We start from the raw sequence: 57,105 nt of genomic DNA on the forward strand, positions 1-57,105 counted from the left end.
ACCCAGTTTCCCGGGGCTATTCCAAACCGAAAGGTACGTTCCCACGCGTTACTCACCCGTCTGCCGCTCCCTGCAAGCAGGGCGCTCGACTTGCATGTGTTAAGCCTGCCGCCAGCGTTCGTTCTGAGCCAGAATCAAACTCTCAGGTTGAGGTTCGATCCCGACGCGCTTGGCATTATCAAAGTTCAACGGGATTGTGGCATCGCCTCGGGCAAGCCCGAAACGACACTCAATCGTCGTAGAAAAACGCTTCAGCGTATCGGTATCCATGGTGGTCTGACCCACCGCAGAACACCGCCGCCTGCGTTTCTCTTTCCAAACCAACAATGTCAAAGAGCCGAACAACTGACGACCAGGGCCGCCGGACAGTCCGTGCCGCGCCGATGTCCGAAGACCCCGTTGCGGCGGGAGGCGCTATCTAGAGCCACCCGATTTTGAAGTCAACCGCGTCTCCCAGTCTTTTCTGCAGCGCCGAAGCAGCCGATGAAAATTCCGGAAGACCGTCGCCTTCCCCCTCGAAACCCAGACCCCGTCACCGGCGCCCCTCTCCAAGGGAGGGCGGGGTTTAAGCCGCCCAGTTCGCTAGGTCAATCACCTTTTCCAGATCATCTGCAGTCGCCTTGGTGCCAATCAGTAACTGGCAAAAAATCGACTTTCCGGCCCACCTTTCGGACGAACCGGCCTGACCCTGAAACGGTGACAAGACCTCGCATGATATAGGACCGGCGCGACATCGCAAGGAAAATCCGCTGCGGCAGCGCCGGTGTGAGCGGGGTTCTACAGGATCGCCTGAGCGGCGCAACCCCGCCCTGCACAAATTGCTGCAGCGCTCTGCAGCGCCGCCTTGCCGGTGCCCGTGGGGGCAGGTCTCAGGAGCTGATATAGGCCTGCAGCGCCGCCGTCTCGGCCTCCATGTCGGCGATCTTGGCCTTGACCACATCGCCGATGGATACCAGGCCGACCATGTTGCCATCCTCGAGGATGGGGACCTGGCGCACCCGGCGCTCGGTCATCAGCACCATGAGATCGTCGAGGCCGGTATCGCGCCCGGCGGTGACAAAGGCCCGGGCCGGCACCTGGGACACCGGGCGCTCGAGCACACCGGCGCCGCCGAGGGCGAGCTCACGCAGGATATCGCGCTCGGCCAGCACGCCGACCTCCCGGTCCTGTCCGTCGCGGATCACCAGGGCGCCGATGCCATGGGCATCGAGCAGCCGCACCGCGTCGCCAAGGCTGGCATCCTCGTTGATGCACACCACATCCCGGCCCTTTTGCCGCAAGATTGTCTCAACATTCATCGCCTGCCTCCTCATGCTCGGCCCCGAACCGGATCAGCATAGCACGGCGCGGCGGCGCGGTCGCGCCCAGCGCCTAAAGCGGGGGGCGGCCCCGGTATCGGCCCAGTCCGACAAGGAAGACCGGCGTCAGCACCACCCCGGCCAGCGTGCCGCCGATATGGGCCGCCCAGCCGACCGGAATCGGCAAGACATAGCCGGTCAGGGCGATCAGCAGGTTGAGCGCGATCCACGGCAGCGCCAGGCGGGCCATGCCGCGCCAGCCGCCAGTCACCCAGCCGGCCGCCGCCAGCAATCCGGAAACGCCTGAGGAGGCGCCGCCCATCAGGGTCGGCTCGCTCACCGGCACCATGATCTGGGCCAGACCTCCGAGGGCGGACGCGGCGAGGAAGAAGACCAGGAAGGCCGCGCTGCCGGCGGGACCGCAACCGAAGGCGGCCCCAACCGGTCGGCCGGCGCCGATCAGCACGGCCAGGTTCATGGCGATGTGCAGCCCGCCGAAATGCACGAGCACGTGAAGGAAGAAGGGCGCCAGCGGTCCGAGGGGCTGCACCGGGCGGGCCATGCCGTCGGGCACCGCGACGACCACACTGGCAGCGCGCAAGCCTGCCTCGAAGGAGGGCACCAGCGCGGCCAGCAGGCCGGCCCCGGCGACCAGCCCCGCGAGGAGCAGGACGGCGGGCGGCATGGCATTGAATACTGGCGGTGAAATGCGGGCGTCCCGCTCCGGCACACTCATCTGGCACTCCCCTGCCCCATGCTGGCCCAAGCGTTTGCCTGCAACCGCTTCCCTCGCGTTTTCCCCCAGCAGGGGAAGACAATCCGCACCCTTCCCCCTTTGGCATGCCGGTTGCACGACAGGGGCCGGACAACAGATCGGACAAGGGACACGAAGAGATGACAATGCGCAAGCTTCCCATCGCCTTCACGGCACTGACCGCGCTGACAGCGGCGAGCGCCGGCGGCGCCCTCGGCCAGTCCGTGTCCACCCCGGCCCAGTGGGAACGCCCCTATGGCGTGGCCCCGGGCCAGGAGAACAAGGCCTGGTCGGGAGCCAGCGCGAGTGCCGGTGCGGCGTCGCGCTCGCAGGCCGGCAACCGGGTCATCATCGACGGTATCATCCAGACCGGTGTCGGCGTGTCGACCCAGACCGGCCTGTTCGGCGGCGGCGGGGTCGGCTCGAATGCCACCGCCATCGGCAACCAGCTGAACGTCAATGTCACCGGGCGCTACAACACGGTGATCGTCAATTCGACCCAGACCAATAATGGCGACATCAACGCCAGCGCCAATGCCAACGGCAATGTGAGTACAGCAAATGACCAAGACTAAGATCCTCCTCGCCTCGGTCGCCGGTGCCCTCGCCCTGACCGGTTGTGCCAGCACCAACAATGCCGGCGGTTCGGACGGCCTGTACGCGACGCCGATCGGCGGCGCTCCGGTGACCGCCAATCCGACGCCGTATTCGGAGGCGCTCGTCTGCCTGGCGGAATACGCCCGCATGAACGATCTGCGCTCGCCGCGCATCGCCGTCGGCCGGCTCACCGACTATACCGGCCGGGCTTCGCTGGAAGGCGGCGCGGCGGTTACCCAGGGCGCCTCCCTGATGGCCATCTCGGCGTTTTCCAAGGCCGGCATCCGCCTGGTCGAGCGCTTCGACACCTCGGTGTCGGAACTGGAATTGCGCTATGCCAACAACTCGCTGATCCGCGACGGTGACGGCAGCCAGCGCCAGATCCATGCGGCTTCCCTGCCCGGCTCGGACTTCCACCTGGTCGGCGGCATCACCGAGCTCAACTACAACATCCGCTCCAACGGCGTCGACGTGATGGGCGGCGACCGCATCGACAGCGACCCGACCGGCCTGTTCAACCGCCGGTCCTGGGTGATGAATATCGGCCTCGACCTGCGCCTCAATGATACGCGCACCATGGAGACGGTCGATGTCATCTCCTACCAGAAGCAGATTATCGGCCGCGAGATTTCCGCCGGCGTATTCGCCTTCTTCGGCGATGCCGTGGTCGACGTGTCGGCCGGTGGCCGCTCGCTCGAGCCGGTCCAGCTGGCCGTGCGCTCGGTGATCGAGCGCGCCGTGCTGGAAGTGTCGGCCACCCTGTACGGCGTCGACCCGACCGTGGCCTGCGAATATGCCGATCCGATCGGTGGCGGCATCACCTCCAACATCACCGGCGGCATCGATGCCGCCACGCCATATGGCTCCCGGGAGACCTCCAATGTGCAAGCTCGTGTCAGCGTCGATCGCGGCCATCAGCATCGCGACCAGTATGTCCGCACCCACCTTCGCGGACGATACGAATGAGATCCTGAACGGCCAGATCAATCTCGACGCGGCGATCAGCGTGGTCGCCGAGGGTGAGGCGGACACGGCGCACACGGCGACGATGACCGGTATTGCCAGTGCCAATGCGCTGACCGTCGATGTCGTCGAACGCCACGACCTGGCCTCCGACCAGGTGTTTTCCGGCAATGTCTCGAGCCGCGCCCATACCCGTGTGAATGAAGTTGACGCCACGGCCCTGACCACGGCCTCCGCGACCGGCAATGCCGTCACGGCCATTCACGACAACGGCATGGATGCGACGGTCAGCCAGAGCGCCCTGGACGGCTCGACGGTGAGCGCGCAAGCCCAACTCGACATCTCCTCCTATGCCATGACCTCGGTCACTTCGGCGACGGCGGCGGCCAATGCCTACCAGTCGACCAGTTACGGGTCCGACAGCCGGCACACCCTGCGGCAGGATTCCGGAGCCGAGGTGACGGCGGACGGCTATGTGCTGGCGCCGACCGGCGGGCTCGGCAATGCGGCCACCATACTGGGCGCCGCAAACGGCAATTCCGCCCAGGTCGAAGGCTATTATCTCGGACCCTCGCAAACCGTGGATGTCGACCAGGACAATCGCGGCGATGTCACCGGACGGGCCCGCACCGAGGCCGGCGGCGGCGCCGTGTCGACCCAGCTGATCGCCTCGGCCAACGGCAATTCGGTATGGATGCAGAACGAGAACGGCTATGCCCGCATCCAGGGCGAACAGGACAATAACGGCACCGTGACGGCGGAAACCGAGGCCGAGATCGGCAATTTCGATATCGACCTGGTCAGCGCCTCGGCGGAAGGCGTCGGCAATTCGGCCATCCTGTCCAATATCGGCTCGGACGCCTTCATGGGCCTCGACCAGACCAATGCGGGCGCTGTCATCGCGCGCTCGAGCTTTGACGGCGGGGCTAGCGGCTCGGCCCTGGTCTCGGCCACCGCCTTCGGCAATGCGGCGACCAGCTATGTCTGTGCCGATTGCCCGGTGACCAATTATGGTGACATGAACCAGCTTAACTCGGCCAGCGTGTCGTCCTTCGTCACCGGCCGGACAGAGAGCGGCCTGCTGTCCGGTACCGCCACCGCGATCGGCAATTCGGCGACTTTCCAGACCGTCAACCCGCACGGCGGGTAGACCCTGCACTCTCCGGGGGGAGAGGGAGCCCTGGTGCCGGCGTGTTGTGCCGCACCGGGGCTTTTCTTTTTTTGGGCAGGGGAATGCGGAACGAGGCGGAGTGACGTCCTTGCCGGGCTCGCGCCCGGCAACCCCTCCCCCACTTCGTGGGTCCCCCTTCCCGCGAGGCGGGGAAGAAAGGCTGTGGCGCCGGCCGTTTCGTCGAAAGAGCGGGCCATCGCGCCCGCACTCCCCCATTCATCGCTCGCCGAGAGTTCGCCTCGGACGGTCCATTGTGTCAAGGGTTTCAACCGCGTAGCGGCGCTGCGCGCCCTTGACACAATGGACCGTCCGAGGCCCGCTGGCTGACATGCGATCAATGGATGATCCCGACGCTGCGGCGTCGCCGATCGGAAAGACGGGTCTCCTTTTCTCCAGCAGCAAATCCGCCATGGCGGCCATCGCCTGGCGATACGGGAGGGAACGGGGCGGCGGGACGAACCTGCCGAAATTTCTAAACAAGGGTTCATCACGCCACCCCGTTCGCGGAGATTTGGGCCAGGCCTCGCGGCACCGGATTCCAGACCGGTCGGTAGCGACGATCCATGATTAGTGTCGCCGCGACCTCCCGGTAGCCCCGCCAGCGTTCCGACTGGTCACAGCCGGCACCCGGACGGGCTCCGCCCGCTCCACGACCACAGATGACCAGGCCTGCGCCTCCCGTGCCGTGAAGCCGGGGGAAGTGTCCCATGGGCCAGAGGGGGTGGGGATGAAAACGGGCGGAAAAAAGTGACGTCCTCTGATTTCATTGAGGAAACCGCCACGGACGGTCGCGAAAAGTGCGGAGAAAAAAATTTCATGACCCGCCGCCGCCCGGCTGTCGCCGGGCTATGGCGGGGCAGGCCCTCCTCCCTCTCCCGGGGGAGTGTATGGACCGGGGAGAGGCTCAGGGTGAGGGGCGGCCGCGCCAGCGGCCCACCAAGGACTCTTACTTGGCGCCGCTGCCGCGGCGCGCCCCTCACCCCCCCTTCGGGGACCTTCTCCCCGGTCGGGGAGAAGGGGTGCTGTGGGGCCGCGTGTGACTCATCGCTTCTGCCCCCGCGCCAGCGGGGGAAGTGGGTCGCCGCAGGCGGGTCGAAGGGGGCGCGACCGACAGGCCACGAGGGGACGGAGCTCCCGTTTTCGACAGGCCCGCGCCTGTCACCCCCTCCCCGCAAGCGGGGAAAAAGCTCACGCAGGGTTAACTTGACCTGTCTGCGGCGGCTTCGCATCCTGAGGCGCGAGGGACATTCCATCGAGGAGCCTGCCATGCCCCGTCATCTGACAGCTATCGCCGCGGCCGCCACCTGCCTGGCCGCCGGCCTCACCCTCGCCGCGCCGGCGGCGGCGCAATCGATCCGGCTGGTCAATGTCAATGGTTACAACGTGCTGGACCGTGAACACCTGGTGCTCAATGGCGGCGCCAGCCGGCATTACCTGGTCACCCTGCGCCGGTCCTGCTTCGGGCTCAATCACGGCGTCCGGGTCGGCCTGTCCTTCCCGGCCACCACCACGCTGCACTCGCCCCACATGGAATACGTCACCGTGGCTGACGGTCCGCACGACCAGCGCTGCTACATCGACACCATTGAACAGGTCGAGGACATCGAGACAGCCCGACTGCTGGTGGAAGAACGCGCGCAGGCAAAATTGCGTGCGGAACAGGCCGGCGAGAGCCGGTAGGCGCTCGCGCACCGTCGCATGCTAGCCGATCTGCAGGTGACGCCGTGCCAGCGCGCGGATGTCGACGCGCGCCCCCAAGCGGCGAGCCAGCAGATACAGACCGCCGAACTTGCGGTGCAGGTAGAGCACGTCGATCGGCGGCACTTCACGATAGCCGGCCTGCAGTCCCAGCTCCATGCCCTGGTCGCGCAGCCGCGCCACGAGGTCCGAGGTGGCGAAGTCGAAACCATCCGGCGCGCGCAACGGTTCGCAGGCAGCGTTGAGGGCGGGGACGAGAAGGTCGACCTGCCGGGCCGGCGTGTCGGTATTGATGTATCCGATCTGTTCGGCCGCATCGCGCAGGCCGGCCAGATCGCCTGTCGCGCCCGCCCGCAGCAGGGCGCGGTATCCGTCGGCAAGGCGGGGCGGTATCGGGCGCACGGCTCCGAAGTCGAGCAGGACGAGACGCTCGCCCTCCGGGTCGAACCGGTAATTGGCCAGATTGGGATCGGATTGCATGCGGCCGAACTCGAAGACTTCCCGGAACAAAAGCTCGAACAGACGAGTGACGGTTCGGTCGCGCAGCGCGGCGGGAGCGTTTTCGAGGCTTTCCAGCGGCACCGATGACAAGAAGTCCATGGCCAGGACATCGGCCGTAGTGCGCAGGCGGTCGACGGTCGGCAGGCGAAAGGCCGGCGCATCGCCGAGCAGGGCGTTGAAGTCGTCGAGCGCCCGCGCCTCGGCAAGATAATCGGCCTCCGCGTGCAGCTGCTGCTTGGCCTCGGTCAACAGGCTGCGCAAATCAAAACCCGGCGGCATGAGAGCGGACAGGCGAAGCAGGGTGCCGACATTGTCGACATCGCTGTCGATACTGTCGCGCACGCCGGGGAACTGGACCTTGATGGCGAGATCCCGCCCGTCCGGCGTACGGGCGCGGTGGACCTGGCCAATCGAGGCGGCGGCCAGCGGGCGCACGTCGAAGCGGGCAAATCGCCCGTACCAGCCCTGGCCCCAGGCGGCGTCGAGCACGCTGCGCAGCTGGCGCGGCGGCATCGGATGGGCATCGGCGCGCAGTCGGGCGAATATGGCGGCGAACTCCGGCGGCAGGAGATCACCGGCATCCATGGAGATCAGCTGGCCCAGCTTCATCGCCGCACCGCGCATGCGCGACAGCTCGCGGGTCAGCTTGAGGGCATTGTCCGGGGTCAGCGCCAGGGCCCGCAGATCGGCAGTCTTGCCGGCCACCGCCGCCTTCACGCCGCTGCCGAGCACACCGAGCCCGATCCCGGATGCCACCGCGCCCAGCCGCGCCGCGCGGCCGAAACGACCCCGCGGCACCGCCAAGCCGTTCTCATCCCTGCCCTGACGCGCCATGTGCGGCCTCCAGACTGTGTATCGGGAGAGCTAGACCGGACAACGGGGTGGGCAAGCCGGCGGCCGCGGCGAGGGATGCGACATAATGTGCGGGAACAGCGACGCCGGGACCGGTCGGGGAAATGGTACCGCCTTCTGGAATCGAACCAGAGACCTCTAGATCCACAATCTAGCGCTCTAACCAACTGAGCTAAGGCGGCACGCGTCTCGCGGCCCCGGACGTGCGGGGCTTGAGGCGGCGGAAACTAGCGCCGGGGGCGGGGTTAGGCAACCGCATTGTCAGGCGATTTGCACACGTGCCGCGAGGCACGGCGCGCGACCCTCCCGGGGGCGCTGCACGCCCTGTCCGCTCAGCCCAGGCCGCGGGCGCTGATGTATTGCCGCATGGCGGCGATGCGGCTGTCATTGGACGGATGGGTGGACATGAATTCCGCCGTGTGGCCCTGGCTCATGGCCTCCATGGCGACCCAGAAATCCAGAGCTTGGCGGGCCTCGTAACCGGCCCCGGCCATGTAGTCGACGCCGAGCCGGTCGGCCTCGTACTCGTGCTCGCGCGAATAGGGCAGGATGACGCCGAGAGTGACGCCCATGCCGAGGGCAGCGGCGATCTGGCGGTCATACTGGATATTGCGGCTGCCCAGCGCCGAGGACACCAGGCCGAGGCCGAGCTGCGCCGCCATCTGCTGGCTGGCCCGTTCGGCGGAGTGACGGGCAGCGACATGGCCGACCTCGTGACCCATCACCGTGGCGATGTGGTCGTCGGTTTCCATGATGTCGAGAATGCCCTTGTAGAAGCCGACCTTGCCATTGGGCAGGACGAAGGCGTTGACCGTGTCATCGTCGAACACCACGAATTCCCAGTCGCGGTCGGTCTGGCCGCTGGCGCCGACCACGCGCGCGCCGACGCGCTCGAGGCGGCGCGTATAGGACGGATCGCGCAATACCCGCTCCTGGCGCAAGCTGTCGCGCCAGGCCTGGTCGGAGAGCTGCATCAATTGCTGGTCGGAAATCAGCATCAGCTGGCTGCGCCCGAGCGCGTCGTTCTGGGCGCAGCCGCCCAGCAGCGGCAGCGCCGTGCCGGCGGCCAGGCCCATGATCAGTTCACGGCGACGCATCAGCGGGGTGACCGTTGGGGCTGACATGGCGTATCTCCTTAAAAACGGGTCGGAAAAGTCTAGCGCAGGACGGGATCATTCTCGACTCCCAAGTCGTTAACGACAAGTATGTCGGTCGAGTTCCGCGCCTGCAGGAGAGTCCAACCGTCATGTTCCGCTTTCTACTGATCGTCTTGCTGGTTGTGGCCGGCCTTGCCGGCATCCTGGTCTGGGCCCCGCAATGGGTGCCGGACAGTCTCTATCGCGACCGCCTGGAAGCCGCCGCCGAAGGCGTGCTGCACCGCGATGTCGAGCTTGACGGTCCGCTCAGCTTCCGCCTCGTGCCGCGCGTCGAGTTCACGGCCCGCGACGTGACCATCGCCAATGCGACCGGGTATGGCGAGACGCCGCTGGCAAGAATGGCGGAAATGCGCGTGGTCACCGGTCTCGGTGCCATCCTCGACCGCGAGATCGACATCCACGAATTCATCCTGGTGGAACCGGTGATCGCGCTGGAGCAACGCCGGGACGGCAATAACTGGACCTTCCGGCCGGATGGCGAAGGCCCTGCCCCGGCAGCCGATTCCGATGGCGGTTTCCGGCGCCAGCCGGGCGCCCTGCCGATCGATGCGCGTTTCGCCGATCTGCGCATCGTCGACGGCCAGGTGCGGTTCACCGATGCCAGCGGCACCGACACGCTGGACGGGCTCGACCTGGTGATCAACCTGCCCGGGCTCGACGAGGAAGCCGCCATCGAGGGCGGCGTCACCGCCAATGGCGAAGCGCTGGCCTTCGCCGCCCGGATCGGCTCGCTGCGCGACTTCTTCGAGGGTCGCGAAACCGCGGTCCGCGTGGATTTCGAGGGAGACCTGGCGCAGGCGCGCTTTGACGGCCACGTCCTCGAGAGCGCCGATATCCGCTATGCCGGTGACATCGAGGCGGACATAGCATCGCTCACCGCCCTCGCCCGGTTTGCCGGCACCCCGCCGGCCGAGCCGCTGCCAGTCGACCGGTTCAGCGCCAGCGGTGTCCTGAGCGGGCAGCCGGGACGCCTGCAGCTGGACAATGCGCGCCTGACCCTGGATGAGCTCGCGGCGCGCGGCGCGCTGGGCCTGGCGACCGGAGGCGCCCGGCCGGCGGTGTCCGGAACGCTGGCCATGGACCGGCTCGACCTCGATCCCTTCCTGCCGGCCGAGGCGGCGGGCTCGGCCCGCCCCGGGCTGGAGCCCTGGAGTGATAGCCCGCTGAACATGGACTTCATGGGCCTGCTCGACGCCGATCTTGAGCTGGCCGTCACCACGCTGACCTATCGCGACCTCGAATTCGGCGATGTCGCCTTGGACGTGCAGCTCAGCGACCGGCGCCTGCTCGCCGATCTCGACCGCTTTGCCCTGTATGATGGTGAAGGCCAGGCGCGCCTGGTCGCCAATGCCCGCACCGCCATGCCGAGCTTCTCGCTCAATGCCCGGCTCGACGGACTGGACACGCGGCGCTTCCTAGTCGCGGCGGCCGATCTGGACCGGCTGGCCGGCACCGGACGGCTCGAGCTCGATGTCAGCACCGAGGGCAACAGCCAGCGCGCGCTGATGCAGGGGCTGGACGGGCGCGGTCGCCTCGATGTGGCGGACGGCGCACTGATCGGGCTCAATATCGCCGAAACCATCCGCAATGTCGGCGGCGTGCTGCAGGCGACCGGCCTGCCGCAGACCATTGCGCCGGGGCTGCGCCTTCCGGGCGGCACGCCGGCGGGCGAGACCGATACCGCCGAACCGGTCGAGTCCGGGGCCGACAGCCAGACGGATTTCTCCTCGCTGGGGGCCAGCCTGGCCATCCGCAACGGCGTTATCAGCAATGACGACCTGCTCATGCTCAGCCCGCTGCTGCGGGTCACCGGATCGGGCCAGATCGACCTGCCGCAACAGAGTATGGACTACCGGCTGCAGCCGCGCGCCGTGGCCAGCCTGCAGGGCCAGGGCGGCGCCACCGACCTGCGCGGCATCACCGTGCCGATCCGGGTCTCCGGCGCCATCAATGCGCCGCGTATCGGCGTCGACACCCAGGCCGTGATCCAGGCGCTGGTGCGCGGCGCGCTCAATAGCGGGCTCGGCGGCGAAGCCGGTCGCACACCGGAAGAAGCCGTGCGCGACACGGTGCTGGACGCCATCGGCCTGGGCCGGCGTCCGGAGGGCGAGCCGGACAGCCGGACCGATACCGAACGCGCCAGCGACTTCCTGCGCTCCATCCTCGGAAACCGAGGTCCGGCGCAGCGCGACGAGCCGGCCGAGACACCGCCGGCGGACGAGGATACCGGAGATACCAATCCGCAATAGCCGGCCATGAATGCCGGGTGAATGTGAAGCGCCGCGCCGGTTCACAGACGCCGGGCCAGACTGGCCAAGATCAGGAAAGAGGGAGATCGACAATGAAGAGACGAGTATGGGCGGGAGCGCTGGCCCTGGTGGCCGGTGCCATGAGCGCCGGCAGCGCGCTGGCGCAGGAAATCATCCTGTTCGAGCATGCCAACTACCAGGGCCGACAGATCCGTGTCAGCGAGCCGGTCGACAATCTCACGCGGGCCGGGTTCAACGACCTGGCCTCGTCGTTCCGCATCGTCTCGGGCGAATGGGAGGTGTGCCAGCACGACCGCTTCAACGGCACCTGCGAGACGCACGGCTCCGACCAGAGATCGCTCGGGCGGATGAATGACCAGATTACCTCGCTGCGCCCGGTGGTTCCGGCCGGCGCGGGGGGCGGCGAATCGATCACCCTGTATTCCGGCTTCAACTATACCGGTCGCTCGGTGACGCTGCGCGAATCGACGAGCGATTTCTCGCGCATCAGCTTCAACGACCAGGCCCGCTCGGTCCGCCACAGCGGGCGGCGCAGCTGGCGCCTGTGCGACGACGCCAATTTCGGCGGCGCCTGCATGGAGGTCAGTGGTGACATCGCCCAGATCGGCGGCGGCATGGCTGGACGCATCAGCTCGGCGGAACCGGATTTCGACAACCGGCCGGGCTATGGCGGCGGCTCGCGTCCGACGCGCGGCGTCAATCTCTATGATGGTGTCAATTTCACCGGCCAGCGCCTCGAGATCGGCGGCGAGGAGCGCAATCTGAACAGCCGCAGCTTCAATGACCGCGCTGACAGCCTGAGCGTGGCACCGGGCGAGATCTGGTTGGCCTGCGAAGACGCCAATTTCGGCGGACGCTGCGCCGAGATCGAGGGCGAGGTCGCCGACCTGACCCGGCACGGGCTGCGCAATGCCATCTCGTCGATGCGCCGCATTGACGGCAGCTGGGGCGGCCCGACCTATCCCGTCCGCGGCATCGAAGGCGGCGTGCGCGGCGCCGACGCGCTGTTCTTCGGCCGGCCGGAAATCGACGGCTATGCGGTTGATTCCTGCCTGACCGGCTGGGGCGGGCGCTGCGGAGCCGAGGCGGCCGAGGCGATGTGCCAGGCCGAAGGCTTCCGCCAGGCGCGCCACTGGGCCGTCGACCGGTACAGCCGGGCCCGGACCTGGCACCTCACCGACAACCGGGCCTGCACCGGCAATTGCGCCCCGCTCGTCGACGTGCTGTGCACCAACTAGCCACGCGCCACAGGCCGCCTTCCAGCCCGGAAGGCGGCCGTTTGGTGCTGCACTGACCTGCTGCCGGGCATATTTGCCCATTGGGTCGGCCCGGGAAGATGCCTATAATCAGGGTGTGACAGCGAGGCCCGTGGGAGCTCGAAACATGCCTGTGAATGATCCGGTGGTGGCAGAGCAGGAACCTGCCGCCGACTTTACAATCGACCAGAAGTGGGAGCGCTACAGCCGCGAGGAACACGACATCTGGACCACGCTCTACGAGCGCCAGATGGGCGTCCTCAAGGGTCGCGCCGCGCCGGAGCATTTCCGCGGCCTCGAGCAGCTCAACCTCAATGAAGGCGGCATTCCCGACTTCCGCCGGGTCAATGAGAAGCTGGAGAAACTGACCGGCTGGACCGTGGTCACAGTGCCCGGCCTGATTCCCGAGCGCGAATTCTACGAACACCTGGCCAACCGGCGCTTCGTGTCCGGCCGCTTCATCCGCGATGGCGAGAAGCTCGACTACCTGCCCGAGCCGGACATCTTCCACGATGTGTTCGGCCATGTGCCGCTGCTGGCCCAGCCGGTGTTCGCCGACTACATGCAGGCCTATGGACAGGGCGGGCTGCGCTCGCTGGAGTTCGACGCCATCAACTACATGGCGCGGCTGTACTGGTACACGGTGGAGTTCGGCCTCATCAACACGCCGGAAGGCCGGCGCATCTATGGCGCGGGCATTGTCTCGTCCAAGGCCGAATCGATCTTCGCCCTCGAAGCCCGCTCGCCCAACCGCATCCATTTCGACCTCGAACGGGTGATGCGGACCGATTACCGCTATGACGATTTCCAGCAGACCTATTTTGTCATCGACAGTTATGACGAGCTGATGGAAGCCACGGCACAGGATTTCGCACCGCTCTACGAGCGCCTGCCCAAACTGCCGGGCTACAAGGCGTCCGATGTTGCCGATGGGGACAAGGTCTACCAGCGCGGCTCCCAGGAATATGCCCAGGCCGGCGGCCTGCCGCGCGAAGCCGAGCCGGTCTAGGCGTCGACTCGCGACCCTTGCGAAGGCGGATTTTGTGACGCGGTGCAATCGCGCTACCAATGGTGGCACGTGCGCGTACCGAGTGCGGCGCCTGGCATGGGGGAGCGGGATGAACCAGAGCAATGTGGATCGCGCGTGGTGCATGATGCCGGCGCTGGCCGGCGGTCTGGCGATGGTCACGGCGGCCATGGCGACGGCCCAGGTGCCGACCGCTCCCGATACGGATTACGACCCTGACCGCCGGTCGGCTGTCAGCTGGGACGCTCCGCCCTACCAGCAAGGCGCCCCCCGGGACGATCTCGACAATGCAAGAGCCAATGCGGCTGTGGCCATCGTGTCCGGCAACCGGGCCTGCCAGGGAATCCTGGTCCGCAGCGACCTGGTTCTGACCGTCGACCGGGCCTGCGGCTTGTTCCGACCCGGGGCGGCGCAGACGGTTGGACAATGGTCAGGCCTGCGCTCCGACCACCCGGTCGAAGTGAGACTGGGCCGGGATGTCCGCAATCCCCGTGCCGTCGTTCAGGCGACGCACATCAACAGGGCCGGTGTCACAGACCTGGCCTTGCTGGCCCTCGCCGAGCCGATAGCCCCGAACATTGCCCGTCCGCGCGGGGTGCTCACCGAAATGCCAGCCTCGATCGCCGCCTATCCGGGACCGTCCCCGCTGGACGACAGCGCGGCCGCCCAGAGACGGCGTCAGGTCACTGCCGCAGGCGAGCGCCTTACCCCCGCCCAGTCGCGCGCCCGCGACCTCGGCTGGCAAAGTCCCGTGTTCGAAGTGCCCCTGGCACCCGGTGCTGGAATGTTCGGTGCCGGCGCCCGGAGCGCCCAGCGACGCATCACCCGTTTGAACCGGCCGGTCATGGAGTGCGAGAGCGCAGCGGCCGGGCTGCTGTGCGCGACCCACCCCGTCGGCATGGGCCCTGTCGGCGGGGCGGGCGACGCCGGCGCCGCCCTAACCTTCGCGGCCAGCCATGACAATGCCGAGGGCGTGGCGGGGGTGTGGGTCGGCTCCAGTGCACGAGGACCCCAGGATTTCTTCATCCCGACCTGGCTCGACACGCCGCCGAACACGTCCGGTCAGACCCAGCGGGACTGGCTGCAGGCGAACCTCCGGACATCGCTGTGCACCGGTCTCAAGCGCAGCCGACAGGCGGGCAATCGGGGATTTGCCCCGCTGGCCCTGTGGTGGAGCCCCGGTCGAGGGGACAATTTCTCCACCTCCGATCCGCAGTGGGCCGGGTGCCCGGGCGAGCAGCGGGACGGCTATGTGTGGGTCGGCGAGATCGGCGAAGTCTTTCATCCCGCCGCCCAGCCCGGACCGGGTCTGGTCCCGCTCTTCCACTGGTACAGCCCGGGGCGCGGCGACAATTTCCTGACCACGGACCCGCGCTGGGCCGGTGAACGGGGTGACCGCCGGGAGCCCGATTACATCTTTGTCGGCCGCGCCGGCTATATCTACCCGCCTGACCGGCCGGCACCCGCGGGCACGCTCGCGCTGTGGAGCTGGTGGTCGCCTTCGCGCCAGGACAACTACGCCACCACGCTGCCGCAATGGGACCCAAGCTCCGGCACGAGCCGTGCGCCGGACTATCGGTTTTACCGGCTTGAAGGTTACGTGCTGGACCCGGACCGCGCCATTTCGATGGACCTTGAATAGCCAAGGCGGGCAAGCAATGGCTTCTCGGTCTAGCTTGCGCTGACCAGGCGCGTGCGCCCATCCGGCGCAGTGGTTGAGGCCAGTCCCGGTGTCTCGGCAACCACAGCCTCCAGGCGAGCGCGAGTAACCGGCTTGACGATGTAGAAGCTGGCGCCGGCAGCACGGCAGCGCGCTTCCATCTCCGGGTTCTCCGCCCCTGAATAGACGCCAACCGCGCCAACCCCTATCAGCTCGCTCGCCCGCCTTATGAAAGCCACCGGGTCACATCCGGCGAGGCCCAGATCCGTCAGCACGAGCGCCGGCTCGCCCTGGTGTTGCTGCAGATGGGCCAGCGCAGGTTCGGTTTGCGTGAAGGCGTGCATCTGCAGCCCCATGCCCGCGTCCTCGAGGTCGGCCTCGAACAGGAAATGCTCGTCGGGGTCGTCATCGACCAGGATGACCGGGACTTCGGCACTTTGCGTCACATGGCCCTCCCGCGGCTCGACCGTCCCGGCGAGACATAGCTCGCGACCGTCAGGACGGCAATCCGGGGGCCCGCCAAGCAATTTCAACCCCGCTGGAACGGATAGAAATCCCCCGGCAGGCCGAGATGCTGCGTCAGCTCGTCCAATGCTGTGCGTGATTCGGTTAACAAGACCGGGTCTGCCAGATCGTTCGGCTCCATGGCTTCGCGGTAGTGCCGATTGGCCCATCCCATCAGGGTCTCGTAAAGCGTGTCCGTCATCAGCGCTGTCGGGCGAACAGCGGCCAGCTCCTCGTCCGTCAGGACCACGCGCAGGCGCAGGCAGGCCGGACCGCCGCCATTGCGCATCGACTGTCGCACCTCGACGAAATCAACCCGCCCGATCGGCCCGTTTCCGGCCGTCATGGCTTCGCAATAGCGGCCCGTTGACGGCGTCTCGCGGGTTTCGCCCGGGGCCACGAGAACCAGGCGATCCTCTTGCGGCCATTCGAGCAGCTGGGAATTGAAGATGTAGCTGGTGATGGCGTCGCCGATCGGAACTTCACTGAGCGGAACCTCGACGAAGTCCGGCTCAAACAGGCCTTCTGCCGCCTTGCGGATGGCGGCGATGGCGCCCTCGCGGTCCTCGAAGGCCAGCTCGTGGAAAAACAGTGTGGTGCGGGTCCCCACACACACCACGTCATTGTGGAAGGCGCCCGCCTCGATGGCCGCGCGCGATTGGCGCAGGAAGACGGTGCGCTTGGGGTCCAGACCATGCGAGCGGGCCACGGCCTCGCAGGCTTCGCGGGTCTGGCGCGCCGGGAAGGCCCCGCTCCAGGCCTCTTCGGCGGAACGGCCATAGACAAAGATCTCGACGCCCTCCCCGCCCTGCTCGGCACACAGCCGGACATGATTGGCTGCGCCCTCGTCGGCAAAGTCCGGCTGCATGGGAAGCACGTCATGGACCGCGAAACGCTGCTCGTCCGGGAAGGCCCACTGCAGGGCGCGGCGTGTCTGCTCGCCCTCGATGGAGCGGTGCAGCGTGGTCAACAGATTGGCCGGCGTGAAGTGCAGCCGGCCGTCACCCGTGTCGGCGGACGGCGACACCGTGGCGGCATTGGCAGCCCACATCGGTGAAGCCGAGCAGGCCTTGCGCAGCAGACCCGGTGCGCGCTTCCAGGCGGCTTCGATGACGGCCTCATCGGTGCCGGCAAACCCGGCCCGGCGCAGCAGCGGCAGATAGGGGCGCTCGTGCGGCGGCAGCAGGCCCTGCACCAGACCCTGGTCGGCCAGCCGCTTCATCTTTTTCAGCCCCTCGGTCACCGCCTGGCGCGGAGACGATACCAGCCCGGAATTACGGGCACTGGCCAGATTGCCTTCCGACAGGCCGCCATAATTGTGGGTCGGGCCAACCAGACCGTCGAAATTCGCCTCACGCGCCGCCATGATCAGTCCATTCCTTTCACCGCCATGCGCTCCGGCCGGCGCGCCGCCTGGGTGGCGACCGGGTAGGCGCAATAATCGGCTGCATAATAGGCACTGGGACGCAGATTGCCCGACTGGCCCGGCCCGCCGAACGGCATGTTCGACGCGGCGCCACAGGTCGGGCGGTTCCAGTTGACGATGCCGGCGCGGCTTTCCACCCAGAATCGGTCCCAAAGCGCTTCATCATCGGATACGAGGCCGGCGGAAAGCCCGTAGGCGGTGTCATTCGCTGCCTCGATGGCCGCGTCGAAGGAGCCCACCCGTATGACCTGCAGGAAGGGTCCGAAAATTTCCTCGTCGGGCACATCCACGCCGGTCACATCCACCAGGCCCGGCCGGATGAAGGCGGGGCCGAGATCGCTGACCGCTTCGGCCTTGCGGATCACCTTGGCGCCACGCTTGATCAGTTCGTCCTGGGCCGAGAGCACGCCGCTGGCCGCCTGGGCCGACACGAGCGGACCGATGAAGGGTTCCGGATCGCTGTCCCAGCGGCCAATGCTCAGCCGCCCGGCCATATCGGCGATGGCTTCGACCACGGCATCGCCGGCGGCGCCTTCCGGCACGATCAGGCGACGGGCGCAGGAACACCGCTGGCCGGCCGTGATGAAGGCGGAGTGCACGGCAATGCGGGCGGCCGCCTCGGCATCCTCGGCATCCCAGACCACGAGCGGGTTGTTGCCGCCCATCTCCAGGGCCAGCTGGATGCCGGGTCGACCGGCGAAGGCCTTGTGGATGAACTGGCCGGTCGGCCAGGACCCGGTGAAAAGCACACCGTCCAGTTCGCCGTGCTCCAGCGCCGCGGCGCCGGTGTCACGCGCGCCCTGCACCAGGTTGAGAACGCCCTCGGGCAGGCCGGCGGCCTGCCAGGCCTTGGCCATGGCCTCGCCCACGCCCGGAGTGATCTCCGACGGCTTGAACACGATCGTGTTGCCGGCAATCAGCGCCGGGACAATATGGCCGTTAGGCAGGTGACCCGGGAAATTGTACGGACCCAGCACGAACATCACGCCGAGCGGCTTGTGCGCCATGTTGGCCTCGCCGAAGGCGGTCTTGGCCTGCTTGCTGCCGGTCCGGTCGGCATAGGCTTCCAGGGAAATATCGATCTTGCCGATCATGGCCCCGGCTTCCGCCATGCCTTCCCAGCGCGGCTTGCCGGTCTCGCGCGAGATCAGCTCCGCCAGCTCTTCCTTCCTCGCCTCGAGTTCCTTCTTGTAACGCTCGACGATCTTGACCCGATCGGACAGCGGTGCGCGACCCCAGGCCGGAAAGGCCCGGCGGGCTGCGGCAAAGGCCTCATCGACATCGGCCGCACTGGCGGCCCGGCCTTCCCAGACGACCGCATCGATCGCCGGGTTGAGGGATTTGAAGGTATCGCCGGCGCCTTCGCGCCACTTGCCATCAATGAAAAGCATGTTGTCTACCTCTGTCGCCGCCAGAACCGCGCCTTGTCTCCATCCGTGAGATCAAGGGCTGCCATGGCCTCATAGGAAACACCGATCACGTCACCATCATCGTGCGCCTGCACGAGCGTGGTGCGGAAATCGTCAAAGCGGTCGGTCGACAGGATACCGTCGACACCGCCATCCGCAGACCCGCCGCGGACCGTGACTTCGCGGCTCTCGCGCAAGGTCCGGATATTCTCCGTCCAGGTCGAGACCAGCGGACCGCCATCGAAGATGTCGATGTAGCGATCATAGTGGAAACCTTCCCACTCGAGCAGGTTATAGGCGCCCTCGCCGTCCTTGTGCGGCTTGCCGATCACCTCGCGCACCGACTCCGGCAGCAAGTCCAGATAGATCAGGTGCTGCGGTCCCAGATCGAGAATGAACTGGTTGTCCGTCGCAGCCGACAGGCGGTCGGCCTCATCGAAATCCATCCGGAAGAAGGGGCGCGACACATAATCATAGAAGGGCGACGAGCCGTCTTCCTTGACCACGCCGCGCAGTTCGGCCAGCACGCGCTCGCCAAACCGGGCCCGGTTGGCGGCGATCAACAGATAGCGTGACTGGGCCACCAGGCGCCCTGCCCCACGGCCGCGCCCTTCGCCGGACACGAACAATGTGCCCACTTCGGACGCCCCGGCGAAATCATTGACCAGCAGCAGCGCATCCATGTCGAAGCGCCGGTCGGCCTCCTTGGAATGCTGGGCCAGGGTCAGGATCTTGAAATCCCAATAGGGCTTGGACGCACCGACCATGGCCTTGACGGCGGAACAGCCGATGATGCGACCGGTTTCGCTGTCTTCCAGCATCAGCTGGTAGGTGTCTTCTGTCTGCCCGTTGATATCGCTTTCAAAAGCCCGGGCCGACTTGTCCAGACGCTCTTCCAGAGCTTCCGGCGGCACGGCCAGGGATGTGAAACCGGTTCCGGCTTCCTTCGACAGACGCACAAGGGCGTCGAGGTCCGACCGTTTGGCCGCGCGAACGATCAGCATTGTTCCTCCCGAACAATCTTGTGTTTCTATATCAGTCGGCCCGCGCCAGCGCCCGCGCTTCGCGCGCGTCGAACTGGCCCTGGGCGAATTTCATCAGCAGGAGTGCCGAGAGCTTGGCGCGCTCGGAAAAACTGGACAGCTTGACGATCTCGCGATCGGAATGGATGTCGGCGCCGCGCACGCCGAGCGTGTCGACATTGGGACAGCCTGCGGCCCACAGATTATTGCCCTCGCAAACGCCACCCGTGTCCTGCCAGCGGATGTCGAGCCCCAGCATGCTGCCAGCGGTCCTGGTCCACTCGAACATGCGGGCATTGGCCGGAGACATCGGCTTGGGCGGACGCGTGAAGCCGCCATGCAGCTCGGCAGTGATGCCGTCGCGCACGCCGAGCTCGTCGACCAGGCGGTCCAGCTCGGCCTCGACCCAGGTGCGGTCATTCTCGGTCTGCACGCGGATATTGAAGCGAACAACGGCATTGTCGGGCACCACATTGGGCGGTCCGCCGCCATCAATGCGGGCCAGGTTGAAGGTCACGCCTTCGCGCTTGCCATTGAGCTCGTCGAGACCGGTTCCAAAGGCGCAGGCCGCAGCCAGGGCGTTGCGGCCGAGATGGTGCTCGCGCCCGGCATGAGCCGCCTTGCCGCCGATCTTGAGCGACCAATTGCCCGATCCCTTGCGGGCCCCGGCCAGGGAGCCGTCGGCCAGCGCCGGCTCGTAGGTCATGCCGATATCGGCGGCAGCGCCGAGCTCGGCGATGATCGGACCGGAACCGAGCGAGCCGATCTCCTCGTCCGGACTGATCAGCACGTCGATACCGATCTCGTCCTTCCAGGGCGAGCGCTCGAGGCCGAGAATGGCGTGCAGCATGACCAGGATGCCGCCCTTCATGTCGGCGACACCGGGTCCGTTGAGGGTATCCTCGTCCCAGAGCTCGGTGGTCTGGAAATGGCTGCCCGGCGGAAACACCGTGTCGTGGTGGCCGGTCATCACAATGCGCAGCGGCGCCTGGGGACGGATGCGACAGTGGAATGACGGGGTGAAGGCCTGCTCGCGCACCGTGCCGTCCGGATCGACGACCGTGGTGGGCAGAAGTTCGACGGCGGAGATCTCGCCACCGGTCGCCGCAAATGCCGCGGCGATCTCGGCGCGCATGGCTTCCAGGCCCTCGGCATTGCGACTGCCCGAATTGATCAGGGACCAGGCCTTGACCGTTTCGACCATGTGGTCCTGACGACTGTCGATCCAGTCGAGAACCGACTTCTCGTCGGCATTGAGTTCGATTTTTTCCTGCATGGCTTAGTGATATCCGTTTAAACGGGAGGGTCCAGCCCCGGGGGCAGGTCACCCCGGGGCCGGTCGCTCGTCCGGGCCCTAGACCTTGGCGAGTGCCTGTTCGAGATCGGCGATCAGATCGTCCGGATTCTCGATACCGACGGAGATCCGGACCAGGCCGTCGGAGAAACCCTGGCGCTTGCGCAATTCCGGGTCGACACCGCGGTGGGTCGTCGAACCGGGGTGGCAGATCAGCGTCTCCGTGCCGCCGAGGCTGACCGCCAGCTTCATCACCTGCAACGCGTTGAGCATGCGGAAGGCCGCTTTCTCGTCGGCGAGATCGAAGGCAAAGGTCGAACCGGCCGATGTCGACTGGGCCGCCAGCACGTCGCCATCGCGGGTGCCCTTCTCGAGGAAGCCGAGATAACGCACGCGATTCACCTTGGGATGACCGCGCAGGTATTCGGCGACCTTGCGGGCGCCGGTGGCGGCCGCTTCCATGCGAAGCTTCACGGTTTCCAGCGAACGCAGCAGCATCCAGCAGGTGTGCGGGTCGAGATTGGTTCCGAGATAGCCGCGCAGGCCGCGAATCTGCGCCATCGCTTCCGATGAGCCCGAGGCCGAGCCGCCGATCAGGTCCGAGTGGCCGCCGATATACTTGGTCAGCGAGTAGACCACGACGTCAGCACCGAGCGCGATCGGGCGCTGGCCGACCGGGCCGAGGAATGTGTTGTCGACGACCAGCTTGGGCCGCTTGCCCTGCTTCTGCTCGATCAGATCGGCCATGCGCACGCACACGGACAGGTCGACCAGGTCATTGGTCGGGTTGGTCGGGGTCTCGGTATAGATGACCGAAACCTCGCCCTTGGCCATCGCCGCGTCGACAGCCTCGCGGATCTCGTCTTCCTTCGCTCCGGCGAAGAAATCGACCGATTCGATGCCGTAATTGGGCAGGAATTTGCGGATCAGGCTTTCCGTACCGCCGTACAGCGGGGTGGATTGCAGGATCACCGAGCCGGAATGGGCCAGCGCCATCAGGGTCGTGGAGATCGCGCCCATGCCGGACGAGAAGACAGCCGCTTCCTCGGCCCCGTCAAACAGGGCCAGCCGGTCTTCCAGGACTTCCATGTTGGGATTGTTGAAGCGGGTATACATCAGGCCCGCGGCTTCCGGATCGCCTTCTTCGGCCTGGCCGAGCGTGACGCGGAAGAAGGCCGCACCGTCCTCGGCCGACTTGAAGGCGAAGGTGGAGGTCAGGAAGATGGGAGGCTTGACCGACATTTCCGACAGCGTCGGATCGTAGCCATAGCTCATCATCTGCGTTTCTGGGCTGAGTTCGTGATCGCCAATCTTGCGCTTGCGATACGGTTTGTCCGGCTTGCTCATGATGCACCCTTGATCTGCTCTGGCCCGGCGAAGCGCCGGGATGTTGCAGGCGGGTTTGAACCGGGCACGCGGCGCGGTCAAGCTCGTCCTCAGCACGGGGCAATTCGTGGCCCGATCAGCCACCGCACGGCCAGAACCGCGCAATATTCGTGCAAAAAAATGCGGCCTGGCAAAATGCCAGGCCGCACTCTTTTAGTCCGAAGACCGGATCGCCTAGTCGCGAACCATCAGGACAACAGTCCGACGGTTGAGCGGCTCGCGAACACCGTCCGGGGTCTCGACGGCCGGACGGCTCTCGCCGAAGGCTTCGACACTGATCGAGCTGGCCGGAACGCCGAGGCGAACCAGTTCGTCCCGAACCGCACGAGCACGACGCTCGGACAGGCCGACATTGTAGCTGGCCGGACCGGAGCGGTCAGCGTGACCTTCCAGGTTGACGCGAACCACGTCACAGCCACCGCCCATGCTCTGGTTGGCAGCCTGCGAGATAACGGCGCGGGCCTGGTCGGTCAGGTTCGAGCGATCCCACTCGAAGTAGACCGGGAACTCCACGTCGTTGCACTCGGCCGGCGGCGGAGGCGGCGGCGGAGGCGGAGGCGGCGGCGGAGGCGGCGGAGGCGGCGGCGGCGGAGGCGGAGGCGGCGGCGGAGCGGCAAAGGAATACCGCAGGCCGATCCAGGCCTCGTGGCCGGCGAGCGCGTCAACATTCACGGCGCCGAAGTCAGTGCTGGCAGCAGAGAAGTAACGATACTCGGTGTCCAGCGTCCACTGCTCGGTCAGCTCCCAGCCGACACCGGCGATGAGCTGCCACATGAACGGGTTGTCGTCGTCCTGGACGAGATAGTAGTCCGCAGGCGTCGGGCCGGGCGGCATGGTGCCAGCGCGCCAACCAGCCAGCGTACCGCCGACTTCACCCATGCCGATACCGGCACCCACATAGGGGTGATAGGTCCCGTTCGGGTTGAAATCGAACAGGACGTTGGCCATCAGCGACCAGATCTGGAAATCGCTGAGGCTGTTCTCGAAGTTGCCGACCGCACCGGTATCCGAATAGCGGTGAGCCAATTCACCTTCGACACGCAGTCCATCCATCCACTCGTAACCGATGGATACGCTTTCGCGCCAATTCGACTCACCCTGAATTTCACCATTCAGAGCGCCGGAGACATCCGTGTCACCCGGAGCGCCGTAGCCGATGGCACCGCGCACATACCAGCCTTCGTCAGCGAACGCAGGACCCGCTGCCAGAAAGGCCCCAACGGCGGCCGCCGTGAAAAGCCGTTTTTTCATCATTCCCCCTCCGGAGGCGCTAGCCTCCTTGGTGTGATTGATCGCTTTCGATCGAATATCGAACTCGAGGAATCACCCTTCACGGGCGCTTCCTACTCTTTTCCTTACTACAATTACTCAAGCAGCGCCACACCGATATTGCCGGAAACGAAGCAAGCGAACAAAAGTTCAGGCCCGTTGCAATTGCGCTACACTCGCTTTCGCGAACAGCGCTGTGAGTAGCGAAAAATCCAGATCTATCAAGACCTCGCTACACATTCCTGATCACAGCAATGTGTGACCTGCGAAACAACAGCCATGTATAGCCGAACCGGGTGTGGACGTCAGCTGTGCAATGCCTAGTGGCGCTCGAGCGCCACCGTCGCGGGGCCGGAATTCAGCAGGCCTGCGACGGCAGTGTCGGCCGCTTCAAGGGCTGCCGATAGAGCGTCCTGCAATGCCGGGTCGCGACGGTAAAGGTCGTGCAGGTAGCGCACCTCGCCGGCGGCATCGGCGACCACTGTCCAGTAGGCGATGTGGACCGGTATGTGGCTCTCGACCCGCACCACGGTCGGGGACGAGCCCGCGACGACGGCGTCGATCCGCTCGCGGCTCCACCCGGCTTCGCGCGACAGAACCCATTCGGCGAGCTCCAGCGGGTTCTGGACGCGGATGCATCCGGCCGAGAAGTCTCGGCGGGTGCGATAGAACTGATCACGCTCAATGGTGTCGTGAATGTAGATATTGTGGGCATTGGGAAACATGAACTTGACCTCGCCCATCGGATTGCCCTCGCCGGGCGGTTGGGACAGGCGGTAGGGCCATCCATTGCCCCACCGGCTCCAGTCCAGCTCGTAAATCGACACCGGCGTACCGCTGCTGTTGTAAATGCGGAAGCCCCGCGCCTCGGCCAGCCCCGGATTGCGCCGGAATGACTGGAAGCGCGGCCGCGCCAGTCCGGACGGCAGGTTCCACCATGGATTGAGCACCAGGTATTCCATTTCGTCGGAAAACTCCGGCGTCGAACTGACCTGTTTGCCGACCATCACTTCGTGAACCCGCGCCAGCACGCCATCTTCCCAGGCTTCCAGCCTGAAATCGGCCAAATTGACCCAGATGTGCCGTTCTCCCAGCTGCCGGGTACGCCAGCGGCGTTGCTCCAGATTGGCGCGCAATTGCCGGAGCCGATCCCCGGGCGCGACATTGAGCTGTCGCAGTGTGGCCGCGTCCACGCGCCCGTTCGGATCGAGATTGGCCCGCCCCTGGTATCTGCGCACGGCGGTCTCCAGACGCACATCGAATGGTTCGCCTTCGCGCCAGTCCGGCGTCAGCAGACCGGTCGCGGTCAGCCGGGCCCTCACCTGATCGACGCGCTCACCGGAATCCCCCAGACCAAGGCTCGGCCCGGGCTCCACGAACGGCCAGATCGGCGGCATGGTTCGCATGCGAACCAGCTCGCGGCGGAGGGCGTCGTAATCGCTGACGCGCGGCATGCTCTCGGCAATCACCTGGCGCATGGAACCACCCCTCAGGGCGCCACCGAGGCGAGCGGCCAGGGTCGCCTGTTCGTCAACGGACAGCTCGCGAGGACGCATGCTTTGGCCATCAAGGACGCCGAACTCAAGCCAACCGGCGTAAAGGTAGAAAGCCTGCGTCGCCAGGCGAGCGCGGGCTTCGCGGTCAAGTCGTTCATGGTGGAGCCGGACCGCGATTCCGGTCATGTCGGGCAGACCGTGCGTGGCGGCTTCCGAAAGCGCCAGCGCCAGATCCCGCAGCGCATCGTCATTCCATAAGGAGGGGTCGGGGAACCAGACGGGGTAATCTGACGGGCCCGCAACAGCTTCTGCCAGCCCGGCCCTCACCGGGTCAGTGGTTGCGGCGACCAGGTCACCTTCGTCATCGGCCAGCCCGGCCCCCGCCGCGCCAGCCGCCAGCACCATCGCCAGCCACGCCGTGGTACGCCTCGCGAACACTCGACACAGCCGCTTGCCTGTCATCATCAACCTCTTCCGTCCGAAGCTAACGGGGTTCGCCGGAACGGGGAACCGAAAACCTTCAGCGTTCGCCCTCGTCTCGGGTCGGCGTGTCCGGTTCGACGTCATCGGGGTCGCCGACATCGCCCGCCATCAGCTCGGCCAGCGACACCACGCGCGAGCGCGCCTTCTCGATATAGGCCTCGTTGTCGAATACATTGACTTCCGAATCCCACACCTCGAAGAGCTGGTGCAGGCTTTCCTCATCATGACGGGCAAAGGCGTCCGCCTTGCGCTTGGCGATATCGGCGGATTCCCCGAGGACTTCCAGCGCCAGCCGCCCTGCGTCGAGCGACGATCCGAACAGTTCGCGCACGGCGTAATCGACCCCTGCGGCGCGCAATTGATAGACGTGCTCCCGGCTGGCGGCACGGGCGATGATGGTGACGTGGGGATAGCGTTGCTTGACATGCTGGACGAGCTCGAGCCCGCGCTCCCGGCTGTCGGTGGCGACGACCAGAAGCTTGGCCCGGGCAATGCCGGCCGCTTCGAGCAAGCCCGGGCGCAGGGCGTTGCCGTAATACACCTGGATTCCGAACTTGCGCATTCCGTCGATGTGCTGGGCAGAATTGTCGAGCACGACGGGACGGTACCCGTCCATGTAGAGCAGGCGCTGAACGATCTGGCCGAAACGCCCCATGCCGGCAATGATCACCGGGGCCTCGTGATCGATCTGGTCATCTTCGCGCATGGGTTCGTCCGTGCGCGCCACGCGCGGGGCAACGACTTTTTCAAAGAAGATCATCATCAGCGGTGTCGCCATCATGGACAGCGCCACCACAAGCGAGGCCATCGCCGCCATGCTTTCCGGCACCACCCGGACGCCTTCGGCAAAGGTCAGCAGGACGAAGGCGAACTCGCCGCTCTGGGCGAGTGAGAACGTGAACAGGTAACGGGCCCGCCCCCGCAAGTTGAACATGAAGGCCAAGCCCAGCAGGATCAGCGCCTTGATCCCGATCAGGACGGCGGTGAGGCCGAGAATGGCCGCGGGCTCGGCGACCAGCAGCGAGAACTGCATGCCGGCCCCGACGGTAATGAAGAAGACGCCGAGCAAGAGCCCCTTGAACGGCTCGAGGTCACTGACAAGCTCGTGCCGGTATTCGCTCTCCGCCAGCAGCACGCCGGCCAGGAACGTGCCCAGTGCCGGCGACAGCCCGACCCAGCTCATCAGCACGGCAATGGCAATCACCATCAACAAGGCCGCTGCAAAGAACAACTCGTTGAGGCCGGTGCGGGCAATGATGCGGAACGCGGGACGGGTCAGATAACGGCCGCCGAGAATGATGCCGGCGACGGCGCCCAGCGTGGCCAGGCCCTGGGCCCAGGCCGGCAGGGTCGCAAACGGGCTGTCGGCCGCCTCCATGGCCGCTTCCATGGCCTGGTCGACGACTTCGACCGGCGTCACGTCGACATTGGAGATGGCGAGGAATGGCAGCAGGGCCAGCATCGGGATGACGGCAATGTCCTGGAACAGCAGAACCGAGAAGGCCGACCGGCCGCCTTCCGATTTGAGCCAGCCACGTTCGCCAAGCGATTGCAGCACGATCGCGGTAGAGGACAGGGCCAGGATCAAGCCGAGGGCTGCCGCGGCGCGCCATTCCAGTCCCAGCAGAAGCCCGATGCACCAGAAGGCCACGGCCGTGGTGAGGACTTGCAGCCCACCGAGGCCGAACAGGCGCGTCCGCATCTGCCACAACAGCCGCGGCTGGAGCTCGAGCCCGATCAGGAACAGCATCATGACAACGCCGAACTCGGCGAAGTGCTGCACGCTTTCCGGGTCTGAACCAATGCGGTCAAGCAGGGGCGAAATGGCCACGCCGGCCAGGAGATAGCCAAGCACCGAACCGAGCCCGAGCCGGTGTGCGATCGGTACGGCAATCACGCCGGCGCCGAGATAGATTGCCGCCTGCAGGAGAAGTTCGTTCATGGCCTGGCCCGTGACGCGAATGGATGGATCTGGATCGATCTGCGACCGTCCTGAACAAGCATAAACGCGCGACGCCGCAAAGCCAGCCTGCACACCGGAAAACGCAAGACAGTACACAAATGTGCAGCGCCGTGCTCTAACCCGCGGAACAACTCACTCCAGACTGCGTTCCCGGTACGGAGCCCACGCCAGTCCCAAGAGAAGCTATCGTCGAATGGGGGGCATTTGACGCATGGAACTCGAGCACATCACGACACGCCTGTATCGCTACATGCGCGATGCAGTGCTGATCACCGAGGCCGATCCGCTCAACGAGCCGGGTCCGAGAATCGTGTGGTGCAACGAGGCTTTCACCAAAATGACCGGCCACACGCTGGAAGAGATCAAGGGGCGGTCCCCGCGTTTTCTTCAGGGCCAGGGTACGTCCAAACAGGCGCTGCGGCGCATCCGGGAAGCCCTGCAGACGTCCGGCGCCATCCGCGAGGAGCTGCTCAACTATACCAAGTCGGGCAAGGCGCACTGGGTGGAACTCGACATCTGTCCGGTCACTGACCAGGATTCCAACCGGCAGTTCTTCGTGTCCGTGCAACGCGAGATCACCGACCGGAAAATGCGTGAACTGGAATTGCTCGATCTGCGCGCGCGCATTCAAACCGCCATGGACCAGCAACGTGCCGCGCAGCATTGCGCCGCGGCCCTGGACGCTGCCAGCGTAGGGGTTTGGCACATGGACTGCGGCGGCAGCGAGATACGCTGCAACGACAATTTCCTGCGCTTCCACGGCCTGCCGGAAGGAGCCGCGACGATCCCCTTCTCCGACTGGCTGCGTCACGTAGCGCCCGATGACATCGCGCACCTGCAGTGCATTCACGGCCAAGTGCTGGCCAACCAGGCCGGGGCCTGCATGCGATATCGGGTCCACGCTCCGGGCGTCCCGGAGCGCTGGTTGCAGGCAAGCTTCGTGTTCGACGACAATCCGGTCAGCAAAGGCGTGATCTGCACGCAAACCGATATCACCAAGCTGGTGGCGGGCAGCCCGCCGCTTGATTTCGCCTGCAGCATCGATTCCAGCATGACCATGGCCACGCCCAGGCTCGGCTACTGGGCAAAGCTCGGCCAACGGGTCCAGGAAATCTGGTCGTCCAGGCGCACGAGGCCAGCGCCAGGCAGGTGAAACCGAGGCCGAACAGGACGCCTCGCCCCGTAGCGGCGCGCGTCACCAATTTCCGGAAATTCATGAAAATGGTGAGCCGACAGGGGCTCGAACCCTGGACCTACTGATTAAAAGTTTGAATGTCCGACTTGCCCACAATTTCCGCGCGATGCCGGGAGGGGCATGGGGACAGACAGAATCCCTCCCCAGCGTTCCGCGAGTTTCCTTGAGTTGCCGCTAAGGTGGTAGCAATCTGGTAGCGCAGACCCAATTGCTACCAGCGAGGAGGCCATGACGGGGAAGAAACTGACCAAGCGGTGCGTGGACGCCGCCGCACCTGGCACCACCGTCTGGGACAGCGAGCTGCCCGGCTTTGGGTTGCGGGTCAGCGAAAAGGGCACAAAGTCCTATGTCCTCAAGTACCGTTTCCACGGTCGCCAGCGCTGGTTCACGATTGGCCAGCACGGCAGACCGGCCCCGGCGCTGGGGGACAGCAACAAGGCGGACGACGAGGACGCCCATGTCTGGACGCCCGACCGGGCGCGCCGTGAAGCCAACCGCCTGTTGGGTGGGATATCGGCAGGCATAGACCCGGCAGGCGTGCGGGCGGCGGATCGGGCAGCGGAGAACCTCAAGACCTTCTCCAAGCGCTATATCCGTGACCATGTGGACGCGCATACCAAGGCCAGCACGGCGAAGGAAACCAAGCGTATTCTTGCCAAGTACGTCCTGCCAAAGCTGGGCCATATCCGGGTGAAGGATTTAAGCCGGGCGGAGGTGGCCAAGTTTCACACCGACATGAAGGCGCAGCCCTATCAGGCCAATCGCTGCCTCGCCGTCGTCTCGCACATGCTGGCCAAGGCGGAAGAATGGGGCATTCGCGAGGATGCAGGCGCGGTCTGCCGTTCGATCAAGAAATACCGGGAAGCCAAGCGCGAACGCTTTCTGAGCGCAAGCGAGGTCAAGGCGCTGGCTGATGCGCTGGAGGATGCCAAGTCCAAGGGGCTCAATCCCTTTGCCCTGACCATTATCCGGCTGTTGGCCGTGACCGGCGCGCGGCGGCAGGAAATCGAGGCGCTGCAATGGTCGGAAGTGGATCAGGAACGCGGCGTTCTGAGACTGGGGGATTCCAAGACCGGTGCGAAGGTCATCCCGCTAGCCCCGGCAGCGCGGCTCATTCTCTCGGAGACGCCCCGCATCAAGGGCGCGCGGTATGTGTTCCCAGCCGCAAGCGGCGATAGCCATTACCAAGGGCTGGGTAAGGTCTGGCGCGAGATCCGCAAGAGCGCCGGACTGGACGGCGTGCGCCTACACGATTTGCGGCACACCTTCGCCAGCTTCGGAGCTGCTGGGGGGCTATCCCTGCCGCTGATCGGGGCCTTGCTGGGCCACAAGCAGGCTGCGACGACGCAACGCTACGCACACCTGGCCGACGACCCGGTGCAGCGGGCGGCGGAGCAGACGGGGAATGCGGTCGCGGCGGCGATGGCGGGGGGGCGCGACAAGCGAACAAGCGTGCACCACCTACATTCACGGGGGGAGAACAATGGTTGAACGACCAACCGATTTTCTGAGACCTCAGGAGGCCACTTGCTTCGATGGTCCCTCTGATGAAGAGCTCATCGTTTCGCTTAGCGGGCCAGATGAGAGAGATTTCCTTAGCAATTACTTGAAGGTGAGAGAGGAGTTCCCGGAGATTGACGTCGGACCTTCTCCAATTGCGGATATTGACTGGCTTTTTGCCATTGAGCGCACTCTAGAGGAATTCGAAATTGATCCGAGCGACATGGCCAAGGCGTTGGACCTCGAAGAAGAGGCTGCCAATAGGGTTTGTCTTCGATTGATGGAGTTACTCGTCGAGCGGGACACAAAAATTCGGAGTGGCGCCACGCACGTCGTTGCTCGCAACGAGGGGATTTCAGATGGTCTGGTGCATCATCTCGCAGTCGCCCTCATCGACGCGTTTTGGACGGCTGCGAGGGCACCCTTGCCCCGGGAGCTAATCGTTTTGATTAGGCAGCTACTCGGAGGTGCACGCTCGGCGGAGTATGACCGCGTACAGAAAAAGCTATCGCGTCAACGAGCGATTGAGGTTGCTTGCGAGATGCAACGTCAGTTCGGGAGTTTTTCTATGCGTGGCGTTGCGCAAGTGCTTGACGTAGAGCCCTCTACCGTTAGCCGATGGTTTCCAGACGAAAACTTTGGCGAGACAGTCAACGCTTTTCTGAAATCCACCGATGAAATAAGGGAATTGGTTCGAGGAACCCGCCGAAGCGAAACCTGATTTCTGGCTAGCGTTGCACCAACATGTGCGTGCGCAACACACATGCGCTGTCCTACCCGTTGTTTACCCGGACGTTCCGGGAAGCTGCATGGGTAGACAAATGATGCCACCGATCGAATTTCTAACAACGCCTCAATTAGCGGCGCTTACCGGCATATCAGCGAGCACCTGGAGTAAGCGCCGAGTGCGCGGCACGGGACCGCGCTACATCAAGGTGGGCGCGTCCTGTACCGCTGGTCAGACGTCGAAGACTGGCTGTTAAAACAGGCCAGAAACAGCACCAGTGACGCGGCATGAGCGCCGCATACAAGAAAGCCCCAGCGCGGTTTGGACACCGGGCGCTGGGGCTGGAATTCCCCTCAAATCAGAAAGGCAATTCGATGCGTAATGTACGCAATCGCGCCCCTGTGCGCAATCACCACCGCCTGCCCCTTTTTCGCTGGGCGGACCAGTCAGAACCCCAGCGCCCGATGCGTTATGCGGAGCGCATCATCGCCCGCCGCTACCCCGTCGGGACGCGCGCCCGCGCCCGTTTGCTAGCGGGGTTTAACGGCTTCAAGAGCGGGGAGGCTGACCATGGCTAATCGCAAGCTGGAGCCCCAGCGCTTCGAATGGATGCGCGACGGCGAGCCCTGCCGCTTCATCCTGACCGGGCGCGATGCCTGGGCCTTGTCCCGCCTCATCGCGGCGGGCGCGGCGGGTGTGACGCCTCTGAGCGAGCCGACCGGCCCGCGTTGGAGCGCTTACGTCTATAATCTGAAGCGCGCCGTCGGGCTTTCGATTGAGACCGTCACGGAAAAGCATGGCGGGCCGTTCCCCGGCACCCATGCCCGCTATGTGCTGCATGAAGACGTGCGGCTCGTGGAAGCCAGCGGAGGCGACAATGCCGAGGCGGCATGACGCCAAGGGCCGCCGCGTGAAAGGGGGGCAGTTTGTCCCCCTTTCCTACCCGATGGCGCACAGCGATGCCTGGCGGTCCCTCGGTGGGGCTTCGGCAAAGGTCTACGTCGAACTTAGGTCGCGCTTCAACGGCGGAAACAACGGGGACTTGTCGCTGTCCTACGGGGAGGCGGCTGATCTCCTCGGACTGGGAAAATCGACCGTCCGCCGCGCCTTCGAGGAGTTGCAGGCAAAGGGCTTCGTTGTGAAGACCGATGGTGGCAGCTGGTACGGACGCAAGGCGGCCACGTGGGCGGTAACAGACAGGCCGCTTGTGCCCGGCGGCGCGAGCCCGAACACCTGGCAGGGCTGGCGCTACCCGAAAACAGATCCCCGGTACTCAGGCGGCACCATGCGCGCCGTTGCGTGCCGTAGGAGAACCGGGGGGGAGAAAAATTTCTGACCTCGCGTGCCGCGTCGGTACTCGTCAGGCGATTTTGCCGCCGCTGACGGTGCCGTCTCGGTACTGCCTATACAGTCTTTACCACAGGAGACCCGGCCATGAGCCAGAAGGATAAGAGCCCCGCGCCCAACGGTGAGAAGTGCGATATCCGTGAAGATGCAGGAGCAAGTTCTAGCCAGTCTGTCGCCTTGCCTGACCAACCCGAAGGCGAAGAGAAAGAACCGCGCCCGTCGGCATTCAAGTTTGAGCAGGGCGAGCAGGCCGATACACTGGTGCCAAAATTCAAGGATGACAAAAACCTTGAGCGACTTGCGGCAACCTTCGCCGTGGCCGATGACGACGCGGTCACCGCGCTGATGCAGACCCTGGCGGGAACCACAGAAGCCCAAATTGCCGCCGGTCGGTTGTCGCCACTAAACGGCATGAGCGGATTGGTCCACGACCTCGCGCCCCGAGACGCAGCGGAATCGATGTTGTGCTGTCAGATGGTGGTCGTTCACATGCAGATCATGGAGTGCATCCGGCGGGCTAGTATCGACGGGCAGTCGCTAAAGGCGCGCGACATTCATTTGCGCCACGCCGAACGCCACATGCGGATTTTCACGCAACAGCTGGACGCTCTAAACAAACACAGGGGGAAAGGGCAGCAGAAGGTGACGGTTGAGCATGTGACGGTGAATGAGGGTGGGCAGGCGGTTGTAGGGAGTGTCCGCTAGGTGACTGGGCGGTGATTTGCCAGATCCCTTGAATACTTGAAGCGTGTTCCGAGCCAGTTCACCATCTAAGACTGGAGCTGGAGGACAAATCATGGCCGTACTGCGATTGTTGATTTTAGCAATTCTACCGCTTGTAACCGGGAACTCCCACGCTCAGCAAACTGACCGCTGGCAGGCAGTCTTTGCGTTCACAGGGATTGTTGCCTACGCACCCGTAGACGCGTTCGGTGCCGAAGAAGGCTGGATTCTAATAGTACGCGTTGCAGACGAACGACTTCAGCGGATGCACCGGAGCGGACTGATTTCGGAGTTGAGCTACAATGTCGCCGATTGTTCCAACGGGAGCCTGGTAATTTCGTCCCACTCCATATTCACCGAACCTGGGCACACCTTAGTTGAAAGCCTACCCGGCAACTCTCCCGACCAGCGCTATCCGCCCGGATCGATTGGGGGCCGAATTATAAATGCGCTATGCGGGGCGACAGGACCGATTTCCGATCCAATCACTCAGTCTGCCGCCCGCGCCAACGCCGTCTCGATAATTCTTGACGCCAATCCACGACTGGACACGAAGCAGTAGCGCAGCGGTAGCGGCGCCCGCTGAGCGACATTGAAAAATCACCATAAGGCGTTGAAAAGTATGGTGAGCCGACAGGGGCTCGAACCCTGGACCTACTGATTAAAAGTCAGTTGCTCTACCAGCTGAGCTATCGGCTCCCCTCACGAGGAGCGCGGAACCTATAGCGGTGATTTGTGCGGGTCAATCGGGTCAACTGAGGGAAATCAGCAAATCCGCTGTGAATTGGCCGCAATCCCTTGCAAAATGTCAGTCATGGAAAAATTCGCCTGCCTTATTGCCAGCTTGCTGGCCATGACCGCCCTGCCCGCCTGCGCCTCCCCGGGCCAGCGCGCCGGTGATGCCCGGTCCTTTGCCGTCGACGAGACCCAGGAGGCCCTGCAGGATGCCGTTGGCCTGCCGCGCCAGCGGCCCGGTCAGATCATGGTCGACGAGGGAGATGACACCGTGCCGACGCCCTATGGCGGCGAAGGTGACCGGCGGCGCTGTTCCACCGTGGCCCGGGACATTGCCCGCCTGACCGTGGTGCTGGGACCGGATATCGAGGAAGAGACGCGCCGCGAGGCCGAGGCGGAACACGATCACGAGGGCTGGCTCGGCCAGGGTGCCCACATGGTCGAGGTGGCGCCAGACGCCGCAGCCCGGGGCGCCCGCGGGCTGTACCGTTCAACCATTGTCGGGCTCAACCCGGTGCGACCGGTGATCCGCTTCCTGGGTCGCGCCGGCGACATCGAACGTGAAGCGCGCGAACGCCAGGACATGGCGCAGCGGCGGCGCGCCTATCTGCGCGGTCTGTTCGACGGCTTTGGTTGCGATGCTGCCTATATGCGCCGGGCCTTCCAAGCCTACAACCTGATCGACACCGGGTCGCAATAGCCACATTCCGGCCTTAAATTACAATGCTGTAGTGCGGGAACGACTGACCGACTTCACCGTTTGATGTGGCGGATGACGGCTGGGCCGTCGCCCCGGGCTCAGGCCCGGAACAGAGATAACGGAGGTCTGAATGAAACCCGTCTCTATGCTAATGTATGCCACTGCCTCGATCGCCCTTCTGAGCGCGCCCTCACTGGCGCAGGTCGACGAAATCCCGGTCAGCACCGAAGCCACTGTCCACTCAGAGGCCACGGTCAATGACGAGACAATGCTCGACATCGAGGGCGAAGCCCGGGTCGAGACCCAGGCCCCGGTCGCGGATGAAGCCGTGACCGACAATGACCTGTTCAGCACGGTCGCCGAAATGTGGGACGAAGCCGACCTCGATCGCGCCCCCTACACAGACGACCATGCCTGGATCGGCACCCAGATCGATTCGGCCAGCGGTGTCCGCCTCGGCAATATCGAGCGCGTCAGCCTCGATGCCGAAGGCAATGTCGACACGATCGTCGTCGAGCACGGCGGCATTCTCGACCTCGGCGGTCGCGAGACCGAGCTGAAGGCCAGTGAAGTGAGCTTCGTCGAGGGCGAAACCAGCACCATTGGTGTGGTCGCCTACAGCGAAGCCGAATTCCGGGCCCTGCCGGACTTCAACGAAGACGCAGCGACCGAGTCGCCGCTCTCCGATGATGACTATAACGACAATGAAAATGTCGAAGAAATGGATGACACGCCCGCCCTTCCCGGTTCGTAACGGGACAGGCTGACGCCATCTGAAACTGAACGGCCTTTCCCCCGGGAAAGGCCGTTCTCTTATTGCGTGCCCTCGGCCCAGCGGGCGTTGAATTCGCGCCGGAAACTGGCGAACTCGCCAGCGGTGATGGCCGCCCGCATGCGCCGCGTGAGGTCCTGGAAATAGGCGATATTGTGCCAGGACAGCAGCATGGCCGAGAGATACTCGCCCGATCGGAAGAGATGGTTGAGATAGGCCCGCGAGTAATCCGTGCTGGCCGGGCAGTCGAGGCTGGGATCGAGCGGCCGCTCGTCCTCGATGAACTCAGCCCGCTTGATATTGATCGGACCATAGTCCGACCAGGCCTGGCCATGCCGCCCGGAGCGGGTCGGCAGGACGCAGTCGAACATGTCGACCCCGCGGGCGACCGCCTCGACCAGGTCGATCGGCTTGCCCACGCCCATCAGGTAACGCGGCCGCTCGGCCGGCAGGTGCGGGGTGGTAAAATCGAGCACGTCGCACATGCGTTCGAAGCCCTCTCCGACCGCCAGCCCGCCGATCGCATAGCCGCCATAACCGGTCTCGATCAGGCGCTCGGCCGATTCACGCCGCAGATTTTCGAACACCGAGCCCTGGACGATCCCGAACAGGGTCTGCTGGTCGCGGCTGCCGAAAGCGGCCTTGGAGCGCTCACCCCAACGCACCGACAATTCCATCGAGGCCCGCGCCTCGGCTTCCGAACAGCCGAACGGCGTGCATTCGTCGAGCTGCATCGAGATGTCGGCACCCAGAAGGTCGGCCTGGATCTCGATCGAGCGCTCGGGCGTCAGATTGTGCTCGGACCCGTCGATGTGGGAGCGGAATTTCACCCCCTCCTCGGTCATCTTGCGCAACTTGGACAGTGACCAGACCTGGAAGCCGCCACTATCGGTCAGGATCGGGCCCGACCAGGTCGAGAACCTGTGCAGCCCGCCCAGCTTCCTGACCCGCTCGGCACCGGGCCGGAGCATGAGGTGATAGGTATTGCCCAAGATGATGTCGGCGCCGGTATCACGCACCTGGTCCATGTACAGGGCCTTGACCGTACCGGCCGTGCCGACCGGCATGAAGGCCGGCGTCTGGATGTCGCCACGCGCCGTCTTCAGCACGCCGGTGCGGGCCTTGCCGTCGGTCGCCTTGATGTCATACGGGAAAGTGGTCATGAGCGGCGCTCCAGCAGGCAGGCATCGCCGTAGGAATAGAACCGGTAGCCCGAGGCGATGGCATGGGCATAGGCCGCCTGCATGACGTCCAGCCCGGACAGGGCGCTGACCAGCATGAACAGGGTCGACTTGGGCAGGTGGAAATTGGTCATCAGCGCGTCGGTCAGGCGGAACTGGTAGCCCGGCGTGATGAAGATGTCCGTATCGCGACTGCCTGCTTCGATGCGGCCCGGCTCGGGGGCCAGGCTCTCGAGCGTGCGCAGCGCCGTGGTGCCGACCGGAATGACCCGGCGCCCCTCGGCCTTGGCACGATTGATGGCAGCGGCGGCGGCATCCGACACGGTACACCACTCGGCATGCATGCGGTGGTCGCTGGTGTCTTCCGCCTTGACCGGCAGGAAGGTGCCGGCGCCGACATGCAGGGTGACATGACAGGCCTCGACCCCGCGCTCGGCCAGGGCGGCCATCAGGCGATCGGTGAAATGCAGGCCGGCCGTCGGCGCGGCCACGGAGCCGGGCTCGCGGGCGAACAGGGTCTGGTAGTCCTCGTAGTCCTGTACATCGAGCGCGCGCTTGCGGGCGATGTAAGGCGGCAGCGGCGGGTGGCCCGTCGCCTCGATGGCGGCGTCCAGGTCTGTGCCGGCCCGGTCGAATACCAGCATCGTATCGCCTCCGTCGGCCTTGTCGGCCACCTCGGCGGAGAAACCGGCAAACTCGATGACATCGCCAACCCGCAGGCGCTTGGCGGGACGCACGAAGGCGCGCCAGCGGTCAGCACCCTCGCGCTTGTGCAGATTGACCTCGACACCGACCGCACCGCCGCCGCCGACCGCCCGGGCAGGGCGGGTTCCCTCGAGGGCCGCCGGGATGACCCGCGTGTCGTTGAAGACCATGAGATCGCCGGCCTTGAGCAGGTCGGGCAGGTCGAGCACGCCGTGATCACCCAACGTGCCATCGGGGCGCACGTGCAGCAGGCGCGCCGCATCGCGCGGCCGGGCCGGCCGCAGGGCAATGTTCTCGTCGGGGAGCTGGAAGTCGAAATCGGAAACGCGCATGGCCGCGCTGTCTAGCGGTGGCCCAACGCTTTCGCAATGTTTGGCATGTAGCGCGGAGGCCGGGACCCTCTCAGGGAGTATGCGACATGGCGCACACACCGATACGGCATCTGGCGCCGCTGGCCTGTCTGTGCGCGCTCGGCCTGGCTGGCGCCGTGTGGGCCGCGCCGCTCTCACCCTGGCTCGACCTGACCCGCCAGGTCTGGCCAGCCAGCGTCCTGCTGGGTCTGGTGGCGGTGCTCGCCACCCTGCCCGCCCGGCGCCTGGCCTGGACCCTGCCGACGCTGGTCGCCGCCGGCCTGATCGCCATGCCCGGCATCTCCGATTGGCTGCGGGGCTCACAACCCGTCGCAGACGCTGCGACGGCCTTTGATAGCCCGGTTCTCCGGGTGGGAAGTGCCAATCTGCGCGGTCTCTCGGTCGGCGCGAATGCCGATCTTGCCGCGGCGGTCCTCCCAACCAATGCCCCCGACCTGCTGGCGCTGCAGGAAGTCTCGGGGGACGCCCTCGACAGTCTTGAACGCCTGCGACCCGATTATGCCAGCCTGGTCCAGTGCCGGACCGTCGCCCTGCTCAGCGCCGACGCGCTGCTCGACGGGGGTTGCGTCACCCATCCGCCCGGCATCGACTTCAGCAATGCCATCCCGTGTGACTGGGAATTGCCGCCGGCGGTCTGGGGTCGCTTTCGGCGCGCGGACGGATCCATCTATGTCGCTGTCTCCGCACATCTGACCTGGCCGATCGGCAATGACGGTGCCCAGGCCTGCCAGTACCGCAATCTCGGCCGGGCGCTGGATGTGTTCGAGCGCGACCGGGTGATCGTCATGGGTGACATGAATGCGGCGGCGCCGTCGCACGCCCTGGCCCGGATCGAGACCCATCTGGACCTGGTCCGCCACAGCTTTGGCCATGCCAGCTTCCCCGACATCGCCGGCATGACGGGCCTTCCCGTGCCCGGCGCGATGATCGGTATCGACCACATCTTCGCCGGCCCGGACTGGCATGCGCTCGAGGTCCACACCGGCAGCTCGATCGGGTCCGATCACCGCCCGCTCCTGGGGCGCTTCGCCCTGCACCCCCCAGGCTGACACGACAAAGGGGAGCCCGCCTGCGCCGACTCCCCTTTCTCAACCTGTCACGTCATGTGCGGACCGGGGCGTCAGCCCTCGGTCACGCTGGCCTTGACGATCTTGCCCGGCTCGGCCGGCGGCTCGCCCTTGGGTAGCGCGTCGACATGTTCCATGCCGCTCTCGACTTCACCCCAGACCGTGTACTGGTTGTCCAGGTAAGGCACGGCGTCGAGACAGATGAAGAACTGGCTGTCGGCGGAGTTGGGGTCGGCGGCGCGCGCCATCGACATGGTCCCGCGGACGTGCGGTTCGGCGTTGAACTCGGCCGGGATGTTCTGGCCGGAGCCGCCCATGCCGGTGCCGTTCGGGCAGCCGCCCTGGGCGACGAAACCGTCGATGACACGGTGGAAGGTCAGGCCGTCATAGAAACCGGACTTGGCCAGTTCCTTGATGCGCGCCACGTGCTTGGGCGCCAGGTCGGGACGCAATTTGATGACGACATCGCCGCCGTCCAGGGTGAATACCAGTTTCTCTTCTGCCATGTCGGTCTCTCAGTTGGTTCAGGTCGGTAGAATATTGGGTGGTCCGGCGGCCGGACCGATCAGTCGGCGATGCGCGTCGGCACCTCGATCTCGCAGATATCCGGCAGCTCGCCGCGCGCATTGCGCTGGCTGTCCAGCCAAGCGGAAAAGGCCTCGCTGTTGGTGTCAACGACTTCGATGTCGATCTGTTCCTCGACCGGCACATCGCTGCCGACCCGCATCGAGCGGATCGAGTCCGGACGGAAGTCGAAGCTTTCCATCATCGAGCCGACGGCGATCTGGTCGACGGCGTCCATGCCGTGACGGACCCGGCCCCAGGACGTGTACTGGGCATTGAGGTGATCGGGGCTGCCGGTGGTGATGTAGAACTGGCTGCGGGCCGAATTGGGGTCATTGGTGCGAGCCATGGCCGCGGCGCCCCGGCAGTGCAGCAGCCAGGACTGTACCATGCCGTCGCCCATGATGGCCGCAGCGGCAGCCGGCTGGGTGCCGGCGTGGAAGCCGTTCCAGAAGCCGGCCTTGGCCATTTGCGGCATGGCGGACGGATTGATGACGCGGTCCTGCAGCTCGCTGACGGTCAGGTCGGGGCCCCGGCGCACGGTGAACTCGCCGGGCAGCGGGTCCTTGTCAGCGGCGTGGGACGGGTTGGAACGCGCCCCGCCACCCTGGGCCATGAAGCCGTCGATGACGCGGTGCCACACCAGGAAATCGTAGAACCGCTCGCGCGCCAGCGTCTTCATGCGCTCGACATGATTGGGCGCGAATTCCGGTGCCAGCTCGACCACGACCATGCCGTGATCGGTCTCGATGTAGAGCGTGTCTTCCTGGTCGACCGGGCGCCAGGCGTCGGCGGGAAAATCATAGGCCGGGGCAGCGGCCGGGGTGGCCTCGGCCTCCTGGACGATCGTTTCGGCGGCTTCGGCCGCGGCCTGCGACACGTCGGTGTCAGCGGTTTCCGCTTCCCGGGCGCAGGCGGCGGCAGACAGGGCGATGACGAGGCTGGCGGCGGTCAGTGTGTAACGCATGATCACGCAAGGCGCTCCTTCAGACGAGACTTTATCGAGGGCGGAACAAAGGCTGAGATCTCGCCGCCCAGCGAGGCAATTTCCTTGACCAGGCGCGAGGCGATGGCCTGGTGGCGCGGGTCGGCCATCAGGAACACGGTCTCAATGTCGTCATTGAGCTGCTGGTTCATCGCAACCATCTGGAATTCGTATTCGAAATCGGACACGGCGCGAAGGCCCCGGACGATTGACTGGGCCCCGATCTCCTCGGCGAAATGCATCAGAAGACCGTCGAAGGGGCGCACTTCAATACTCGTCGCATCGCCGAACTGGGCGACTTCCCCGCGCACCATGTCGACCCGCTCGTCGAGCGAGAACAGCGGCTTCTTGGCGGCATTGATGGCGACACCGATGACCAGCTTGTCGACCATCTTCACGGCCCGGCCGATGATGTCGAGATGCCCATTGGTCAGGGGATCGAACGTGCCGGGGTAGAGCGCGATACGGGTCATGTCGGTCGTCTACCTCTTGCGGCCGAGGGGCGGCCGCGCTGCGACCGCCCTCCTGTCCCATGTGATAACCTCAAAGCGCACGGCGTCAAACGCCGCTCGCTCAATCCTCGCTGCCGGTGGCGGCGGGCGGCGCGTCGGGCGCGATGTCTCCACCGCCCTCGATCACGTCGTCCTCGGCGTCATCCTCACCTTCCGGGATGCGCACGACCGCGACGACATTCTCGCCCTCATTGAGACGGATCAGGCGCACACCGCGTGATGACCGGCTGGCAATGCGCACGGTGTCGACCGGGAAACGGATCAGCTGGCCACCGTCGGTGACAGCCATGATCTGGTCGTTGTCATCGATCGGGAAGCTGGCCGACAGCGGCACGTCGCGCTTGATGTCGGTCGCCGCAACGCCCTGATTGCCACGCCCCATGACGCGGAAATCATAGGCCGATGAGCGTTTGCCCATGCCGTCGGACGAGACGGTGAGCACGAACTGCTCGGCCCCGCCCAGTTCGGCGATGCGCTCGACGGTGAGGTGGGCCTCTTCGCCATCGTCCTCGCCATCGCTGGCCACATCCTCGATTTCCTCGTCGCCGGTGGCCCGGCGCATGGCGGCCGCGTGCTTCATGTATTCGCGGGCCTCCGGAGAGGTCACGTCAACATGATGCAGGATGGCCATGGAGATCAGGGTGTCGCCCTCGGCCAGGCGGATCCCGCGCACGCCGATCGAATTGCGGCCGGCGAAGACGCGCACATCGGTGACCGGGAAGCGGATCGCCCGGCCCTTCTCGGAGACCAGGAAGACATCATCATCCTCGGTGCACAGCACCACATTGACGATGCGGTCGTCCTCGTCTTCCAGCTTCATGGCGATCTTGCCATTGCGGTTGACCTGGACGAAGTCGGACAGCTTGTTGCGCCGCACCGTGCCCTTGTTGGTGGCGAACATGACATTCATGTCGGCCCACACGCTTTCGTCCTCCGGCAGCGCCATGATCGAGGTGATGGTCTCGCCCTGCTCCAGCGGCAGCATGTTGACCAGCGCCTTGCCGCGCGTGTTCGGAGCCCCCAGCGGCAGACGCCAGGTCTTGGTCTTGTAGACCATGCCGCGATTGGAGAAGAACAGCAGCGGCGCGTGCGTCGAGGCGACGAACAGGGTGGACACGAAGTCCTCTTCCTTCATCGACATGCCCGAGCGGCCCTTGCCGCCCCGGCGCTGGGCCCGATAGTCGGACAGCGCGGTGCGCTTGACGTAACCGCCATGGGTCACCGTCACCACCATGTCCTCGCGCGGGATCAGGTCCTCGTCCTCGAAGTCGATCTCGCCGTCGATGAACTCGGACCGCCGCGGCGTCGCGTAGTTCTCGCGAACCTCGGTCAGCTCGTCGCGGATGATGTCGAGCACGCGCTGGCGCGAGCGCAGGATGTCGAGCAGGTCGGCGATCTGTTCGGCCAGGGTCTTGGCCTCATTACCGAGCTCCTCGCGGCCCAGACCGGTCAGGCGGTTGAGTCGCAGTTCGAGGATGGCGCGGGCCTGTTCCTCGGTCAGCTTCAGCGTCTTGCCGTCGCTCAGCATGGAGCGCGGATCGGCCACCAGCTCGACCAGCGGCGCCACGTCCTGGGCCGGCCAGTCACGGGCCATCAGCTGTTCGCGCGCGGTCGCCGGATTGGGGGCCTTGCGGATCAGCGCGATGACTTCGTCGATGTTGGCGACTGCCAGGGCCAGGCCGACGATGACGTGCGCCCGGTCGCGCGCCTTGTTGAGCTCGAACTTGGCCCGGCGGGCCACCACTTCCTCGCGGAAGCGCAGGAATTCCTTGAGGAGGTCGAGCGCGCCCAGCAATTGCGGGCGGCCACCGACCAGCGACAGCATGTTGGCCCCGAAACTGGTCTGCATCGGCGACCAGCGGAACAGCTGGTTGAGGATGACGTCCGGCACGGCGTCGCGCTTGAGCTCGATGACCACGCGCATGCCGGTCCGGTCGCTTTCATCGCGCAGGTCCGCAATGCCCTCGATCTTCTTGTCGCGTACCAGGTCGGCGATCTTCTCGATCATCGACGCCTTGTTCACCTGGTAGGGGATCTCGTGGACGATGATGGCGTTGCGGCCCGAGCGCACTTCCTCGATCGAGGTGCGGGCGCGCATGACGATGGACCCGCGGCCGGTCAGGATGGCGTTGCGCGCGCCAGCGCGGCCAAGGATCAGTCCGCCGGTCGGGAAGTCCGGTCCCGGCAGGTATTCCAGCAATTCGGTGTCCGTCAGCGCCGGATTGTCCAGCAGGGCCAGCGTCGCGTCGATGACCTCTCCGGGATTGTGCGGCGGGATATTGGTGGCCATGCCGACGGCGATGCCGCCGGCACCATTGACCAGCATGTTCGGATAGCGCGCCGGCAGGACGACCGGCTCCTGGCGCTCGGCCGAGTAGTTGTCGATGAAGTTGACCGTGTCCTTGTCGATATCCGCCAGCAGCGCCTGGGCGACCTTCTGCATGCGCGCTTCGGTATATCGATAGGCGGCGGGCGGATCACCGTCGACGGAGCCGAAATTGCCCTGCCCGTCGATCAGCGGCACGCGCATCGCCCAGTCCTGGGCCAGGCGCACCAGCGCGTCATAGACGGCCTGGTCACCGTGCGGGTGATAGCGACCCATGACGTCACCGACGGCGGTGGCACACTTGCGGTAGGATTTCTCGTGCGTCTGGCCGTTCTCGTGCATCGTGTAGAGGATGCGGCGGTGCACCGGCTTGAGGCCGTCGCGCGCGTCCGGGATGGCGCGGCTGACGATGACGCTCATGGCGTAGTCCAGATAGGACGAACGCATCTCGTCTTCGATGGCGATATGGCCGATGCCGTCGGGCAGGCCGGCGTTCTCGGCGCCGGGATTGGTCTCGTCGTGATCGCTCAAGGCGGCCCTCTTTTCCTTGCACGCGGCGCGCCCTGCAGAAGCGCAGCCACGAAAAACGCCGCCTTGCCCGAATGGCCGGACATGACATCCGAATCGGGCCGTGAATCATGCGGCTTTCCTGACGCCAAGTCTTAACAACCACGCGGCCGCAGGGCAAACGCCGGGGGCGGTTGGGGCTGCGGGCTGAAGCGGCCCCGCCAGCCGGTTCAGGGCGATCGCTCTAAGGGGTGTCGGCAAAGAACTCTGATGGCGGTTCGTCCGGGCCGAGACTGACAAATTCGATCTCGCGCTCGAAGGTGCGCGGCCAGGCGATCAGCGCCAGTATCGCGGCCAGTGCGCAGGCCGTGGCAAAACCGGTCACGAAGCTCCTGTCGATGCGTCGCGCAAGCCCGCGCAGAACCGGCTGGAGCGCGGTCTTGGCTGACCCTGTCGGGCGGGCAGTCCCGGGCCGAGGCGGCTCGGCGAGACGATAGCCCAGCCGGGGCAGCGTGGTGATGGCACCTGGATCGCCGAGCAGGCGGCGCAGGCGCGAAATGGCCTGGTTGAGCGCTTCGTCACTGCCGTCCGCATCCCAGGCCGTATCGAGAAACTCGTCGCGCGTGACCGGCGAGCCGGCCCGCTGGACCAGCAGCGCCATGACCCCGACCAGGCGGGGCTCGAGCCGGTGCGTGCGTCCATCCCGCACCAGGGTCGCGGCGTCCAGGTCGCACAGCGCGTCACCGATGTGAAAGCGCCGGTTGCGGCTGGTATAGGCTGGGGAATGGGACATGATGACAGTTCCAGAATGTTTTCGTCAGGACCTGGGGACGGCCACGGGCCAGGTTCGATCCCTATCACAATTGCTGGAGCCAACCTCATGAAAGCTTGTTCACTTCTCCTCCGACTGGGGCGGGCCGGCGCCGCCTTCGCGGCGACCCTGGCGGTCACGGCACCGGGCCTGGCGCAAGAGACCGACCCGGCCCGGCAGGACCGCCTCGCGACCATGTCAGACCGCTTGGAAAGCGCCGGTTTCACCGGGCATGTAGCCATCCGCCATGGCGGCGAGATCGCCTATCATCGCGGTGCCGGCTTTGCCGACCCCGACAGCGAGCGCGCCTACGGCATGGACACCCAGGTTGATATCGGATCGATCACCAAGACCTTCACCGGCATGGCCGCTGCCGCCCTGATCACGCAGGGTGCCCTGAGCCCGGACAACCGGCTGGACGACTTCTTCGAGGACGTGCCCGCCGACAAGGCCGGCATAACCGTGCACCAGATGCTGACCCACTCGGCGGGTTTTCCCGGCGCGGTCGGCGATGACGTGGCCGACGAGGATTTCGAGACCTTCCTGGCCAATGCTTTCGCCGCCGAGCTGAGCTTCGAGCCGGGCAGCGCCTATGCCTACTCCAATGTCGGTTTCTCACTGGTCGCCGCGATTATCGAGCGGGTCACCGGCATGCCGTTCGAAAGGTATTTGCGGCAAACCTATCTGCTGCCGCACGGGCTGGATGCCACGGGCTACGGGGCGGCACTTGATCCCGCTCACGCGGTGCATGTTGCCGATCGCGGGCGTGTCGACGAGGTGTCCTGGGGCGGCCATCCGCCGAACTGGAACCTGATCGGCAATGGCGGTCTGCTCTCGACCCCGCGCGACATGCTGGCCTGGGGCGAGGCGTACCGACGCGGCGAGATGGTGTCGCCGCAGGCCCGCGACCTGGCCTTGACGCCGCACCAGAGCGAAGGCGGCGGCTCCGATTACGGCTATGGCATCGTCGTGGAAGCCACCGAGCTGGGGCCACTCTACTGGCACAATGGCGGCAATCCCTTCTTCAATGCGCACTGGCGCATCCTGCCGGAGCACGACTTCATCCTGTTCGCCAATGCCGACCAGCGGGCGGTCAATGCCGATGTCGTGGCCGAGGCGATGACTGCGGCCTGGTTCGGCGAGCCCTATGACATCCCGGTACGCGATAGCGCGACGGCCCAGACAGTCGCCCTGCCCGACACGCCGGGCGGCGAAATGGCGGGGCGGTTCCTTGACCTGCTGGCCCGGGGCGACCGGTCAGCAATGGAAATCTATGTGACCTCCGACATGACCACTGACATGCAGGCCTTTGCACCCATGGAGCAGCACCTTGCCATGCTGTCCATGCTGCAGGCTGACCTGCGCGGTGCTCGCATTGTCGGCGTCACCGACCGTGGTTCGCGAATCGTGGTCGCGCTGGAAGCGCCCGAGCTCGGCGAGAGGGTGCGGCTCGCGCTGGACTATACGGGCGAGCGTCCGGCCCGGCTCGCCGGACTCAATGTCGACATGGACTGAGCTGCCATACGCGCCCCGCCGGCGGCCGAAAAACCGGCGGCGGGGCTTGCACCGGAAGCGACAAGCTGACTGACTGCGCGGATCGATGCAGCCCACAGCCCCCCGGGACCGCCATGATCGCTCGCCTGCCAGCTCTGTTGATTTTCCTGCTTCTCTCCGCCTGCATGCACCGCGGACCGGCCGTTTCGCCAGCGGCGGACACGCCACCGCCCATCGTCCTGATGATCGGGCTGGACGGCCTGCGCGCGGACGCCCTGGACGACTGGGACACGCCGCACCTCGACGCCCTGGCAGCCCGGGGCGTGCGCGCAGAGCACATGGTCCCGGTCATGCCGACCAAGACCTTCACGAACTTCTACACGCTGGCCACCGGCCTTTATCCCGAGCACCACGGCATGGTGTCCAACGCGCCGTACGACCGATCCCTCGACACGGTGTTTTCCAACCGCGCCCATTCCGGCGATCCGCGATGGTGGCAGGGAGAGCCCATCTGGACCCTGGCCGAACGCCAGGGGCTGACCGCGCACATCATGTTCTGGCCCGGCAATGAAGCGCCGCAGGACGGCATCCGCCCCAGCGTGTGGCACCCCTATGACCACGACCTGCCCTACCCGGACCGGATCGCCGAGGTACTTTCCTGGTTCGATGTACCGGTCGACGAACAGCCGGCCTTCGGGGCCGTCTATTTCGATCATGTCGACAGTGTCGCCCACCGGCACGGACCCGGCTCGGCCGAGGAGGGCGAGGCGGTGGCCCTGGTCGACACGCTGGTCGGCCAGATCGTCGAAGGACTGGAGACGCGAGGAGTCCTGCACCGCACCCACATCATCGTGGTATCCGACCACGGCGTTACCGCCGTCAGTCCCGACCGTGTCATCCGGCTCGACACCCTGGCGTCGCTGGACGGGCTGTTCATTCCCGAATTCTCAGGGCGCTACGGTGCCGGACTCGAACCGTTTGTCATGGCCTACGGCCCGCCCGAGACCGCGCGGCAGGTCCGCGACGCGCTCAACGCCAGTGACGTCCCCCTCACGGCCTACCTGCCGTCCGACATGCCGGAGGCCTGGCAATTCAATCACCCGGACCGCGGCCCGGACCTGTTCATTCTCGCCGATCCCGGCTGGGCGGTAACTCTGGCCGCCACCGATGTGGAAGGAGATGCCTGGATGTCCGGCCTGTCCGGCAATCACGGGTTCGACAACCGCCTGCCTGAGATGGCCGCCGTGCTGATCGCCGCTGGCCCGGCATGGCCGGACGGCCAGGTGGTCGAGCCGGTCGCCAACACCGCCGTGTATGGGCTGGCCGCTTGCCTGCTTGGACTCGAAGCGCCCGCGCATGACGGGTCGCCCGAGGACATCGCCCGCCTGAGCGGCGGTGCTTGCCCGTCATGACCGGCTGGACGCGACGCACCACGCTCGCCTCGCTGCTGGCGACCGGCCTGGCGGCGCCCCTGGCCGCTCCCGCGCGGGCCCAGACCTGCCGCTCCGAAGCCGAGCGCTGGCTGGCCGCGAGCCCGTTGCCCGTGCGCACGCAGGAGATCTATCCCGCCGTGCTCGACGAGCGCATTTATGTCGCCGGCGGCCTGTCGCCCGACGCTCCCGAGGGCCAGGACGGAATTCTCGAGCGCGCCTTCGTGTGGACCGAGAACCGGGATGCGGCGACCCGGTTTCGGCGCGAGGACTGCCTGGCCCGCAATGGGTGGCGCGAGATCGCCCCCCTGCCCGAGCCCCGTCACCACCCCAATCTGGTGGCCCATGACGGCGCCATATACGCCGTTGGCGGGTTTCGCGCGGGGGGCGGCGGCCGCTGGCAGATGCTCGACCGGCTGACCCGCTATGACCCGGACAGCGACACCTGGACCGAGCTGGCTCCCATGCCACGGCCATTCGCGGAAACGGTGGCGCACGCCCTGCCGACCGGATTGCACGTGGCCACCGGCCGGCAGCCATCCGGTACGAGCAACGCCAACTGGTCCGACCATGCCGACAGCGCGGCCCATTATGTCTACGATGCCCGCTCTGACCGCTGGCACGAGGCGGAGCCCAATCCGGTGGCCCGCAATTCCGCCGCCGGCGGAGTGCTGTCCAACCGCCTGCACGTAGTCGGCGGGCGTCTGGTCAATGCCGGCAATCGGGCCGACCACCAGGCTTTCGACACGATTTCCGGTCGCTGGCAGACCCTGGCACCGCTTCCACAGGCCCAGGGCGGCCTGGCTGCCGCCGTGGTGGGTGGTCGGCTCTACGCCTTCGGTGGCGAGTATTTCGATGATGCCGGTGGCGGCGTCTATGCCGAATGCTGGATCTATGAGCCCGGCCGCGACATATGGTCGGCCGGACCGGACATGGCGGTGCCCCGCCACGGCCTCGGCGGCGTCGCTGTCGACGGACGGGTGTTTGCCGTGGCCGGTGCGACCGAAGCGGGCGGTCGGGGAACCTCGAACCGTCTCGATGTGTTACTGCCCTGAACCGGAACCGCTATCCCGCGGCCAGCCATAGCCTGGAGTTTGCCATGTCAGCCCCGATCCTTCGCATCGCCCTTGCCACCGGCACGGCCTGCCTCGCCCTCACCGCCTGCACCGCTGCAACCGCGGAGGAAGAGGGCCAGGCCATGGCGCCCGCCGTGATGGAAACCGTGCGTGCGGAGCTGGTCGGTACCGACGAAGCCGTCAGCGGACTGGCCACCTTCACCCAGGGACCACAGGGCGTCATGGTTCGCGTCCAGCTGCGTGACCTGCCCGTTGACCAGCGGGCCGCCTGGCACGGCCTTCACCTGCACGAAACCGGGGATTGCTCGGCCAGCGATTTCACCTCGGCGGGTAGTCACATCAACCCGGACGGCCGGGCGCACGGCCTGCTCAATGCGGACGGCCCTGACAATGCCGACCTGCCCAATGCCTGGGCCGACGCGAGCGGCAATATCAATGTCGAGATCTTCACACCGCGCGTAAGCCTGAACGGCGAGAACGGCAAGCCGGCACTGCTCGACAGCGACGGCTCCGCAATCGTCATCCATGCCGGTCCCGATGATCAGGTTTCCCAGCCGATCGGAGGGGCGGGCGCCCGCATCGCCTGCGGAGTGATCGCAGTGGTCGCGGATTAAACTTCGGAAACCTCCGCAACCCTGGAGCGGGAAAACCGTTTCTCAGGTGTCCAACAGCTATCAGGAGGACACCATGAAAACGCTCTCATCCAGCCTAATCGCCCTGACGCTTGCTGGCACCGCCGGACCGGCGGCCATTGCCCAATTGCCCGACATTACCGGGCAGGTGCAGGGAACCATCCAGAACTCCACTCGCCTCGGCGTGGACAACCGCCTCGGTGACACGCTGGTCGACCAGCGCACCGGCCTGGCCGCGGACACGCGCCTCGCTTCACACCTCAACAGCCGCCTCGGCAGCTATCACATGAGCGACGCGCAAGGCTCGCTGCGGGCCCAGCTCGACGCGGATGCCCGCGCCTGGGTGCGCACACCGGAAGCGCGCGTGAGAACACGCACATCCGGTCACGGACATGCCTCGATGCGAGGTCCGCGACATGATGCGAGCTATGCCCGTGTCAATGTCTATACCCGCGATGGCTACCATGTCGGATATGTCGACCCGGAGCCGTTTGCCAGTGACGGCCAGCTGCGCGTGCGCAGCCGGACCAAGGCCGGTACCCAGATCGGCTATGTCGCTGCAGACCGGGCCCGTTTCAGCCAGGACGCCAATGCGGTGGTGCTGGCCATGGGCAAGGCGGAATTCGGCAATCGGCCGTTCCACGGCTCCTAAGCCATCGCCTGCAAGCAAAAGGCCCCGGCAAGCAGCCGGGGCCTTTTTTATTCGAACCGCACACAGGGGCCTGGAATTCCGGTTCTAGAACGGGATCTCGTCGTCCAGGTCGTTATTGCGGAAATCTTCCTTGGGGCCGTCCATCGAGCGCGAACCGCCGCCGGACCCGCCCGAGCCGCCACCGAAGCTCTCGCCCCCGGAGCCGCCGCCATAGCCGCCGCCCGAACCGCCTTCATTGCGACCGTCCAGCATGGTCAGCTCGCCGCGGAAGCGCTGCAGCACGACTTCGGTGGAGTATTTCTCCTGGCCGTTCTGGTCGGTCCACTTGCGGGTCTGGAGCTGGCCTTCGACGTAAACCTTGGAGCCCTTCTTGAGATAGTTCTCGGCCACCTTGGCGAGGTTCTCGTTGAAGATCACGACGCGGTGCCACTCGGTCTTCTCGCGGCGCTCGCCGGAGGACTTGTCGCGCCAGTTCTCAGACGTCGCGACCGACAGATTGCACACCGGGTCGCCATTGCCCATGCGGCGGATCTCCGGGTCGCGCCCGAGATTGCCGACCAGAATTACCTTGTTGACGCTGCCCGCCATCACCCGTTCTCCATCTTGTCGCGGCTACCGATTGACCGGCCACCATTTTGTTCACATTCTGTTCCGAGGGTCAAACGCCCCCGAGTCGCGGCGATTTGAGAGGACCGGGGGCACAGAGTCCAGAGACAGAGATCATGCATGGCGCAGATTGACACCTCCCGGTGGTCGGTATCGGGCTTGTTTCGACCGACCTCCTGCCTACGTCATGTCAGCAGCACGCGGCGGCGAACTGGACGGCGACTGGTGCGTTCTCTAATTGTTCATCGATTTTGCAGGATTTCGCCTCTCAGGCGACAGGGATTTTCATGGCACTCGACAAGATCCGCGTCCAGGGCGCACGCGAACACAATCTGAAGAATGTTTCCGTCGAGCTGCCGCGTGACAGCCTGATCGTGTTCACCGGCCTGTCGGGCTCGGGCAAGTCCTCGCTCGCCTTCGACACCATCTATGCCGAGGGCCAGCGCCGCTATGTGGAAAGCCTGTCGGCCTATGCCCGGCAATTCCTCGAACTGATGGCCAAGCCGGACATGGACTCCATCGAGGGCCTGTCACCGGCCATCTCGATCGAACAGAAGACGACCTCGAAGAATCCGCGTTCCACCGTTGGCACGGTCACCGAGATCTACGACTATATGCGCCTGCTCTGGGCCCGTGTCGGCATTCCCTATTCGCCGGCCACCGGCCTGCCGATAGAGAGCCAGACGGTGAGCCAGATGGTCGACCGGCTGATGGCGCTCGAGGAGGGGTCACGCCTCTACCTGCTGGCCCCCGTGGTGCGCGGCCGCAAGGGCGAGTACCGCAAGGAGTTTGCCGAATGGCTGAAGGCCGGCTTCCAGCGCGTCAAGGTCAATGGCGAGTTCTACACGCTCGAGGACGCGCCGAAGCTGGACAAGAAATTCAAGCACGACATCGACGTGGTCGTGGACCGCGTCGTCATCAAGCCGGAGCTGGAAAGCCGACTCGCCGACAGTCTTGAGACCGCGCTGCGCCTGGCCGACGGCATCGCCGTGGCCGAGTTTGCCGGTACGCCGGCCGAGGGCGAGGCACCAGACCGCATCGTGTTCTCGGAAAACTTCGCCTGCCCGGTCTCCGGCTTCACCATCGCCGAGATCGAACCGCGCCTGTTTTCGTTCAACAATCCGTTCGGCGCCTGTCCGAGCTGTGACGGGCTGGGCATGTCGCTCAAATTCGACGAGAATCTGGTCGTGCCCGACCGCGACAAGCGCCTCTCCGACGGCGCCATCGCGCCGTGGAGCCGGGCCACGTCCAAGCTTTACCAGCAGACCCTGACCGCCCTCGCCGGCCATTTCGACGGCGACATGACGACGCCATGGCGCGACCTGCCGGAGGCCTTCCGCAAAATCGTTCTCTACGGCACCAAGGACAAGGTCACCTTCACCTATGAAGACGGGCTGCGCACCTTCAAGACCAAGAAGCCGTTCGAGGGCGTGATCCCCAATCTGGAACGGCGCTGGCGCGAGACCGACAGCTCCTGGGTGCGCGAGGACCTGTCGCGCTTCCAGTCGGCCCAGCCGTGCGAGACCTGCGGCGGCAAGCGCCTGAAACCGGAAGCCCTGGCGGTGAAGATCGACGAGATGGACATCGCCCAGGCCGGCGAGCTGTCGATCCGCAAGGCCGGCGAGTGGTTCACCGCCGTCGAGGACACGCTGTCGCCCAAGCACAGGCAGATCGCCGAGCGCATCCTCAAGGAGATCCGCGAACGCCTGAAATTCCTCGTCGATGTCGGGCTGGACTATCTCACCCTCGACCGCGCCTCGGGCACCTTGTCCGGCGGCGAGAGCCAGCGCATCCGCCTGGCCAGCCAGATCGGCTCGGGCCTGACTGGCGTCCTCTACGTCCTCGACGAACCCTCGATCGGCCTGCACCAGCGCGACAATACCCGCCTGTTGGAAAGCCTGCGCGGCCTGCGCGACCTCGGCAATACGGTAATCATCGTCGAGCATGACGAGGAAGCCATCATGACCGCCGACCATGTCGTCGACCTGGGACCGGCAGCCGGCGTGCATGGCGGCGAAGTCATCGCCGAGGGCACACCGGAGGAGATCATCGCCAATGCCGAATCCCTGACCGGCCAGTACCTCGCCGGCACGCGCCGCATCGAGGTGCCGGGCAAGCGGCGCAAGATCGACCCGAAGCGCACGGTCAAGGTGGTCGGCGCGACGGGAAACAATCTCAAGGGCGTCGACGGCGAGTTTCCGCTCGGCGTGTTCACCTGCGTCACCGGCGTCTCGGGCGGCGGCAAGTCGACCCTGACCATCGAGACCTTCTACAAGGCCGCCGCACGGCGCCTGCAGAAGGCCCAGCAGGTGCCGGCCCCGCACGACCGCATTGAGGGGCTCGACCGGCTCGATAAGGTGATCGACATCGACCAGTCGCCGATTGGCCGCACGCCGCGCTCCAATCCGGCCACCTATACCGGCGCCTTCACGCCGATCCGCGAATGGTTCGCCCAGCTGCCCGAGGCCAAGACGCGCGGCTACAAGCCGGGACGGTTCTCGTTCAACGTCAAGGGCGGGCGCTGCGAGGCCTGCCAGGGCGATGGCGTGGTGAAGATCGAAATGCACTTCCTGCCCGACGTCTTCGTGCCCTGCGACGTGTGCCACGGCAAGCGCTTCAACCGCGAGACGCTGGAGGTCCAGTTCAAGGGCAAGTCGATCGCCGACGTGCTCGACATGACGGTCGAGGAAGGCGCCGAGTTCTTCAAGGCGGTGCCGTCCGTGCGCGACAAGATGGAAACCCTGAAGCGGGTCGGCCTCGGCTATGTCAAGATCGGCCAGCCGGCGACCCAGCTTTCCGGTGGCGAGGCGCAGCGCGTCAAGCTGTCCAAGGAGCTGTCCAAACGGGCCACCGGCAAGACGCTGTATATCCTCGACGAACCGACCACCGGCCTGCACTTCGAGGACGTCCGCAAGCTGCTGGAAGTGCTGCACGAGCTCGTCGACGCGGGCAATACCGTGGTCGTCATCGAGCACAATCTGGATGTCATCAAGACCGCCGACTGGCTCATCGATCTCGGCCCCGAGGGCGGTGATGGTGGCGGCGAGATCGTTGCCGAGGGGACGCCGGAAGATGTTGCCAAGGTCAAGCGTTCGTGGACCGGCCGCTACCTCGCTCCGCTGCTGGAACGCGGCCACGAGCTGCGCCGCCAGCACGCCGAATAGGCCGGACAAGGCCTGAGCAAAAGACGGGTCTGAATGAAGAGGTCAACAGGAGGTCCGGCCCGCAAGCTGAGTGGGCGGGCGATCCCGCGCTAGAATACCAGGCTCCACAGCCCCCACATCCCGCCCATGCTGATCAGCCCGCCGAGCGCCAGGACCAGCCCGTCATGGGCAGTCAGGCCGACGGCGATGACGGCCAAGGCGAGGGCCGGAAGGACGATGCCGCCGGGGACCAGGGCGCCGACGCCCATGGCCAGCGACAGCAGCACGCACAGCAGGGACAGAAGGAAGGGCCAGGGCGAGCGCAGCATGATCTGGAAGCGCCGGTCGAGGAAGCCGTCAATGAACCGGAAGGTCGGCATGCCCCATTCCATGCCCTTTCTGAACTTGCTCGACGACACCTCGAAATTGCGCACCTTGCGCGGCAGCCAGAGAGTGCGGCGGTTGATCAGGAAGTGCACGGAGATGAGCAGGGCGAGCCCAGCCATGGCCATGGACACGCCCGGCAGGGCGCCGACCACGGGCAGCACGGCGATGACGCTGGGAAACAGCAGGAGCGGCCCGTAGGAGCGGTGTGCCAGGCCGTCGAGTATGGCCCCGACAGTGACCTTGTCGCCCTCGGCGCATTCACACAATTCCTGGAACACCCCCTCCAGCGACCCACGGCGCGGCCTTGAGGTATCGTCATCCTCGACCCGGTCGCTGGTTGCCTGATTGGAGTCACTCACCTCGATACCACCCTTGCCTGCCATCCGGGGATGCACCAGCAACGGGCGGGTTGTGGCTTGGTTCCCATGCAAAGCGGGGCCGACGGAAACCGCCGACCCCGCTGGCCCGGATCCAGGGCCTGGCCATCAGTTCTCGCTGGGCGTCGCACCCAGGGGATGGTCGGCTTCGAGCACCGGCGCATCCTGGCTCGGTGCATCGCTGGCACGGTAGCGCACCGCGTTGTAGGCGCCGACACCATGCCACATACCCTCATAGATGATCTGGGCGGCATAGCTGACGACGAAGGCAATGCCCAGGAGGATCAGCGTCGTCGGCGAGCTGAAGGCGTCACCAAGGGCGGCCATGACCTCGCGGATTTCACCGTCCTCGAGCTGGGACTCCAGCAGGGACAGCTCACCGATCGCCGGCAGGACAGCGCCGAGAGCCACGAGCTGGACAATGGTGGAAACGATCATCGAGATCACCATCACGAAGATGCCGACCACGAAATAGGTCAGCAGCATGTGCCAGAACACGCCGCTCGACGCGTCCCAGCTCTCGAAGAAGCGGAACTTGCGGTCGAGCACTGTCAGGGCCGGCGCCGTGGCCAGCTTGACGGCAATGAACACGGCCAGAGCGAGCCCCAGGACCACACCGAGGAAGATCAGCAGACCGCCGCCCATGCCGGCCCCGATCGAGCCCTCATTGGCACCGATGATGGCGCCGCCGCCAAAGCCGAAGACCAGCATGACGATAGCCGCCGCCACATACAGGGCGATGCCGACCACGACGTAGAGGATGTTGACGCCGAGCAGGCGCAGCTCGTCACCGCCGAGGCGGTAGGGAATGACCGGCTTGATCTCGTCGCGTGTCAGGAAGCGCATCCAGGCACCCTGCAGCATCAGGGCGATGATGATGGCGACCGGCATGATGAGCACGGCGATGCCGATCAATGGCCCGGCAATGCCCAGGGCGCGCTGGGTCGCCTCGGCCTCGCTGAGCCCGCCGGCCTTCTCCGCCTCGGCCAGCGCACCCAGATTCTCGACGGCCGGCCACGCCAGCGCCAAGCCCGCCGCGCAGGCCACGAAGACCAGCAGAATCTGGCACAGGATGAGCCACATCGCGCCGCCGGGGCGCTCCCCGAAACGCTTAAAGAAAAAGAAAATACCGGTGCCGATATCGAAATGGCCAGACGTCATGCTGCTCTCCCCCGAGACTGCTGCTGCGAGACCCTATCATGAGGGTATCCGCAACAACATCCAGAGGGACGCGTCTCAGTCCTGTCCCGCGTCGCGCGGTGGCCGGGTGACGGTCTGGTACATGTAGGCGTACAGGCCGGAGACCACCGGCACGTGAACGGCCGACATCAGACCATGCCAGCGCAGGTACTCCTGGGCCCGCCCGAATCCGGGCGCGTCGACGCCTTCCGGGCCGAGCTCCAAGTCCATGGCCAGGAAGTGCCCGCCGGCGAGGGCACTGAGGGTCTCGTAGAGCATGATCTCGATGACGATGAAGGGCACCATGGCGAGCACCAGCGCCGCAGCGATGCGCCAGGCCTGGCCATGGCTCAGATTCCAGACGCTGAGCACCTGGACCTTGCGCTGGGCGATGGTGGCCGGAAAGGCCAGGATGAGACGCGCCGTAAGCCACAAGATGACCGCCGCGGCGGCCAGCCCGAGCAGGATGAGCACACCCCATTCGCTGCCGCCGAGATAGGCCGTGGTCTGGGTCAAATCGAAGCCTTCGGCCTCCGGGTCGATCCCGGCCTGCTCGAGCGAGCCCAGGGCGATCGAGGAGAACACAACGGCCCAGAACATGAACACCAGAAGGAAAACCAACAGGGTCAGGGCGGAAATCAGCAGCGAGACCAGGAAGATGTTGAGCTCGTCGCGCCCCAGCCTGAGGCCGAGCCAGCCGCCGAAATCCCCACGCACCGCCATGCGCAGTGCCGCTGCCGACAGGGCCAGGCTGGCAAGGAAGGTTCCGATCGCCAGCAACAGGTAGACCAGCTGCAGTCCGGCATTGGCCGTTTCACCCCCGGTCTGCGTCTGCAGCAGGACCAGCTGCAGCGCATAGCCCACCGTGTACGGCACGCCGGCGATCAGGATCGGGCGCCAGTGGGCGAGGAAGAAGGCGTAGGCCGCCAGTACGCTGCGCACGATGGGAATGGGTCTGGAGGTCATGTCTACCTGTCCGTTCAAGTCAGGGTCAGACATACAGGGCCGGTGCCGCGGATCAAGCGCCGAGAGAAGCGGCTTTGGGTCGCGGGGAGCGGTTCCGCCCGGCACCAACCGCCCCGTACCATTGACTCACCGCCCTCTCGGCTCGATATGCCGCGCATGACAGATCAAGCGCACAAACCCGTACACGTCATCGGCGGCGGCATGGCCGGCTCCGAGGCGACCTGGCAGCTCGTTTCCAAGGGCATTCCCGTCATCCTGCACGAGATGCGCGGGGTGAAGGAGACCGAGGCCCACAAGACCGACGGCCTGGCCGAACTGGTGTGTTCCAACTCCTTCCGCTCCGACAATGCGGCGACCAATGCGGTCGGCCTGCTGCACGAGGAAATGCGCCGCCTCGGTTCGATCATCATGGCGGAAGGCGACAATAATCGCCTGCCCGCCGGCGGCGCCCTCGCCGTCGATCGCGATGCCTTTTCCGCCGCTGTCACCAAGACCCTCAGCGAGCATCCGCTGGTGACGATCTGCCGCGAGGAAGTCCCGGCCCTGCCGCCGGAAGACTGGGACAGCGTCATCATCGCCACCGGTCCGCTGACCTCGGAAAGCCTGTCCCAGGCCATCCTGGCGGAAACCGGCGAAGGCGAGCTGGCCTTTTTCGACGCCATCGCGCCGGTGGTCTATCGTGACAGTGTCAACATGGAGAAGGCCTGGTTCCAGTCGCGCTATGACAAGGGCGAGACCGAGGCCGACCAGAAGGCCTATCTCAACTGCCCGATGGACAAGGCGCAGTACGAGGCCTTCATCGACGCGCTGATCGAGGGTCCCAAGACCGAGTTCAAGGAATGGGAGGAGAACACCCCCTATTTCGAGGGCTGTCTCCCCATCGAGGTGATGGCGGAACGCGGCCGCGAGACGCTGCGCCACGGGCCGATGAAACCGGTCGGCCTGACCAACCCGCACAATCCGACGGTCAAGCCCTGGG

Annotated in this window: 48 protein-coding genes, 2 tRNA genes and 1 rRNA gene (1 of these 51 only partly in view); 24 read left to right on the forward strand and 27 right to left on the reverse strand. The window is 65.7% G+C overall.

Going from position 1 to position 57,105, the window contains the following annotated elements; genetic code table 11:
- The 3 genes from ACXYMR_RS10980 to ACXYMR_RS10990 form a co-directional block, all read right to left on the reverse strand.
- A 16S ribosomal RNA gene (locus ACXYMR_RS10980) occupies positions 1-150 on the reverse strand; the annotation flags it as partial.
- Positions 151-869: 719 nt separating this feature from the next.
- Positions 870-1,298, reverse strand: coding sequence for a CBS domain-containing protein (locus ACXYMR_RS10985; protein WP_458942916.1), 429 nt, complete (start codon positions 1,296-1,298; stop codon positions 870-872).
- A gap of 73 nt (positions 1,299-1,371) precedes the next feature.
- Positions 1,372-2,034 (reverse strand): rhomboid family intramembrane serine protease, encoded by a 663-nt coding sequence (locus ACXYMR_RS10990; protein ID WP_458942917.1) that lies wholly within the window; start codon positions 2,032-2,034, stop codon positions 1,372-1,374.
- 164 nt (positions 2,035-2,198) lie between these two features.
- Here ACXYMR_RS10990 and hfaA point away from each other — a divergent pair, with 164 nt between their 5' ends.
- From hfaA to ACXYMR_RS11010, 4 genes are all read left to right on the forward strand, one after another.
- A complete protein-coding gene (hfaA, locus tag ACXYMR_RS10995; protein ID WP_458942918.1) occupies positions 2,199-2,627 on the forward strand; it encodes a holdfast anchoring protein HfaA in 429 nt (142 codons plus the stop codon).
- Complete coding sequence (gene hfaB / locus ACXYMR_RS11000) at positions 2,614-3,615, forward strand: holdfast anchoring protein HfaB (protein ID WP_458942919.1); 1,002 nt, start codon at positions 2,614-2,616, stop codon at positions 3,613-3,615. Before hfaA ends, hfaB begins: the two co-directional genes overlap by 14 nt.
- Positions 3,581-4,762: a holdfast anchor protein HfaD gene (gene hfaD / locus ACXYMR_RS11005; protein WP_458942920.1), complete on the forward strand. Its 1,182-nt coding sequence runs from the start codon at positions 3,581-3,583 to the stop codon at positions 4,760-4,762. The genes hfaB and hfaD overlap by 35 nt, the downstream gene beginning before the upstream one ends.
- A 1,287-nt stretch (positions 4,763-6,049) precedes the next feature.
- Positions 6,050-6,463 (forward strand): DUF6491 family protein, encoded by a 414-nt coding sequence (locus ACXYMR_RS11010; RefSeq protein WP_458942921.1) that lies wholly within the window; start codon positions 6,050-6,052, stop codon positions 6,461-6,463.
- Between the two features lie 21 nt (positions 6,464-6,484).
- Here the strand turns inward: ACXYMR_RS11010 and ACXYMR_RS11015 are convergent, their stop codons facing one another.
- The 3 genes from ACXYMR_RS11015 to ACXYMR_RS11025 form a co-directional block, all read right to left on the reverse strand.
- Complete coding sequence (locus ACXYMR_RS11015) at positions 6,485-7,816, reverse strand: ABC1 kinase family protein (protein WP_458942922.1); 1,332 nt, start codon at positions 7,814-7,816, stop codon at positions 6,485-6,487.
- 123 nt (positions 7,817-7,939) lie between these two features.
- Positions 7,940-8,016 (reverse strand) — tRNA-His (locus ACXYMR_RS11020).
- Between the two features lie 150 nt (positions 8,017-8,166).
- Positions 8,167-8,958, reverse strand: a complete 792-nt coding sequence (locus tag ACXYMR_RS11025; protein ID WP_458942923.1) for a M48 family metallopeptidase — start codon at positions 8,956-8,958, stop codon at positions 8,167-8,169.
- A 122-nt stretch (positions 8,959-9,080) separates the two neighbouring features.
- On the opposite strand from ACXYMR_RS11025, the gene ACXYMR_RS11030 reads away from it, so the two are divergent.
- The 4 genes from ACXYMR_RS11030 (at position 9,081) to ACXYMR_RS11045 (ending at position 15,186) form a co-directional block, all read left to right on the forward strand.
- A complete protein-coding gene (locus tag ACXYMR_RS11030; RefSeq protein WP_458942924.1) occupies positions 9,081-11,240 on the forward strand; it encodes an AsmA family protein in 2,160 nt (719 codons plus the stop codon).
- 92 nt (positions 11,241-11,332) lie between these two features.
- Positions 11,333-12,499 (forward strand): beta/gamma crystallin-related protein, encoded by a 1,167-nt coding sequence (locus tag ACXYMR_RS11035; RefSeq protein ID WP_458942925.1) that lies wholly within the window; start codon positions 11,333-11,335, stop codon positions 12,497-12,499.
- Positions 12,500-12,644: 145 nt separating this feature from the next.
- Positions 12,645-13,526, forward strand: coding sequence for a phenylalanine 4-monooxygenase (gene phhA, locus ACXYMR_RS11040; protein ID WP_458942926.1), 882 nt, complete (start codon positions 12,645-12,647; stop codon positions 13,524-13,526).
- 109 nt (positions 13,527-13,635) lie between these two features.
- The gene (locus ACXYMR_RS11045; protein ID WP_458942927.1) at positions 13,636-15,186 is read left to right on the forward strand and encodes a hypothetical protein; all 1,551 of its coding nucleotides are present in this window, start codon (positions 13,636-13,638) and stop codon (positions 15,184-15,186) included.
- 29 nt (positions 15,187-15,215) lie between these two features.
- Here ACXYMR_RS11045 and ACXYMR_RS11050 read toward each other — a convergent pair whose 3' ends face one another.
- From ACXYMR_RS11050 to ACXYMR_RS11090, 9 genes are all read right to left on the reverse strand, one after another.
- Complete coding sequence (locus ACXYMR_RS11050) at positions 15,216-15,650, reverse strand: response regulator (protein WP_458942928.1); 435 nt, start codon at positions 15,648-15,650, stop codon at positions 15,216-15,218.
- 83 nt (positions 15,651-15,733) lie between these two features.
- Positions 15,734-17,077: an N-succinylarginine dihydrolase gene (gene astB, locus ACXYMR_RS11055; protein WP_458943218.1), complete on the reverse strand. Its 1,344-nt coding sequence runs from the start codon at positions 17,075-17,077 to the stop codon at positions 15,734-15,736.
- Entirely contained in the window at positions 17,077-18,525 is a 1,449-nt protein-coding gene (gene astD, locus ACXYMR_RS11060) for a succinylglutamate-semialdehyde dehydrogenase (protein ID WP_458942929.1), read from the reverse strand. The genes astB and astD overlap by 1 nt, the downstream gene beginning before the upstream one ends.
- A 5-nt stretch (positions 18,526-18,530) precedes the next feature.
- Positions 18,531-19,547 (reverse strand): arginine N-succinyltransferase, encoded by a 1,017-nt coding sequence (locus ACXYMR_RS11065; protein ID WP_458942930.1) that lies wholly within the window; start codon positions 19,545-19,547, stop codon positions 18,531-18,533.
- A 31-nt stretch (positions 19,548-19,578) separates the two neighbouring features.
- On the reverse strand, positions 19,579-20,841 hold the full coding sequence (locus ACXYMR_RS11070) for a hydrolase (RefSeq protein ID WP_458942931.1): 1,263 nt from the start codon (positions 20,839-20,841) through the stop codon (positions 19,579-19,581).
- Positions 20,842-20,919: 78 nt separating this feature from the next.
- On the reverse strand, positions 20,920-22,206 hold the full coding sequence (locus ACXYMR_RS11075; RefSeq protein WP_458942932.1) for a cystathionine gamma-synthase family protein: 1,287 nt from the start codon (positions 22,204-22,206) through the stop codon (positions 20,920-20,922).
- Between the two features lie 213 nt (positions 22,207-22,419).
- Entirely contained in the window at positions 22,420-23,496 is a 1,077-nt protein-coding gene (locus ACXYMR_RS11080) for an OmpA family protein (RefSeq protein WP_458942933.1), read from the reverse strand.
- Between the two features lie 338 nt (positions 23,497-23,834).
- Positions 23,835-25,475, reverse strand: a complete 1,641-nt coding sequence (locus tag ACXYMR_RS11085) for a L,D-transpeptidase family protein (protein ID WP_458942934.1) — start codon at positions 25,473-25,475, stop codon at positions 23,835-23,837.
- 55 nt (positions 25,476-25,530) lie between these two features.
- Positions 25,531-27,435, reverse strand: coding sequence for a monovalent cation:proton antiporter-2 (CPA2) family protein (locus ACXYMR_RS11090; protein WP_458942935.1), 1,905 nt, complete (start codon positions 27,433-27,435; stop codon positions 25,531-25,533).
- A gap of 232 nt (positions 27,436-27,667) precedes the next feature.
- Between ACXYMR_RS11090 and ACXYMR_RS11095 the strand changes: the two genes are divergently transcribed.
- The 6 genes from ACXYMR_RS11095 (at position 27,668) to ACXYMR_RS11120 (ending at position 32,930) form a co-directional block, all read left to right on the forward strand.
- Positions 27,668-28,609: a PAS domain-containing protein gene (locus tag ACXYMR_RS11095; RefSeq protein WP_458942936.1), complete on the forward strand. Its 942-nt coding sequence runs from the start codon at positions 27,668-27,670 to the stop codon at positions 28,607-28,609.
- Between the two features lie 270 nt (positions 28,610-28,879).
- The gene (locus ACXYMR_RS11100) at positions 28,880-30,142 is read left to right on the forward strand and encodes a tyrosine-type recombinase/integrase (protein WP_458942937.1); all 1,263 of its coding nucleotides are present in this window, start codon (positions 28,880-28,882) and stop codon (positions 30,140-30,142) included.
- Complete coding sequence (locus ACXYMR_RS11105) at positions 30,135-30,872, forward strand: hypothetical protein (protein ID WP_458942938.1); 738 nt, start codon at positions 30,135-30,137, stop codon at positions 30,870-30,872. Before ACXYMR_RS11100 ends, ACXYMR_RS11105 begins: the two co-directional genes overlap by 8 nt.
- Before the next feature lie 576 nt (positions 30,873-31,448).
- Positions 31,449-31,772, forward strand: coding sequence for a winged helix domain-containing protein (locus ACXYMR_RS11110; RefSeq protein WP_458942939.1), 324 nt, complete (start codon positions 31,449-31,451; stop codon positions 31,770-31,772).
- Positions 31,756-32,214, forward strand: a complete 459-nt coding sequence (locus tag ACXYMR_RS11115; RefSeq protein ID WP_458942940.1) for a DeoR family transcriptional regulator — start codon at positions 31,756-31,758, stop codon at positions 32,212-32,214. The genes ACXYMR_RS11110 and ACXYMR_RS11115 overlap by 17 nt, the downstream gene beginning before the upstream one ends.
- Before the next feature lie 98 nt (positions 32,215-32,312).
- Positions 32,313-32,930: a hypothetical protein gene (locus ACXYMR_RS11120; RefSeq protein WP_458942941.1), complete on the forward strand. Its 618-nt coding sequence runs from the start codon at positions 32,313-32,315 to the stop codon at positions 32,928-32,930.
- A gap of 641 nt (positions 32,931-33,571) precedes the next feature.
- Here the strand turns inward: ACXYMR_RS11120 and ACXYMR_RS11125 are convergent.
- Positions 33,572-33,647, reverse strand: a tRNA-Lys gene (locus ACXYMR_RS11125).
- A 115-nt stretch (positions 33,648-33,762) separates the two neighbouring features.
- Between ACXYMR_RS11125 and ACXYMR_RS11130 the strand changes: the two genes are divergently transcribed.
- Positions 33,763-34,383, forward strand: a complete 621-nt coding sequence (locus ACXYMR_RS11130) for a hypothetical protein (protein WP_458942942.1) — start codon at positions 33,763-33,765, stop codon at positions 34,381-34,383.
- A gap of 130 nt (positions 34,384-34,513) precedes the next feature.
- Positions 34,514-35,137 (forward strand): hypothetical protein, encoded by a 624-nt coding sequence (locus ACXYMR_RS11135; RefSeq protein ID WP_458942943.1) that lies wholly within the window; start codon positions 34,514-34,516, stop codon positions 35,135-35,137.
- Positions 35,138-35,196: 59 nt separating this feature from the next.
- On the opposite strand, the gene tgt is transcribed toward ACXYMR_RS11135, so the two are convergent.
- Together tgt and queA are read right to left on the reverse strand one after the other, a co-directional pair.
- The gene (tgt, locus tag ACXYMR_RS11140) at positions 35,197-36,318 is read right to left on the reverse strand and encodes a tRNA guanosine(34) transglycosylase Tgt (RefSeq protein WP_458942944.1); all 1,122 of its coding nucleotides are present in this window, start codon (positions 36,316-36,318) and stop codon (positions 35,197-35,199) included.
- Positions 36,315-37,373, reverse strand: coding sequence for a tRNA preQ1(34) S-adenosylmethionine ribosyltransferase-isomerase QueA (gene queA, locus ACXYMR_RS11145; RefSeq protein WP_458942945.1), 1,059 nt, complete (start codon positions 37,371-37,373; stop codon positions 36,315-36,317). Before queA ends, tgt begins: the two co-directional genes overlap by 4 nt.
- Before the next feature lie 86 nt (positions 37,374-37,459).
- Here queA and ACXYMR_RS11150 point away from each other — a divergent pair, with 86 nt between their 5' ends.
- On the forward strand, positions 37,460-38,461 hold the full coding sequence (locus ACXYMR_RS11150) for an endonuclease/exonuclease/phosphatase family protein (RefSeq protein WP_458942946.1): 1,002 nt from the start codon (positions 37,460-37,462) through the stop codon (positions 38,459-38,461).
- 71 nt (positions 38,462-38,532) lie between these two features.
- Here ACXYMR_RS11150 and ACXYMR_RS11155 read toward each other — a convergent pair whose 3' ends face one another.
- From ACXYMR_RS11155 to ACXYMR_RS11175, 5 genes are all read right to left on the reverse strand, one after another.
- Positions 38,533-38,985 carry a peptidylprolyl isomerase gene (locus tag ACXYMR_RS11155; RefSeq protein ID WP_458942947.1) on the reverse strand — a complete coding sequence of 151 codons (453 nt, stop codon included), beginning with the start codon at positions 38,983-38,985 and terminating at the stop codon, positions 38,533-38,535.
- Between the two features lie 59 nt (positions 38,986-39,044).
- Complete coding sequence (locus ACXYMR_RS11160) at positions 39,045-40,010, reverse strand: peptidylprolyl isomerase (RefSeq protein WP_458942948.1); 966 nt, start codon at positions 40,008-40,010, stop codon at positions 39,045-39,047.
- A 2-nt stretch (positions 40,011-40,012) separates the two neighbouring features.
- On the reverse strand, positions 40,013-40,501 hold the full coding sequence (gene coaD / locus ACXYMR_RS11165) for a pantetheine-phosphate adenylyltransferase (RefSeq protein WP_458942949.1): 489 nt from the start codon (positions 40,499-40,501) through the stop codon (positions 40,013-40,015).
- Between the two features lie 100 nt (positions 40,502-40,601).
- Positions 40,602-43,397, reverse strand: a complete 2,796-nt coding sequence (gene gyrA, locus ACXYMR_RS11170; protein WP_458942950.1) for a DNA gyrase subunit A — start codon at positions 43,395-43,397, stop codon at positions 40,602-40,604.
- Positions 43,398-43,617: 220 nt separating this feature from the next.
- On the reverse strand, positions 43,618-44,166 hold the full coding sequence (locus tag ACXYMR_RS11175; RefSeq protein WP_458942951.1) for a winged helix-turn-helix domain-containing protein: 549 nt from the start codon (positions 44,164-44,166) through the stop codon (positions 43,618-43,620).
- A gap of 87 nt (positions 44,167-44,253) precedes the next feature.
- Here ACXYMR_RS11175 and ACXYMR_RS11180 point away from each other — a divergent pair, with 87 nt between their 5' ends.
- The 5 genes from ACXYMR_RS11180 to ACXYMR_RS11200 all read left to right on the forward strand — a co-directional run bounded on the left by ACXYMR_RS11180 (position 44,254) and on the right by ACXYMR_RS11200 (position 49,468).
- Positions 44,254-45,699: a serine hydrolase domain-containing protein gene (locus ACXYMR_RS11180; protein ID WP_458942952.1), complete on the forward strand. Its 1,446-nt coding sequence runs from the start codon at positions 44,254-44,256 to the stop codon at positions 45,697-45,699.
- Positions 45,700-45,812: 113 nt separating this feature from the next.
- Entirely contained in the window at positions 45,813-47,090 is a 1,278-nt protein-coding gene (locus tag ACXYMR_RS11185) for an alkaline phosphatase family protein (protein ID WP_458942953.1), read from the forward strand.
- On the forward strand, positions 47,087-48,163 hold the full coding sequence (locus ACXYMR_RS11190; RefSeq protein ID WP_458942954.1) for a Kelch repeat-containing protein: 1,077 nt from the start codon (positions 47,087-47,089) through the stop codon (positions 48,161-48,163). Before ACXYMR_RS11185 ends, ACXYMR_RS11190 begins: the two co-directional genes overlap by 4 nt.
- A gap of 143 nt (positions 48,164-48,306) precedes the next feature.
- The gene (locus tag ACXYMR_RS11195; protein WP_458943219.1) at positions 48,307-48,798 is read left to right on the forward strand and encodes a superoxide dismutase family protein; all 492 of its coding nucleotides are present in this window, start codon (positions 48,307-48,309) and stop codon (positions 48,796-48,798) included.
- Positions 48,799-48,871: 73 nt separating this feature from the next.
- Positions 48,872-49,468 carry a hypothetical protein gene (locus ACXYMR_RS11200; RefSeq protein WP_458942955.1) on the forward strand — a complete coding sequence of 199 codons (597 nt, stop codon included), beginning with the start codon at positions 48,872-48,874 and terminating at the stop codon, positions 49,466-49,468.
- An 84-nt stretch (positions 49,469-49,552) separates the two neighbouring features.
- Here ACXYMR_RS11200 and ACXYMR_RS11205 read toward each other — a convergent pair whose 3' ends face one another.
- The gene (locus tag ACXYMR_RS11205; RefSeq protein ID WP_458942956.1) at positions 49,553-50,056 is read right to left on the reverse strand and encodes a single-stranded DNA-binding protein; all 504 of its coding nucleotides are present in this window, start codon (positions 50,054-50,056) and stop codon (positions 49,553-49,555) included.
- A 305-nt stretch (positions 50,057-50,361) separates the two neighbouring features.
- On the opposite strand from ACXYMR_RS11205, the gene uvrA reads away from it, so the two are divergent.
- Entirely contained in the window at positions 50,362-53,238 is a 2,877-nt protein-coding gene (gene uvrA / locus ACXYMR_RS11210) for an excinuclease ABC subunit UvrA (protein WP_458942957.1), read from the forward strand.
- A gap of 89 nt (positions 53,239-53,327) precedes the next feature.
- Here uvrA and ACXYMR_RS11215 read toward each other — a convergent pair whose 3' ends face one another.
- From ACXYMR_RS11215 to ACXYMR_RS11225, 3 genes are all read right to left on the reverse strand, one after another.
- Positions 53,328-53,963, reverse strand: a complete 636-nt coding sequence (locus tag ACXYMR_RS11215; protein ID WP_458942958.1) for an exopolysaccharide biosynthesis protein — start codon at positions 53,961-53,963, stop codon at positions 53,328-53,330.
- A gap of 126 nt (positions 53,964-54,089) precedes the next feature.
- Positions 54,090-55,142 carry a hypothetical protein gene (locus ACXYMR_RS11220; RefSeq protein WP_458942959.1) on the reverse strand — a complete coding sequence of 351 codons (1,053 nt, stop codon included), beginning with the start codon at positions 55,140-55,142 and terminating at the stop codon, positions 54,090-54,092.
- 75 nt (positions 55,143-55,217) lie between these two features.
- Complete coding sequence (locus ACXYMR_RS11225; RefSeq protein WP_458942960.1) at positions 55,218-56,126, reverse strand: hypothetical protein; 909 nt, start codon at positions 56,124-56,126, stop codon at positions 55,218-55,220.
- A 147-nt stretch (positions 56,127-56,273) separates the two neighbouring features.
- Here ACXYMR_RS11225 and trmFO point away from each other — a divergent pair, with 147 nt between their 5' ends.
- Positions 56,274-57,105, forward strand: partial view of a methylenetetrahydrofolate--tRNA-(uracil(54)-C(5))-methyltransferase (FADH(2)-oxidizing) TrmFO gene (gene trmFO / locus ACXYMR_RS11230; RefSeq protein WP_458942961.1) — the 5' portion only. 569 nt of this gene lie beyond the right edge of the window; only the first 832 of its 1,401 coding nucleotides appear in the window; the start codon lies at positions 56,274-56,276; the stop codon falls past the right edge of the window.

The sequence above is a fragment of the Maricaulis sp. CAU 1757 genome (assembly GCF_054482675.1).

Bases quoted from the DNA above. Each gene is read 5' to 3' on its own strand.
- ACXYMR_RS10985 (WP_458942916.1), bottom strand. From the start codon at position 1,298: ATGAATGTTGAGACAATCTTGCGGCAAAAGGGCCGGGATGTGGTGTGC.
- ACXYMR_RS10990 (WP_458942917.1), bottom strand. From the start codon at position 2,034: ATGAGTGTGCCGGAGCGGGACGCCCGCATTTCACCGCCAGTATTCAAT.
- hfaA (WP_458942918.1), top strand. From the start codon at position 2,199: ATGCGCAAGCTTCCCATCGCCTTCACGGCACTGACCGCGCTGACAGCG.
- hfaB (WP_458942919.1), top strand. From the start codon at position 2,614: ATGACCAAGACTAAGATCCTCCTCGCCTCGGTCGCCGGTGCCCTCGCC.
- hfaD (WP_458942920.1), top strand. From the start codon at position 3,581: ATGTCCGCACCCACCTTCGCGGACGATACGAATGAGATCCTGAACGGC.
- ACXYMR_RS11010 (WP_458942921.1), top strand. From the start codon at position 6,050: ATGCCCCGTCATCTGACAGCTATCGCCGCGGCCGCCACCTGCCTGGCC.
- ACXYMR_RS11015 (WP_458942922.1), bottom strand. From the start codon at position 7,816: ATGGCGCGTCAGGGCAGGGATGAGAACGGCTTGGCGGTGCCGCGGGGT.
- ACXYMR_RS11025 (WP_458942923.1), bottom strand. From the start codon at position 8,958: ATGTCAGCCCCAACGGTCACCCCGCTGATGCGTCGCCGTGAACTGATC.
- ACXYMR_RS11030 (WP_458942924.1), top strand. From the start codon at position 9,081: ATGTTCCGCTTTCTACTGATCGTCTTGCTGGTTGTGGCCGGCCTTGCC.
- ACXYMR_RS11035 (WP_458942925.1), top strand. From the start codon at position 11,333: ATGAAGAGACGAGTATGGGCGGGAGCGCTGGCCCTGGTGGCCGGTGCC.
- phhA (WP_458942926.1), top strand. From the start codon at position 12,645: ATGCCTGTGAATGATCCGGTGGTGGCAGAGCAGGAACCTGCCGCCGAC.
- ACXYMR_RS11045 (WP_458942927.1), top strand. From the start codon at position 13,636: ATGAACCAGAGCAATGTGGATCGCGCGTGGTGCATGATGCCGGCGCTG.
- astD (WP_458942929.1), bottom strand. From the start codon at position 18,525: ATGCTTTTCATTGATGGCAAGTGGCGCGAAGGCGCCGGCGATACCTTC.
- ACXYMR_RS11065 (WP_458942930.1), bottom strand. From the start codon at position 19,547: ATGCTGATCGTTCGCGCGGCCAAACGGTCGGACCTCGACGCCCTTGTG.
- ACXYMR_RS11070 (WP_458942931.1), bottom strand. From the start codon at position 20,841: ATGCAGGAAAAAATCGAACTCAATGCCGACGAGAAGTCGGTTCTCGAC.
- ACXYMR_RS11075 (WP_458942932.1), bottom strand. From the start codon at position 22,206: ATGAGCAAGCCGGACAAACCGTATCGCAAGCGCAAGATTGGCGATCAC.
- ACXYMR_RS11080 (WP_458942933.1), bottom strand. From the start codon at position 23,496: ATGAAAAAACGGCTTTTCACGGCGGCCGCCGTTGGGGCCTTTCTGGCA.
- ACXYMR_RS11085 (WP_458942934.1), bottom strand. From the start codon at position 25,475: ATGATGACAGGCAAGCGGCTGTGTCGAGTGTTCGCGAGGCGTACCACG.
- ACXYMR_RS11090 (WP_458942935.1), bottom strand. From the start codon at position 27,435: ATGAACGAACTTCTCCTGCAGGCGGCAATCTATCTCGGCGCCGGCGTG.
- ACXYMR_RS11095 (WP_458942936.1), top strand. From the start codon at position 27,668: ATGGAACTCGAGCACATCACGACACGCCTGTATCGCTACATGCGCGAT.
- ACXYMR_RS11100 (WP_458942937.1), top strand. From the start codon at position 28,880: ATGACGGGGAAGAAACTGACCAAGCGGTGCGTGGACGCCGCCGCACCT.
- ACXYMR_RS11105 (WP_458942938.1), top strand. From the start codon at position 30,135: ATGGTTGAACGACCAACCGATTTTCTGAGACCTCAGGAGGCCACTTGC.
- ACXYMR_RS11110 (WP_458942939.1), top strand. From the start codon at position 31,449: ATGGCTAATCGCAAGCTGGAGCCCCAGCGCTTCGAATGGATGCGCGAC.
- ACXYMR_RS11115 (WP_458942940.1), top strand. From the start codon at position 31,756: ATGCCGAGGCGGCATGACGCCAAGGGCCGCCGCGTGAAAGGGGGGCAG.
- ACXYMR_RS11120 (WP_458942941.1), top strand. From the start codon at position 32,313: ATGAGCCAGAAGGATAAGAGCCCCGCGCCCAACGGTGAGAAGTGCGAT.
- ACXYMR_RS11130 (WP_458942942.1), top strand. From the start codon at position 33,763: ATGGAAAAATTCGCCTGCCTTATTGCCAGCTTGCTGGCCATGACCGCC.
- ACXYMR_RS11135 (WP_458942943.1), top strand. From the start codon at position 34,514: ATGAAACCCGTCTCTATGCTAATGTATGCCACTGCCTCGATCGCCCTT.
- tgt (WP_458942944.1), bottom strand. From the start codon at position 36,318: ATGACCACTTTCCCGTATGACATCAAGGCGACCGACGGCAAGGCCCGC.
- queA (WP_458942945.1), bottom strand. From the start codon at position 37,373: ATGCGCGTTTCCGATTTCGACTTCCAGCTCCCCGACGAGAACATTGCC.
- ACXYMR_RS11150 (WP_458942946.1), top strand. From the start codon at position 37,460: ATGGCGCACACACCGATACGGCATCTGGCGCCGCTGGCCTGTCTGTGC.
- ACXYMR_RS11155 (WP_458942947.1), bottom strand. From the start codon at position 38,985: ATGGCAGAAGAGAAACTGGTATTCACCCTGGACGGCGGCGATGTCGTC.
- ACXYMR_RS11160 (WP_458942948.1), bottom strand. From the start codon at position 40,010: ATGCGTTACACACTGACCGCCGCCAGCCTCGTCATCGCCCTGTCTGCC.
- coaD (WP_458942949.1), bottom strand. From the start codon at position 40,501: ATGACCCGTATCGCGCTCTACCCCGGCACGTTCGATCCCCTGACCAAT.
- ACXYMR_RS11175 (WP_458942951.1), bottom strand. From the start codon at position 44,166: ATGTCCCATTCCCCAGCCTATACCAGCCGCAACCGGCGCTTTCACATC.
- ACXYMR_RS11180 (WP_458942952.1), top strand. From the start codon at position 44,254: ATGAAAGCTTGTTCACTTCTCCTCCGACTGGGGCGGGCCGGCGCCGCC.
- ACXYMR_RS11185 (WP_458942953.1), top strand. From the start codon at position 45,813: ATGATCGCTCGCCTGCCAGCTCTGTTGATTTTCCTGCTTCTCTCCGCC.
- ACXYMR_RS11190 (WP_458942954.1), top strand. From the start codon at position 47,087: ATGACCGGCTGGACGCGACGCACCACGCTCGCCTCGCTGCTGGCGACC.
- ACXYMR_RS11195 (WP_458943219.1), top strand. From the start codon at position 48,307: ATGGCGCCCGCCGTGATGGAAACCGTGCGTGCGGAGCTGGTCGGTACC.
- ACXYMR_RS11200 (WP_458942955.1), top strand. From the start codon at position 48,872: ATGAAAACGCTCTCATCCAGCCTAATCGCCCTGACGCTTGCTGGCACC.
- ACXYMR_RS11205 (WP_458942956.1), bottom strand. From the start codon at position 50,056: ATGGCGGGCAGCGTCAACAAGGTAATTCTGGTCGGCAATCTCGGGCGC.
- uvrA (WP_458942957.1), top strand. From the start codon at position 50,362: ATGGCACTCGACAAGATCCGCGTCCAGGGCGCACGCGAACACAATCTG.
- ACXYMR_RS11220 (WP_458942959.1), bottom strand. From the start codon at position 55,142: ATGACGTCTGGCCATTTCGATATCGGCACCGGTATTTTCTTTTTCTTT.
- ACXYMR_RS11225 (WP_458942960.1), bottom strand. From the start codon at position 56,126: ATGACCTCCAGACCCATTCCCATCGTGCGCAGCGTACTGGCGGCCTAC.